52 protein-coding genes, 1 tRNA gene and 1 pseudogene (2 of these 54 cut by a window edge) are annotated in these 56,486 nt (G+C 62.3%); 21 read left to right on the top strand and 33 right to left on the bottom strand.

The window, feature by feature from the left end:
- The 11 genes from ribH to NKH16_RS03855 form a co-directional block, all read right to left on the bottom strand.
- A protein-coding gene (gene ribH / locus NKH16_RS03805; RefSeq protein WP_352449305.1) for a 6,7-dimethyl-8-ribityllumazine synthase crosses the window boundary here: on the bottom strand, positions 1 to 302 show its 5' portion. It extends 193 nt beyond the left edge of the window; the window shows 302 of its 495 coding nt (coding positions 1-302); it begins with the start codon at positions 300 to 302; the stop codon falls past the left edge of the window.
- Between the two features lie 130 nt (positions 303 to 432).
- Entirely contained in the window at positions 433 to 1,050 is a 618-nt protein-coding gene (locus tag NKH16_RS03810; protein WP_352449304.1) for a riboflavin synthase, read from the bottom strand.
- Between the two features lie 30 nt (positions 1,051 to 1,080).
- A complete protein-coding gene (ribD, locus tag NKH16_RS03815; RefSeq protein ID WP_352745925.1) occupies positions 1,081 to 2,211 on the bottom strand; it encodes a bifunctional diaminohydroxyphosphoribosylaminopyrimidine deaminase/5-amino-6-(5-phosphoribosylamino)uracil reductase RibD in 1,131 nt (376 codons plus the stop codon).
- A 2-nt stretch (positions 2,212 to 2,213) separates the two neighbouring features.
- The gene (gene nrdR / locus NKH16_RS03820; RefSeq protein WP_023674492.1) at positions 2,214 to 2,723 is read right to left on the bottom strand and encodes a transcriptional regulator NrdR; all 510 of its coding nucleotides are present in this window, start codon (positions 2,721 to 2,723) and stop codon (positions 2,214 to 2,216) included.
- 152 nt (positions 2,724 to 2,875) lie between these two features.
- Entirely contained in the window at positions 2,876 to 3,454 is a 579-nt protein-coding gene (locus tag NKH16_RS03825) for an invasion associated locus B family protein (RefSeq protein ID WP_502894791.1), read from the bottom strand.
- Between the two features lie 76 nt (positions 3,455 to 3,530).
- On the bottom strand, positions 3,531 to 4,844 hold the full coding sequence (glyA, locus tag NKH16_RS03830; RefSeq protein ID WP_352681642.1) for a serine hydroxymethyltransferase: 1,314 nt from the start codon (positions 4,842 to 4,844) through the stop codon (positions 3,531 to 3,533).
- A gap of 116 nt (positions 4,845 to 4,960) precedes the next feature.
- Positions 4,961 to 6,607 carry a Na+/H+ antiporter gene (locus NKH16_RS03835; RefSeq protein WP_352874646.1) on the bottom strand — a complete coding sequence of 549 codons (1,647 nt, stop codon included), beginning with the start codon at positions 6,605 to 6,607 and terminating at the stop codon, positions 4,961 to 4,963.
- Positions 6,608 to 6,736: 129 nt separating this feature from the next.
- Positions 6,737 to 7,990, bottom strand: a complete 1,254-nt coding sequence (locus NKH16_RS03840; protein ID WP_352898399.1) for a L,D-transpeptidase family protein — start codon at positions 7,988 to 7,990, stop codon at positions 6,737 to 6,739.
- Positions 7,991 to 8,327: 337 nt separating this feature from the next.
- Positions 8,328 to 8,843 carry a transcriptional regulator LdtR gene (gene ldtR / locus NKH16_RS03845; RefSeq protein WP_023674486.1) on the bottom strand — a complete coding sequence of 172 codons (516 nt, stop codon included), beginning with the start codon at positions 8,841 to 8,843 and terminating at the stop codon, positions 8,328 to 8,330.
- A gap of 202 nt (positions 8,844 to 9,045) precedes the next feature.
- Positions 9,046 to 9,468 carry a DUF6163 family protein gene (locus tag NKH16_RS03850; protein ID WP_023674485.1) on the bottom strand — a complete coding sequence of 141 codons (423 nt, stop codon included), beginning with the start codon at positions 9,466 to 9,468 and terminating at the stop codon, positions 9,046 to 9,048.
- The gene (locus tag NKH16_RS03855) at positions 9,465 to 10,508 is read right to left on the bottom strand and encodes an enoyl-CoA hydratase/isomerase family protein (protein WP_352820054.1); all 1,044 of its coding nucleotides are present in this window, start codon (positions 10,506 to 10,508) and stop codon (positions 9,465 to 9,467) included. The genes NKH16_RS03850 and NKH16_RS03855 overlap by 4 nt, the downstream gene beginning before the upstream one ends.
- A gap of 146 nt (positions 10,509 to 10,654) precedes the next feature.
- On the opposite strand from NKH16_RS03855, the gene NKH16_RS03860 reads away from it, so the two are divergent.
- The 3 genes from NKH16_RS03860 to NKH16_RS03870 all read left to right on the top strand — a co-directional run bounded on the left by NKH16_RS03860 (position 10,655) and on the right by NKH16_RS03870 (position 13,638).
- Positions 10,655 to 11,479, top strand: a complete 825-nt coding sequence (locus tag NKH16_RS03860; protein ID WP_352681650.1) for a DUF8605 domain-containing protein — start codon at positions 10,655 to 10,657, stop codon at positions 11,477 to 11,479.
- A gap of 87 nt (positions 11,480 to 11,566) precedes the next feature.
- Positions 11,567 to 12,598, top strand: a complete 1,032-nt coding sequence (hemB, locus tag NKH16_RS03865; RefSeq protein ID WP_352449294.1) for a porphobilinogen synthase — start codon at positions 11,567 to 11,569, stop codon at positions 12,596 to 12,598.
- Positions 12,599 to 12,990: 392 nt separating this feature from the next.
- Positions 12,991 to 13,638, top strand: coding sequence for a dihydrofolate reductase family protein (locus NKH16_RS03870; RefSeq protein ID WP_352449293.1), 648 nt, complete (start codon positions 12,991 to 12,993; stop codon positions 13,636 to 13,638).
- 49 nt (positions 13,639 to 13,687) lie between these two features.
- Here the strand turns inward: NKH16_RS03870 and ppk2 are convergent.
- A pseudogene (gene ppk2 / locus NKH16_RS03875) lies at positions 13,688 to 14,607 on the bottom strand (polyphosphate kinase 2).
- A gap of 280 nt (positions 14,608 to 14,887) precedes the next feature.
- Between ppk2 and NKH16_RS03880 the strand changes: the two are divergent.
- Positions 14,888 to 15,931 carry an aldo/keto reductase gene (locus tag NKH16_RS03880; RefSeq protein ID WP_352449292.1) on the top strand — a complete coding sequence of 348 codons (1,044 nt, stop codon included), beginning with the start codon at positions 14,888 to 14,890 and terminating at the stop codon, positions 15,929 to 15,931.
- A 113-nt stretch (positions 15,932 to 16,044) separates the two neighbouring features.
- A complete protein-coding gene (locus NKH16_RS03885) occupies positions 16,045 to 16,203 on the top strand; it encodes a hypothetical protein (RefSeq protein WP_352449291.1) in 159 nt (52 codons plus the stop codon).
- Between the two features lie 51 nt (positions 16,204 to 16,254).
- Here the strand turns inward: NKH16_RS03885 and NKH16_RS03890 are convergent, their stop codons facing one another.
- Entirely contained in the window at positions 16,255 to 16,512 is a 258-nt protein-coding gene (locus NKH16_RS03890; protein WP_023674477.1) for a DUF982 domain-containing protein, read from the bottom strand.
- A gap of 96 nt (positions 16,513 to 16,608) precedes the next feature.
- Positions 16,609 to 17,271, bottom strand: coding sequence for a GntR family transcriptional regulator (locus NKH16_RS03895; RefSeq protein ID WP_352702620.1), 663 nt, complete (start codon positions 17,269 to 17,271; stop codon positions 16,609 to 16,611).
- 170 nt (positions 17,272 to 17,441) lie between these two features.
- Here NKH16_RS03895 and NKH16_RS03900 point away from each other — a divergent pair, with 170 nt between their 5' ends.
- Both NKH16_RS03900 and NKH16_RS03905 read left to right on the top strand, forming a co-directional pair.
- Positions 17,442 to 18,701, top strand: coding sequence for an MFS transporter (locus NKH16_RS03900; protein WP_352745934.1), 1,260 nt, complete (start codon positions 17,442 to 17,444; stop codon positions 18,699 to 18,701).
- Positions 18,702 to 18,754: 53 nt separating this feature from the next.
- Positions 18,755 to 19,126 (top strand): DUF423 domain-containing protein, encoded by a 372-nt coding sequence (locus tag NKH16_RS03905; protein WP_023674474.1) that lies wholly within the window; start codon positions 18,755 to 18,757, stop codon positions 19,124 to 19,126.
- A 69-nt stretch (positions 19,127 to 19,195) separates the two neighbouring features.
- Here NKH16_RS03905 and NKH16_RS03910 read toward each other — a convergent pair whose 3' ends face one another.
- Positions 19,196 to 19,339 (bottom strand): hypothetical protein, encoded by a 144-nt coding sequence (locus tag NKH16_RS03910; protein WP_023674473.1) that lies wholly within the window; start codon positions 19,337 to 19,339, stop codon positions 19,196 to 19,198.
- 371 nt (positions 19,340 to 19,710) lie between these two features.
- On the opposite strand from NKH16_RS03910, the gene NKH16_RS03915 reads away from it, so the two are divergent.
- Positions 19,711 to 20,790: a LacI family DNA-binding transcriptional regulator gene (locus NKH16_RS03915; RefSeq protein ID WP_352745937.1), complete on the top strand. Its 1,080-nt coding sequence runs from the start codon at positions 19,711 to 19,713 to the stop codon at positions 20,788 to 20,790.
- A gap of 22 nt (positions 20,791 to 20,812) precedes the next feature.
- On the opposite strand, the gene NKH16_RS03920 is transcribed toward NKH16_RS03915, so the two are convergent.
- Positions 20,813 to 21,988 carry an OpgC family protein gene (locus tag NKH16_RS03920; protein WP_352745940.1) on the bottom strand — a complete coding sequence of 392 codons (1,176 nt, stop codon included), beginning with the start codon at positions 21,986 to 21,988 and terminating at the stop codon, positions 20,813 to 20,815.
- Between the two features lie 216 nt (positions 21,989 to 22,204).
- Here NKH16_RS03920 and NKH16_RS03925 point away from each other — a divergent pair, with 216 nt between their 5' ends.
- A complete protein-coding gene (locus NKH16_RS03925; protein ID WP_352622831.1) occupies positions 22,205 to 22,861 on the top strand; it encodes an alpha/beta hydrolase in 657 nt (218 codons plus the stop codon).
- A 46-nt stretch (positions 22,862 to 22,907) separates the two neighbouring features.
- Here the strand turns inward: NKH16_RS03925 and NKH16_RS03930 are convergent, their stop codons facing one another.
- From NKH16_RS03930 to sthA, 3 genes are all read right to left on the bottom strand, one after another.
- Positions 22,908 to 23,225, bottom strand: coding sequence for a VOC family protein (locus tag NKH16_RS03930; protein WP_352745944.1), 318 nt, complete (start codon positions 23,223 to 23,225; stop codon positions 22,908 to 22,910).
- 132 nt (positions 23,226 to 23,357) lie between these two features.
- Positions 23,358 to 24,566, bottom strand: a complete 1,209-nt coding sequence (locus tag NKH16_RS03935) for an MFS transporter (protein WP_352681659.1) — start codon at positions 24,564 to 24,566, stop codon at positions 23,358 to 23,360.
- A gap of 149 nt (positions 24,567 to 24,715) precedes the next feature.
- Positions 24,716 to 26,104, bottom strand: a complete 1,389-nt coding sequence (gene sthA / locus NKH16_RS03940) for a Si-specific NAD(P)(+) transhydrogenase (protein WP_352745948.1) — start codon at positions 26,102 to 26,104, stop codon at positions 24,716 to 24,718.
- Positions 26,105 to 26,316: 212 nt separating this feature from the next.
- Between sthA and NKH16_RS03945 the strand changes: the two genes are divergently transcribed.
- The 3 genes from NKH16_RS03945 (at position 26,317) to NKH16_RS03955 (ending at position 28,708) form a co-directional block, all read left to right on the top strand.
- Positions 26,317 to 26,787, top strand: coding sequence for an RDD family protein (locus NKH16_RS03945; RefSeq protein WP_023674465.1), 471 nt, complete (start codon positions 26,317 to 26,319; stop codon positions 26,785 to 26,787).
- A 138-nt stretch (positions 26,788 to 26,925) separates the two neighbouring features.
- A complete protein-coding gene (locus NKH16_RS03950; protein WP_352456566.1) occupies positions 26,926 to 27,690 on the top strand; it encodes an arginyltransferase in 765 nt (254 codons plus the stop codon).
- Between the two features lie 121 nt (positions 27,691 to 27,811).
- Positions 27,812 to 28,708, top strand: a complete 897-nt coding sequence (locus NKH16_RS03955) for a DMT family transporter (protein WP_352681662.1) — start codon at positions 27,812 to 27,814, stop codon at positions 28,706 to 28,708.
- Here NKH16_RS03955 and NKH16_RS03960 read toward each other — a convergent pair.
- Together NKH16_RS03960 and parC are read right to left on the bottom strand one after the other, a co-directional pair.
- Positions 28,696 to 29,916 carry an AI-2E family transporter gene (locus tag NKH16_RS03960; RefSeq protein WP_352745950.1) on the bottom strand — a complete coding sequence of 407 codons (1,221 nt, stop codon included), beginning with the start codon at positions 29,914 to 29,916 and terminating at the stop codon, positions 28,696 to 28,698. The genes NKH16_RS03955 and NKH16_RS03960 overlap by 13 nt on opposite strands.
- Positions 29,917 to 30,165: 249 nt before the next feature.
- A complete protein-coding gene (gene parC / locus NKH16_RS03965) occupies positions 30,166 to 32,418 on the bottom strand; it encodes a DNA topoisomerase IV subunit A (protein WP_352745952.1) in 2,253 nt (750 codons plus the stop codon).
- Between the two features lie 369 nt (positions 32,419 to 32,787).
- On the opposite strand from parC, the gene NKH16_RS03970 reads away from it, so the two are divergent.
- Entirely contained in the window at positions 32,788 to 33,981 is a 1,194-nt protein-coding gene (locus NKH16_RS03970) for an aq_1923 C-terminal domain (protein WP_352472040.1), read from the top strand.
- Between the two features lie 80 nt (positions 33,982 to 34,061).
- Here NKH16_RS03970 and aspS read toward each other — a convergent pair whose 3' ends face one another.
- The 4 genes from aspS to NKH16_RS03990 all read right to left on the bottom strand — a co-directional run bounded on the left by aspS (position 34,062) and on the right by NKH16_RS03990 (position 39,120).
- Entirely contained in the window at positions 34,062 to 35,852 is a 1,791-nt protein-coding gene (gene aspS / locus NKH16_RS03975) for an aspartate--tRNA ligase (protein WP_352449434.1), read from the bottom strand.
- 214 nt (positions 35,853 to 36,066) lie between these two features.
- Positions 36,067 to 36,891, bottom strand: coding sequence for a carbohydrate ABC transporter permease (locus NKH16_RS03980; protein WP_352458566.1), 825 nt, complete (start codon positions 36,889 to 36,891; stop codon positions 36,067 to 36,069).
- 19 nt (positions 36,892 to 36,910) lie between these two features.
- A complete protein-coding gene (locus tag NKH16_RS03985) occupies positions 36,911 to 37,783 on the bottom strand; it encodes a carbohydrate ABC transporter permease (protein WP_352745994.1) in 873 nt (290 codons plus the stop codon).
- Between the two features lie 68 nt (positions 37,784 to 37,851).
- Complete coding sequence (locus NKH16_RS03990) at positions 37,852 to 39,120, bottom strand: ABC transporter substrate-binding protein (RefSeq protein WP_352745955.1); 1,269 nt, start codon at positions 39,118 to 39,120, stop codon at positions 37,852 to 37,854.
- A gap of 391 nt (positions 39,121 to 39,511) precedes the next feature.
- Here NKH16_RS03990 and NKH16_RS03995 point away from each other — a divergent pair, with 391 nt between their 5' ends.
- On the top strand, positions 39,512 to 40,759 hold the full coding sequence (locus tag NKH16_RS03995) for an MFS transporter (RefSeq protein WP_023674455.1): 1,248 nt from the start codon (positions 39,512 to 39,514) through the stop codon (positions 40,757 to 40,759).
- A gap of 73 nt (positions 40,760 to 40,832) precedes the next feature.
- Positions 40,833 to 41,984, top strand: coding sequence for a ribonuclease D (gene rnd, locus NKH16_RS04000; RefSeq protein WP_023674454.1), 1,152 nt, complete (start codon positions 40,833 to 40,835; stop codon positions 41,982 to 41,984).
- A gap of 11 nt (positions 41,985 to 41,995) precedes the next feature.
- Here rnd and NKH16_RS04005 read toward each other — a convergent pair whose 3' ends face one another.
- From NKH16_RS04005 to guaB, 3 genes are read right to left on the bottom strand one after another with little or no spacing between them, the layout of a single operon-like run.
- Positions 41,996 to 42,415: an MAPEG family protein gene (locus tag NKH16_RS04005; RefSeq protein WP_352745958.1), complete on the bottom strand. Its 420-nt coding sequence runs from the start codon at positions 42,413 to 42,415 to the stop codon at positions 41,996 to 41,998.
- A 28-nt stretch (positions 42,416 to 42,443) separates the two neighbouring features.
- The gene (locus NKH16_RS04010; RefSeq protein ID WP_352745995.1) at positions 42,444 to 42,983 is read right to left on the bottom strand and encodes a hypothetical protein; all 540 of its coding nucleotides are present in this window, start codon (positions 42,981 to 42,983) and stop codon (positions 42,444 to 42,446) included.
- Between the two features lie 31 nt (positions 42,984 to 43,014).
- Positions 43,015 to 44,517 (bottom strand): IMP dehydrogenase, encoded by a 1,503-nt coding sequence (guaB, locus tag NKH16_RS04015; protein ID WP_352458563.1) that lies wholly within the window; start codon positions 44,515 to 44,517, stop codon positions 43,015 to 43,017.
- Positions 44,518 to 44,812: 295 nt separating this feature from the next.
- On the opposite strand from guaB, the gene NKH16_RS04020 reads away from it, so the two are divergent.
- Positions 44,813 to 46,234: an MFS transporter gene (locus NKH16_RS04020; protein ID WP_352745960.1), complete on the top strand. Its 1,422-nt coding sequence runs from the start codon at positions 44,813 to 44,815 to the stop codon at positions 46,232 to 46,234.
- Between the two features lie 208 nt (positions 46,235 to 46,442).
- Here the strand turns inward: NKH16_RS04020 and NKH16_RS04025 are convergent, their stop codons facing one another.
- Both NKH16_RS04025 and NKH16_RS04030 read right to left on the bottom strand, forming a co-directional pair.
- Positions 46,443 to 47,153, bottom strand: a complete 711-nt coding sequence (locus NKH16_RS04025) for an RlmE family RNA methyltransferase (protein WP_352745962.1) — start codon at positions 47,151 to 47,153, stop codon at positions 46,443 to 46,445.
- Positions 47,150 to 48,553 (bottom strand): Ppx/GppA phosphatase family protein, encoded by a 1,404-nt coding sequence (locus tag NKH16_RS04030; protein WP_352745964.1) that lies wholly within the window; start codon positions 48,551 to 48,553, stop codon positions 47,150 to 47,152. The genes NKH16_RS04025 and NKH16_RS04030 overlap by 4 nt, the downstream gene beginning before the upstream one ends.
- A 328-nt stretch (positions 48,554 to 48,881) precedes the next feature.
- Between NKH16_RS04030 and NKH16_RS04035 the strand changes: the two genes are divergently transcribed.
- Together NKH16_RS04035 and NKH16_RS04040 are read left to right on the top strand one after the other, a co-directional pair.
- Positions 48,882 to 49,814, top strand: a complete 933-nt coding sequence (locus NKH16_RS04035) for a lysylphosphatidylglycerol synthase domain-containing protein (protein WP_352745965.1) — start codon at positions 48,882 to 48,884, stop codon at positions 49,812 to 49,814.
- 119 nt (positions 49,815 to 49,933) lie between these two features.
- Positions 49,934 to 50,007 (top strand) — tRNA-Gln (locus NKH16_RS04040).
- A gap of 388 nt (positions 50,008 to 50,395) precedes the next feature.
- Here NKH16_RS04040 and NKH16_RS04045 read toward each other — a convergent pair.
- Positions 50,396 to 51,370 (bottom strand): hypothetical protein, encoded by a 975-nt coding sequence (locus tag NKH16_RS04045; protein ID WP_352449259.1) that lies wholly within the window; start codon positions 51,368 to 51,370, stop codon positions 50,396 to 50,398.
- Between the two features lie 768 nt (positions 51,371 to 52,138).
- Here NKH16_RS04045 and NKH16_RS04050 point away from each other — a divergent pair.
- Positions 52,139 to 52,561, top strand: a complete 423-nt coding sequence (locus NKH16_RS04050; RefSeq protein ID WP_023674444.1) for a CBS domain-containing protein — start codon at positions 52,139 to 52,141, stop codon at positions 52,559 to 52,561.
- 155 nt (positions 52,562 to 52,716) lie between these two features.
- On the opposite strand, the gene NKH16_RS04055 is transcribed toward NKH16_RS04050, so the two are convergent.
- Together NKH16_RS04055 and NKH16_RS04060 are read right to left on the bottom strand one after the other, a co-directional pair.
- A complete protein-coding gene (locus tag NKH16_RS04055) occupies positions 52,717 to 53,142 on the bottom strand; it encodes a hypothetical protein (protein WP_023674443.1) in 426 nt (141 codons plus the stop codon).
- Between the two features lie 728 nt (positions 53,143 to 53,870).
- A complete protein-coding gene (locus NKH16_RS04060) occupies positions 53,871 to 54,302 on the bottom strand; it encodes a YybH family protein (protein WP_352745968.1) in 432 nt (143 codons plus the stop codon).
- A 240-nt stretch (positions 54,303 to 54,542) separates the two neighbouring features.
- Between NKH16_RS04060 and NKH16_RS04065 the strand changes: the two genes are divergently transcribed.
- Entirely contained in the window at positions 54,543 to 55,190 is a 648-nt protein-coding gene (locus NKH16_RS04065) for a cysteine hydrolase family protein (protein WP_352745971.1), read from the top strand.
- A protein-coding gene (locus NKH16_RS04070) for a type I glutamate--ammonia ligase (RefSeq protein ID WP_352745973.1) crosses the window boundary here: on the top strand, positions 55,187 to 56,486 show its 5' portion. Its footprint extends 20 nt past the window's final position; only the first 1,300 of its 1,320 coding nucleotides appear in the window; it begins with the start codon at positions 55,187 to 55,189; its stop codon lies off the right edge, out of view. The genes NKH16_RS04065 and NKH16_RS04070 overlap by 4 nt, the downstream gene beginning before the upstream one ends.

Genomic DNA, 56,486 nt, shown 5'->3' on the forward strand with positions numbered 1-56,486 from the left:
TTGGCGACGATATCGAAATGATAGGTGTCGCCGCGGACCACCGTGCCGAGGGCGACGAAGCCGTCATAGTTCGTCCCGCCTTCGGAGGCACCGTCGAGCGCGAAGGAAATCACCGCCGGGATTTCGAGCGAGCCCGGAACAGTGACGACGTCGTATGTCGCGCCCGCTTCCTCGAGGGCCTTTGTCGCGCCTTCGAGCAACGCGTCGGCAAGGTCGTCGTGAAAGCGCGCCTCGATGACAAGAAGGTGGGCCTTCTTCTTCGGACGGATGAACGCTTTGCCGTGTTGGGATGTGCCTGCCATAGATGTCTCCGGGGATCGCCGGTGACTTAGGCCGAAGCCGGTTTGATCGCAAGCGGAAGATTGCCGAAGGAACTTTCAAGGCCAACTCGGCGGCGGTCGCATCAGGGAATGGGCTTTATGGACGAGCGCCTCAAAGCCCCTCCTTCGCCGCCTCCACCAGTCGCGCCGCGTAGCGGGCCATGGTGTCGATCTCAAGGTTGACGCGATCGCCGACCTGGCGTTCGCCCCAGGTGGTGACGGTCAGCGAATGGTGGATCAACAGCACGTCGAAGCGGGTGCCCTCGACCTTGTTGACGGTGAGCGAAGTGCCGTCGAGCGCGACGGAACCCTTGGGGGCGATGAATTTGGCAAGCTCGCGCGGTGCTTCCAGGGTGAAGCGAACGGCGTCGCCCTCTTCCTTACGCGCCACGATCTCGGCCATGCCGTCGACGTGGCCGGACACTATATGGCCGCCAAGCTCGTCGCCGATCTTCAGAGCCCGCTCCAGGTTGATGCGCGTGCCTGATTTCCAGCCCATCGCGGTCGTCAGCCTGAGGGCCTCTTCCCAGGCCTCGACCTCGAACCAACGTGCGTTGGCGCCATCTTCCGGCAATCCCGTTACCGTCAGGCAGACGCCGCCGCAGGAAATCGAGGCGCCGATGGCAATGGTCTGCGGATCGTAAGCGGTGTCGATACGCAAACCGACGCCTTCCCTGAGCGGCTTCACGGCAGCGACAGTGCCGACATCGGTGACGATTCCAGTGAACATTAGTTTGGCCCCGTGAACATCAGTTCGGTCCTAGATGTCTCTTATCCATTCCGCATATGTATCTTCGGCGAAACGCATGTTGCGCAATTTGCGAAATCCCGGCGGGATATTGTTGGCATCGATCGGCGATACAATGCCGCCCTCGCCGATCGCGCCCGGCCCCTGAAACAGCACGATACGATCGACCAGTTGTTCGTCGAGGAACGCCTTGGCCACCCTCGCGCCGCCCTCGACCAGGACGCTTGCCATGCCGAGCGCCGCCAGGTCCTCGAGCAGTTCCGGCAGCGCAATATCGCCTTCATAGGTCTCAGTACCGATGAAGCGAACGCCGGCGCGTTCGAGCGCGGCGCGCCGGTGCGGATCGGCCTCGGCGCAGGCAGCGACATAGAGCGGCACACGGTCGACGCCGGCGACCAGTTTCGAAGTCTCGGGTAGCCTGATCTGACGGTCGAGTACGATGCGCGCCGGCGAACGGCTCTCCAGTCCCGGAAGCCGAACCGTCAGCGCCGGATCGTCCTCCAATGCGGTGCCGATGCCGATCAATATGCCATCGGCTTCGGCGCGCATCAGATAGACTTCGCGCCGCGCAATATCGCCGGTGATGGAGACCTGTCCCTCGCCTTTCACGCCGATCTTGTTGTCGCTCGAAAGCGCAAGTTTCAGGATCACTTCCGGGCGTTTTTTCAGAGATCGAATTAAATAGCCGGCCATCTGCTCCGCGGCCTCGGCCGCCAACACTTTTTCCACCACTTCGACGCCGGCGGCACGCAAGATTGCATAGCCCTTGCCGGAAACACGCGGGTCCGGATCGCTGGCAGCGCCGACCACACGCGCCACGCCGGCACTGACCAGCGCATTGGCGCAAGGCGGCGTGCGGCCGTGATGGGCGCAGGGCTCCAGCGTTACATAGGCGGTGGCGCCGCGCGCCAGTTCGCCGGCCTCTGCCAAAGCCTCGGTCTCGGCATGCGGCCGGCCGCCGACGGCGGTGACGCCGCTGCCGACGATCCTCGGCCCGTCGCCGTCATCGCGCACGATCAGCGTGCCGACGGAAGGGTTGGTCGAGGTCCGCCCGGCATTCTTGCGCGACAGCCTGAGGGCTGCCGCCATATAGCGGCGATCGACGACCTCTTGCTCAGCCGTGCTGCGTTCGGACCCTGCCATGCTCAGCTGGCGTCCTCTTCGCTCTTCAGCTCTTCGCCCCTGGGCTCGTCGGTTTTGAGCTCGTCGCCTTTGAGTTCGCCCAACACGTCGTGGAAATCCTTGGCCTCGCGGAAATTGCGGTAGACGGAGGCAAAGCGCACATAGGCGACATCATCGAGCGACTTAAGCGCCTCCATGACCAGCCGGCCGACTTCCCCCGAGGCCACCTCGGTCTCGCCCGAGCTTTCGAGCTGGCGCACGATGCCGGTCACCGCGCGGTCGATGCGCTCCGGGTCGACGTTGCGCTTGCGTACCGCAATCTCGACCGAGCGCAGCAGCTTGTCGCGGTCGAACGGCACCTTGCGTCCCGACTTCTTCACCACGACGAGGTCGCGCAGTTGTACCCGCTCGAAAGTGGTGAAGCGGCCGCCGCAATCCGGGCAGACGCGCCGCCTGCGGATCGCTGCACCGTCTTCGGCAGGGCGCGAATCCTTCACCTGCGTATCTTCGGACTGGCAATAAGGGCAGCGCATGGAGAGCCTTCGGTTCGCGATTCTCGTGGAGCGAAAGGCTTAGAGGTTTTTGCCGCCGTGGCAAAGTATGGCCGATGACCGATCGCGCTTCAGAGATAGCGAGGCGCGAGGAAAATTGCGAGAGCGGCAATCAGTTGACAGCGGTCCGCCAATCAGGGCGCGACGTCGCCGGTCAGGAAGCCGCAAGACGTGCCGAGATAGCGATAGGCCTTGGTGAAGCCGTCCATCGATATGGTCGCGACCGGCTTGTCGGCGAAGCTGACATCGAGGGCGCTGGTGCGGCGCATGGCGCGCAGTACCGCGAGCGTGGTCTCGGACTTGTTGTCTATCATCCACTGTCCGTCGGCGATAAGACGAAAACCGGCCTTGATCTTGTCGTTGACGTCCCGGAACACCACCGGGATGTTATCGCCCTTGGGCAAGTCACTGTTTCTCACGGCGATGATGAGGCTCGGATAACCATCGGGTGGCAATACGTCGCCATTCGAGATGGCCAGCGTGAGGGTGCCACTGGTGCCGTTAGCGTCGAAAAAGACCGTCGAGGCGGCGCAGGTCTTGCGCACATCCTCGCCGGTGTTGACCTCGTCCACCGTGGTGGACCAACTGCCGAAGGTCTCTGTCTTGGGTGCTGCCGGGGTCGGCTCGGTCTGCGCAAAGGCCGCGCCGAGTAGCGGCGAGGTGGCTAAGGTGAGCAAGGCAGCGCCAACACTGGCGAAACGGAAAATTCGCATCATCATCAAGCGTCTCCGAGATGCAGCCGTGCCCAGTTGATCGGCGCCGTCACAGTTGGGGGAACAACGCCCTGCGTCAACCAAGATACGGGTAAAGCGGAAAACGATCCGTCAATGTCGCCACCTTGGCCTTCACGGTTGCCTCGACGGCCGCATTGCCCTCGTCGGAATTGGCGACCTTCAGTCCATCCAGCACTTCGGCGATCAGCTTGCCGATCTCGCGGAACTCGGCCTGACCGAAGCCGCGCGTGGTGCCGGCCGGCGTGCCGAGCCGAACGCCCGATGTCACGAAAGGCTTTTCCGGATCGAAGGGGATGCCGTTCTTGTTGCAGGTGATGTTGGCGCGGCCAAGGGCAGCCTCGGCGCGCTTGCCGGTGGCGTTCTTGGGACGCAGGTCGACCAACATCAGATGGTTGTCGGTGCCGCCGGAGACGATGTCGAGACCGGTTTCCTGCAGACTGGAGGCCAGCGCCTTGGCATTGGCGACGACGCTCTCCGCATAGATCTTGAAGCTCGGCTTCAGCGCCTCGCCCAGAGCCACCGCCTTGGCGGCGATGACATGCATCAGCGGTCCGCCCTGCAGGCCGGGGAAGACGGCCGAATTCATCTTCTTGGCAATATCCTCATCATTGCAAAGGATCATGCCGCCGCGCGGCCCGCGCAGCGATTTGTGCGTCGTGGTGGTGACCACATGGGCATGCGGCAGCGGCGACGGATGCATGCCGCCGGCGACCAGGCCGGCGATGTGGGCCATGTCGACCATCAGATAGGCACCGATCGAATCGGCGATCTCGCGAAAACGCTTCCAGTCCCAGACACGTGAATAGGCTGTGCCGCCGGCCAGGATCAATTTCGGCCTGGTCTCATGGGCGGTCTTCTCGATCGCATCCATGTCGAGCAGATGATCGTCCCGGCGCACGCCATAGGAGACGACCTTGAACCATTTGCCGCTCATATTGACCGGCGAGCCATGTGTCAGGTGTCCGCCGGAATTGAGGTCGAGGCCCATGAAGGTGTCGCCGGGCTGCAGCAACGCTAGGAACACCGCCTGGTTCATCTGGCTGCCGGAATTCGGCTGGACGTTGGCGAAGTTGCAGCCGAACAGCTTTTTCGCGCGTTCGATGGCCAGTTCCTCGGCGACATCGACGAATTGGCAGCCGCCGTAGTAGCGCTTGCCCGGATAGCCCTCGGCATATTTGTTGGTCATGATCGACCCCTGTGCCTCGAGCACGGCACGCGAGACGATATTTTCCGAGGCAATCAGCTCGATCTCGTGGCGCTGGCGGCCGAGTTCGTTGCGGATTGCGCCGAAAATCTCGGGGTCGGCATCGGCAAGCGTGGTTTCGAAAAAGGATTCGAATTTGTTCGACACTGCCGCTGCTGTTGCCATGGGCTGAAATCCTCAAGGTTCGGGGTCTGTCGCGCCATTAACACAGTTGCTTTCGGCCCGCCACGTTTGCAGCGCGAAATTTGCTAGCCGGATTGCGCCAGAGAGACTGGCAGCCTCTATTTCCTTGCCTGCCGGCCCTTCAGCAGGGCCTCGGTGAGCGTGATCTCGGTGAACAGCGCCTGCATCGTATGGTCGTTAATCTGGCCGCTGCGAAACATTGCGCGAACCGCTGCGCGTTCGGCCTCAATGCCCGCCAGCCTCAATTCGAGCTCCAGCCGTCCGGCCTCGCGGGCCTCGGCGCGCGCCTCGTCGGCCTCGTCGGAGGCAGCGATGCGGCGACGGTAGCCGGCGACGATGCTGTCGGCGGCGGCAAGCCGGGCGCCGGGTATTTCCCCATTGTCGCCGTCGGTCGCGCCGGCCATGCTCTCGATGCGGGCGATGGCGGCCTTGGCCGCGCCGACACGCGCAAGACGTTCCTCGGCAGCGCCAGGATCCTCGCCCGGCTCGACCAGCCCGCGTGCCACGCTGGGCAAGGCAAGGCTGGCGATAGCCAGCGAGCAGATGATGACGCCGGCGGCGAGGAAGATCACCACGTCGCGCGCCGGAAAGGGCGAACCGTCCGGCATGGCGAGCGGCAGCGACAGGATGCCGGCCAGCGTGATGGCGCCGCGCACGCCGGCGACAGAGCCGGCGATCCGAATGCGCAGCCCGAACGGCTCGGCCTTGCGCTTGCGCAATCGCGCCGAGACGCGCGTCGCGATGTCGCCGACCCAGATCCACAGGAATCGCAGCCCGATCAGGCATAGCGTCAGCGCGACCACGGTGGCGATCGGCTGGATGATTGGATAGCGGCTGCCGAGCTGAGGCGGCACGTTGCCGATGATTTCGGGAAGCTGCAACCCGAGCAGGATGAACAGCGCGCCGTTGAAGACGAAGGAAAGCGTCGTCCACAGCGATACGGTCTGTATGCGCGCCGAGACGCCGAGAAAGCGGAAAATCCCGGAGCCGCCGGTGAGCAACCCGGCGGTGACTGCCGCCAGAATGCCCGAGGCGCCGACATTCTCGGCGCCGAGATAGGCGATGAACGGCAGCAGGACCATGACCAGCACCTGCGCCTCGGCCGGCACGCCGCCGATACGGTTCAGCAATTGCAGCACCTTGGCGGCGACGAACAAGGCAGCCACGCCGGCCAGGATGCCGGCAGCGACGGCATAGAGGAAAGTCACGGATGCCGCGACGAAGGAGAAGCTGCCGGTCAAGGCAGCTGCCACCGCAAAGCGGAACATCACGAGGCCCGACGCATCGTTGAGCAGCGCCTCGCCCTCCAGGATGTGCATCAGCCGGGCCGGGACCAGGCTCTTGTCGACGATCGAGGAGACGGCCACCGCATCGGTGGGCGACAGCACCGCAGCAAGTGCGAAAGCGACGACGAGCGGGATGCTCGGGACAAGCCAGTGCAAAGCGTAGCCGAAGCCGACAATGGTGAAGAAGACCAGCCCGATGGCGAGGTCGAGGATCGGCCCGCGCAGCGCGATCAGTTCGCGCTTGGGCGCACCATAGGCGTCGCTGAACAGCAGCGGTGGGATGAACACCAGCAGGAACAGCTCGGGATCGATCTCGACATGCATGCCGCGCACCGGCCAGGCGAGCGCTGCACCGATGGCGATCTGCAGTACCGGCAGCGGCACCCGCACCAGCCGGACCAGCGCGCCCGAAACGGCGACGAAGATGAGCACGACCAGAATGAACATTGCGACATGCATGATGCGATTTCCGACTACAGCGCCGCGCGTTCTTTGCCGGCAATCAGTCCAGCAAAGCTTGCCGCGAAAGACCCCGGCAACGAAAAAGGCCGCCCTTCCGGCGGCCTTTTTGCAAATGAACTCAGCTGCTTAGAGCGCGGATGTGATCTGCAGCTCGTTGGCTCCGTCGAGGCCGTAAATGTCGTCACGGAACTGGACCACGCCCGGCCCTGTCGACCAGGCCGAGACGTAGAGAAAATAAACCGGCACCGGATTGGTGACCTGCACCGGCGTGTTCTCCCCGGTCTTGATCGCCGCCTCGAAATGCTGGCGATCCCAGCCCGGTGTGTCGCGCAGAATCCAGGTGACGAGGTCGCGCACGTTCTGAACCCGCACGCAGCCAGAGGAATCGAAGCGCATCAGCTTGCCGAACAGGCTCTGCTGCGGCGTGTCGTGCATGTAGACGCCGTCCGGGCTGGGAAAATTGATCTTGACCGAGGCCATCGCGTTGCCGGAACCGGGATCCTGGCGGAAGCGGTATTTGGCGGCATCATCGGTCGACCAGTCGACCGTCATTGGGTCGACCTCGCTGCCGTCCGGCGCAAACAGGCGGATATGGCTATCCTTGAGATAGTTGGGGTCCTTCCGCATCAACGGAATGATATCCTTGCGCACGATCGAGACCGGCGCGTTCCAGTACGGATTGACGATGATTTCGTTGATCTTGGAATTGACGATCGGCGTCTGGCGATCGATCTTGCCGACGATTGCGGTGTGGCGCAGCACAACGCGGTCGTTCTCGACAGCCTCGATCTGCGCCGCCGGGATGTCGACCAGCACATAGCGGTTGCCAAGCGTGCCGGCCCGCTCACGCAGCCGTTGCAGATTGGTCTGCAGCTGACCAAGCCGAACCGGCGCCGAGACGTTCATTGCCGCGAAAGTATATTTGCCCGTGGTTCCGTCGGCCGGCAAGCCGTGACGCAACTGGAAGTGCTTGAGCGCCGAGTCGACGTAAGAATCGAACGCTTCCGAGAGCCCGGCGCTCTGCGCCAGATCGCCCGATATCATCAAGCGCCTGCGCAGCGGCACCACATCGGGATCCTCGACGCCAAGCTGTAGCTTCTTGGTGTCTGGAACCTGCTCCCAGCCGCCTTGCGCGACGATATTCTGATACTGCATGATCGCCTGCTCGGTGAAGGACACCGTCTGCAGGCTGAAGATCGGCAGCGTCGAGGCAACCTTGCCGCCTTCGCTGGCACGCGCATCGAATTGGTCGTCCCAGTTGCCGCGGGCCGAGGATTTCAGGATATCCCCGATCACGTCCTGCGCACTGGCGCGGCCGGCGACCATAGCGGCTGCGAGCGCGGAGGCTCCTGAAAGGAAGAAACGGCGGCTGGTTCTCATGGACGTTCCAGACATTCTTGCTACAATTCCACTCACCGGGCGGTCTCGCCCGCACTCTAGAGTTGGCTTCTTAACAATTAGCCAACCATGGCCCGCATCACTTCGGTGTAAACCACATGGGAAGTGACTTGAGCACAGGACAAATGCACGGCTTTGGCCCCAGCATCACCCGCATCTTCGGTTCCATTGGAATATGGCGGCAACGTGGCTGTTGCTCGAATTTGGATCGGCCGGCCTGACGAAACGGCAAGACCGGTGCTTTTCGGCACCGGCCTTTGGTCCACTCCGCGGCAGCACTTCCGTAGTCCAGCTTCAGATCTAGATGCGGCGGATGCGATTACATCCGGTAGGCGATGGTATCGTTCCAGAACCGATCCAGGCGCTGCAGGGCGCGGTTCATCTGCTTGAACTCTTCCGTGTTGATACCGCCAACCTGCTCGATCGAACCGACATGGCGCTCGTAGAGGCCGGCGACGACTTCCGCCACCTCATTGCCCTTCGGCGTGAGCGAAACCCGCACCGAACGGCGGTCGATGCGCGAGCGCTGGTGGTTGATGAAGCCGAGATCGACCAGCTTCTTCAGATTGTAGGAGACATTCGAGCCGAGATAATAGCCGCGCGAGCGCAGTTCGCCGGCGGTCAGCTCCGAATTGCCGATGTTGAACAGGAGCAGCGCCTGGATGGCGTTGATGTCGGAGCGACCGTTACGGTCGAATTCGTCCTTGATCACATCAAGCAGACGGCGATGCAGCCGCTCGACCAGCTGCAGCGATTCCATGTACAGCGAACGGATCGCCTCGCGGCGGTCATCGGATACGTTGGCGGTCTTCGCCGCCGGACGCGAATTGATCATTGTCTTTGCCTCTCGTTTGTCGCCCGGTGATTTTTTGTTCTTCACCTTGATCGCGACACTATCGAATACTCATAAAATTCGACTTAAACGCCAAGGCTAACAAGAGCTTACCGGTAAGGGGTTTCGAAAGAGGCTTAACGGACGGTCACCCGAGCAAGGATAATTAACCTAAAGATTTAGCCAACGATCCTGGCCGGAATTGCTATCGCCGGGGTTGCCGCTTCTGGATCCAGATCACCACGCGGAACACTATGTAGAGCAGCGCCACCGCAAGGTGCGAGGCGACGATCAGCGGCCGGTGGCCGAACAGCTCGGGGAAGCCAGCATACATGACGCACTCGGTCACCGCGCAGATGAACCAGATCACCGGACCCCAGGACGCCAGCATCCACAGGCCGGCGGCAGCGAACGGAAAAAACACCGCCAGCACCACCGCCGCCACCTGCCAGTGCACCGGCATCAGGTCGAAGCGCCACAACGGGCCGGGGTAAAAGCCGATCAGCCGGATCCAGTACAAGATGCCGAACAGCAGACAGTAGCCGGCGATGACGCGCTGGAACCAGGCGAAGATGACCTCGATCGTCGAGGGCTGTAGCACCACGCGCCTCGAGGCGACCTCGCTCACAGCTTCAGTTCCCGTTCGCCGAGCGGTGCGAAATAGGCGTCGACATTGGCGGCGCTGACGTCGTCGATGCCTGCCGGCCGCCATTGCGGCGTCGAGCCTTTATCGATGATGGCGGCGCGGATACCTTCATAGAAGTCGTGCCCGGCAAGCATGCGGTTGAGGATACGGAACTCCATTTTCATGCACTCGTCCATCGACAACGTCTGCCCGGCGCTAATCTGGCGCCATGCAACATGCAGGCTGGTCGGTGAACGTGTGCGGATGGTGGCCAGCGTCTTTGCCGCGAACTCGTCGGCAGCGGCTGCCCGCTCCAGACTGGCGACGATATCGGCCAGCGACGGCTGCGCGAAATGCCGGGCGATGGCTTCCAGCGTCGGCCTGTCGGTCTCGCGCCTGGCCGGGACGAAGCAGCCGCGCAGCACCGATTCCGGGTCGCCGCTTTCCGCCAGACGGTCGAGGAAGCCGGCCTGGTCCTCCGCCTTGATCGTATGGGTGGCGAGGCCCGACCACAAAGCATCGCCATAGCGGATGCGGTTGCCGGTCAGCGCCAGATACATGCCGAAGCTGCCGCCGAGATCCGGCAACAGATGGCTGGCGCCGACATCCGGGAAAAAGCCGATGCCGACCTCGGGCATGGCAAACTGGGCGTTCTCGGTCAGCACTCGCTGCGAACCATGGAAGGAGATACCTACGCCGCCGCCCATGACGATGCCGTCGATCACCGCGACATAGGGTTTCTTGAAGCGGGCGATGCGGGCGTTCAGCCGGTATTCATCGGCGAAGAAATCGACCGGAGGCCTTCCTGCGCGGCCGGCTTCGTAGATGTGGAGGATGTCGCCGCCCGCCGAAAATGCCCTGCCCTCGGCCTTGACGACGACAACGTCGACGCCGTCGTCGCGCTCCCAACTGCGCAGCGCCTTGTCCAGCGCCTTGACCATGCGGTGGGTTACGGCATTGAGCGCCTGCGGCCGCGTCAGCGTGACGACGCCGGCCCTGCCCAATCTTTCGAAGCGAATCTCGTCGCCTCCGCCAAAATCCATCGCCAGAGAATCCCTCCCCGCGCCCGCCGGGAGTGAAGTGCTAAAGCGTGGCGCATGGCCGCGTCAATGGCGGCGGCCAATCCGCTGCATGGTCGTCGGCGTCACCCAGTGCTAATGCTGGCGCTTTGAACCGGAAGGGTTGAACCATGCCTTGGTTGCCGCGCCTTGCTGTTGTGGTGGTCGGCCTGATCGCTGCGAACACTCCTCCCGTATCGGCCGAAACCGTCGACGAGCTCTATCAATCGCAGACCATCGTCACCGGCCAGGGCGAGGTCAACAGGCAGATCGGCTTCAAGGCCTGCCTCGATGCGGTGCTGGTTCGTGTGTCCGGGGATCAGCGGCTGCCGAAGAGAACTGAGATGGCGGCGCTGCGCGACAAGGCCGGCAGCTTCGTTGCCGAATTCCGCTATCGCGACCGTCTCGAAGGCATTCCAATCCATGACGAACAAGGCACCCATGACCGGCCGCATGATCTCACTTGTCTGTACAGGCCTGACGTTATCGATCCGGTGCTTGCCGCGCTTGGCAGCAAACCATGGCTTGGCGAGCGGCCACACCTGGCAATTTTCCTGGCGGCGGAGCAAGGCACAAGGCAGTTCGCGCTGACCGCCGACGATGAGCGCGGGGCGGCGATGCGCGAATCCTTCGTCAATGCCACCGGTCCGCTGGTCATGCGGATTGTGTTTCCCGAAGCGTCGCTGCTGTCGGCCTCGAAGCTTGACGACCAGGCCCTGCGCCATGCCGATATCACGACGCTGGACCAGCTTGCCAGGAAGGCCGGAGCCGACCAGGCGCTCGCCGGCAGTATCGTCTGGAGCGACAAGGAACTGGGCTGGATAGCCGACTGGCGGCTTGCCTTGAATGGCAAGAGCTACAATTGGCAAGTGCGCGGCGTCAGCTTCGACGAGGCATTCCGCGTCGCCATGCGGGGTGCTGCGCAGATCCTGTCGGGCAATGGCCAACCAGAATAGCGCCCGACAGGACCGCTGGCACAATCGTGTCGCATTGGTCAGCAGCGGAGGCTCGTGATAAAAGTCGCCTGATCCGGAGTTTTTGCGATGAACAAATTCACCCCTGCAAAGCCTGCCGGCGCGCGCAGCGTCGACGAGATCACCGGCAGCCGGCGGCTGCGGCGCATGCGCAAGGCCGACTGGTCGCGCCGCCTTGTCCAGGAGAACCGGCTCTCGGTCGACGATCTGATTTGGCCGATCTTTGTCGTCGACGGCAGACGAGTGCGCGAACCGATCGCCGCCATGCCCGGCGTGTTCCGCCTGTCGCTCGACCTCGCCGTCAAGGAGGCTGAGCGCGCGGCCAAGCTTGGCATTCCGGCGATCGCCACTTTCCCCAATGTCGAGCTCGGCCTGCGCGATCAGACCGGTTCGCACATCCTCGATCCTGAAAACGTCATCAACCGTGCCACCCGCGCCATCAAGCACGCAGTGCCGGAGATCGGCATCATCACCGACGCCGCGCTTGACCCGTTCACCTCGCATGGCCATGACGGCATCTTGCGCGAAGGCATTATCGTCAATGATGAAACGGTGGAGCAAGTGACGGCGGCGGCCGTCATCCAGGCGGCGGCGGGGGCCGACATCATTGCCCCCTCGGACATGATGGACGGCCGTATCGGTGCCATCCGCGATGCGCTCGACGCCAATGGGTTTCAGGATGTTGCGATCATGTCCTATGCGACCAAGTTCGCATCCGCTTTTTACGGCCCCTATCGTGAGGCGGTCGGCACCGCCGGCCTGCTCAAGGGCGACAAGAAGACCTATTATATCGATCACGCCAATTCCGACGAAGCGGTGCGCGAGGCCGAGCAGGATCTCGCCGAGGGCGCCGACATGCTGATGGTCAAGCCCGGCCTGCCCTATCTCGACATCATCCGGCGGCTGAAGGACGAGTTGCAGATGCCGACCTTCGCCTATCAGGTCTCGGGCGAATATTCGATGATCAAGGCCGCCGCCGCCAATGGCTGGATCGATGGCGAAAAGGCGATGCTGGAATCGCTGCTCGCCTTCAAGCGCGCCGGCTGCGACGGGATTCTCACCTACTTTGCGCCCGAAGTGGCGGCGATGCTCAAGGGGTGATGCGCCTTTGTAGCGTCTACATCGAGCAGTGTTCGTTCGTCCAAAGCGCGACGTGGAACGCCGCAGGACATCGCTTCAAGTTTACGCTGCCCTGCCGGGCATTTTCTCCCCGTAAAGTGGCAGGGAGAAAAGACGCGTTCGTAAAAGATTTCACCAATCTCCAGCGTTGCAAAAACATCGACGTTGCGGCCAGCCCCTTCTCCCCGTCACTATACAGGAAGAAGCTGCCGGCAGGCGGATGACGGGCGGCGCCGACATTGAGATTGGTTATTCCAACATTATTTGGAAGCGATTACCCCGCCGGCGATTCAAGATACCGCTTGCAAAATGCAATCAGTTAAGCTACCCCGATAACTGCTTGCATCTCACAATCGGTTATCGAGGAGGCTCTCATGTCCAAACTTCGCGTCAGCGCTTTCACCTTGTCGATCGACGGCTTCGGCGCCGGTCCCGACCAAGACCTGAAGAACCCGCTGGGTGTTGGAGGGGAAGCCCTGCACGAATGGATGTTCGGCACCCGCACCTTCCGCAAGATGGTCCTCGGCAAGGATGGCGGGACCACGGACACTGACGAGGCGTTCGCGGCACGCAGCTTCGAAAATGTCGGCGCATGGATCCTCGGCCGCAACATGTTTGGGCCGATCCGCGGCGAATGGCCGGATGACAGCTGGAAAGGCTGGTGGGGTGACAACCCGCCCTACCATGTGCCGGTCTTCGTGCTCACGCACCATGCGCGTGATCCCATTGTCATGGAGGGCGGCACGACCTTCTATTTCGTGACCGGCGGCATCCACTCAGCGCTGGAGAAGGCGAAGGCAGTGGCTGACGGTAAGGATGTACGGCTGGGCGGCGGCGTTTCCACGATCCGGCAATATCTCAAGGAAAAGCTCATCGACGAAATGCATCTGGCGATCTCACCGGTCCTGCTAGGCGCCGGCGAGAGCCTTTTTGCCGGCATCGACATGCCCAAGCTCGGCTATCGCTGCAGCGAGCAGGTCGCGACGCCGAAGGCCACGCATGTCATCATCGAGCGCACCTAGCTTGTTGCAGGGCGCCGCCATGGAGGCGCCGCCCTCCTCGCCGCTTTAGTCAGTACTTCTCCGGCACATACAGTTCGCGCGGCAGTACCTGGCGCTCGTATTCGGGATTGAAGACGCGCTCCGGCAGTGTGATCTCTTCGTGCGGCACCTCCTCATAGGGCATCTGCTTGAGGAGATGGTCGATGCAGTTCAGCCGTGCCCGCTTCTTGTCGTTGCCCTCGACGATGAACCACGGGCTTCCGGGATATTCGTGCGGGCGAACGTTTCTTCCTTGGCCTTGGTGTACTGCTCCCAGCGCACGCGCGACTGGAGGTCCATCGGCGACAGTTTCCATTGCTTCATCGGGTCATGGATGCGCATCAAAAAGCGCATCTGCTGCTCCTCGTCGGTGATCGAAAACCAGTATTTGACAAGCGTAATGCCTGAGCGGACCAGCATGCGTTCGAAATCCGGAACGTCGCGGAAGAACTCCTCGACCTGATCCGGCTGGGCAAAGCCCATTACCCGCTCGACGCCGGAGCGGTTGTACCAAGAGCGGTCGAACAGCACGATCTCGCCGCCGGCCGGCAGATGCGGAACGTAGCGCCGGAAATACCATTGCGACTTCTCGCGCTCGGTCGGCGCCGGAAGTGCTGCAACGCGGCAGATGCGCGGATTAAGCCTCTGGGTGATGCGCTTGATAACACCACCCTTGCCCGCCGAGTCGCGGCCCTCGAAGACCACGACGAGCTTCTTCTTGTGATAGGCGACCCAGGATTGTAGCTTGATCAATTCGGATTGCAGCGTGATGAGATTGCGAAAATACTGCAGGCGGTCGATCGATGGCGGATGCGCATTCTTGTAGATCTTGGCGATCTCCATCGACAGCGCCGGCTCCGAGATTTCCAGCTCATAATCTTCGTCGAGCGTGTCGGCGAGTTCCGCTTCCAGCCAGTCCCTGGCCGGGGAATTCTGTTTTATCTCGGTCATTTGCGCTGCTCCGCTTACAGGCCTTGCCGGCCGCTGTCAGGCGCTCTGCCGCCCGGCCCGGCGGCCGGAAATCGAAGCGCTGGACCGATTTTAGTATAGGCCGGCAATGACGGTTTTATTGCACCCACTACTGCGCTGGCTGTGCGTTCAATCCGCAAGATGTGATCGAGCTTGCCCTGCGGGGCGGGCGACAAGCGGAACGAATTATCCTACAAATGCCCGGTTCACTGAGGGGCTGTCGTTTGCAACGCCCTTTCCCGATAAATCGTGAGGATACGACATGGAATACCGCACTCTCGGCCGTTCCGGGCTGAAGGTTTCGACCCTGACCATGGGCACCATGACATTCGGCGGCGGCGGCGCGTTTTCGGCGGTTGGCAAGACCGACCTCGACGAGGCGCGTCGGATGATCGACCTTTGCATCGATGCCGGCGTCAATGTCATCGACACCGCCAACGTCTATTCGAACGGGGTGTCGGAAGAGATCATCGGCGAGGCGCTCGGCGGCAAGCGCAAGGGCGACGTGCTGATCGCCTCCAAGGCGCGCATGCGGATCGGCAAGGGCCCCAACGATGAAGGCTTGTCGCGCTACCATCTGATCCGCGAATGCGAGAGGAGCCTGAAGCGCCTCAGGACCGATGTCATCGACATCTATTTCCTGCACGAGTGGGATGGCCTGACACCGCTTGAGGAAACCATCGCCGCGCTCGACACGCTGGTCGCGCAGGGTAAGGTCCGTTATGTCGGCTGCTCCAATTATTCCGGCTGGCAAGTTATGAAGGGGCTGGGGATCAGCGACCGTCATCACCAGCCACGCTTCGTCACCCAGCAGATCCATTACACGCTGGAAGCGCGCGAGGCCGAGTACGAATTGTTGCCGATCTCGGTCGACCAGGGGCTCGGCGTGCTGGTCTGGAGCCCGCTTGCCGGCGGGTTGTTGTCCGGCAAATACCACCGTGACCAGCCGACCGCCCGCCAGCTCAGCGGCTGGTCGGAACCGCCGATCCGCGACGAGGACCGGCTGTGGCGGATCGTCGACGTGCTGATCGATATCGGCAAGAACCACGGTGTGTCGGCAGCGCAGGTGGCGCTTGCCTGGCTACTCGGCCGGCCCGCTGTCAGTTCACTGGTGATCGGCGGACGAACCGAAGCGCATTTCAAAGACAATATCGCCGCTGCAAGCCTTGTGCTTGCCGATGAGGAGCGCACACGGCTCGACGTGGTCAGCAGGCCGCCCGTGCTCTATCCCTACTGGCACCAGCAATTCACGGCAAAGGATCGGTTCGGGCCGGCCGATCTCGTCCTCGACCGCGACGGCGCCTGAAAAGCCGGGCTCTCCGGACTGCGCCGAGATATGGAGCCCGATCGTGCCTTGCGGTGTTGTGTTTGCGGTCCAATGCTCCTAGGCAAAGGCCAAGCACAATGAAAGGAAACGATATGGCACGAGCACCGAACTACGGTCAGGAACGCAAGGAACGCGACCGGCAGAAGGCTGCCAAGAAGGCGGAAAAGCAGGCTGCCAAGGTCGCAGCCAAGGAGCGATCGAAGCCCGAGGGCGAGAGCGAGTCCCAAACCAAAACCGAAACGACCGAGTGATGACGCCCGGCCTGTCAGGCGGTCCGGGCCTCGGTCAAATCCCGCTATGCCTCAGGCGGGCGCCTTGTCGCTAACGAAGACGTTCACTTCACGAGCGGCGGCAATGAAGGCCCGTCTTGCGTTCATGGCCGGCTTGTCGCCGGCCAGCGCATCATGACAGGCTTGCAACGCTTCGCGGTGCTTGGGGCTGCGCTTGCCGGGCCAATTGTTGAGGAGGTAGTCGGAAGCCTCGCGGGCCGTACGCAAGAGCTGATTGCTTCCCGCCGCGCCCTTGACGGTCACGGGTGTGTCAAATCGGTTGTTTTCCATCGCCGCTCTTACGCCATCGGCATTTCCGAAGCGAGACCGAAAGTAGCATTCTTCGCTCATCTGCTCTTTTCGTGATCAATGGCAGCCGATCCTCACTCAAGCGACGACGGCAAATCCCCGGGCGCGCAGGCCGCGCCGGTCGTTGCGCAGCGAGGTCACCAGCCGGTCGCGGCTGCCGATGATATGGGCCGAAAGCAGGCGGGCGGCGCTATCGGCATCGCCGGCCCGCACCGCCGACAGAATGGCATGGTGTTCGGCCCAGGCACGGCCAAGCGCTGCCTCGTCGCGAACCTCGAGCCAGCGGGCGCGCGACAGGCGCGTCATCGCATCGCGAACCGCTCTGAACAGGAACTCGTTGCCTGACAGGCGTGCCAGCTCGATATGAAAATCCATGCCGACACGATGCCATTCCTCGCGCGGGGTTTGGTCGTCGCAGGAATCGAGCATAGCCTCGATAATTTCGACGGCACCCCTGTCCTGCAAGGCACAAGTCAGCCTGACTGCCGCGACCTCGACCGCCTCGCGATAGACGGCGATCTGCTCCAGCTCGGCAAGATTGATGGGCGAGACCGTCCAGCCGCGGCCGTCGCGGCAGATCAGGCCTTCAGTCTCGAGCCGCAGCAATGCCGCCCTGACCGGCGTGCGCGATGCGCCGAAGCGGCTTTCGACCCAGCGCTCCGTCAGCCGCTCGCCGGGACCGATCTCGAGCCCGAGGATCATCTCGCGAAGCTGCTTTTCGACGTTCTGCATCTGCGACATTGGCGTTCCGTTTGTTGGAGCCGGTTCATTGGCCCTCTGTTCACCGGCCATTATTGGCGATCACTTTGCAGGGACCGCATTGACAGCGACCAGCCTTTGCGTCCATGACGGATACCAGCTTGGTATCCCAAAATGGTATCCACAGCAACTCAACGATAGCAGTCTCTGACATGCCGCAAGACGCCACCCTCGCCGTGCAAGGCACACATAACGTTCACTGGCGTCGCAATCTCGCCGTGTGTTTTGCCGGCTCGTTCAGCACGCTTGTGGCGATGATGCTGCTGTTGCCCTTCCTGCCGCTTTACGTCGAGCAGCTGGGCGCCAAGGGCCATGCGGCGATCGTGCAGTGGTCGGGCATCGCCTACGGCGCCACCTTCCTTGCTGCCGCGCTGGTCGCGCCCCTGTGGGGGCGGCTAGGCGACCGCTACGGCCGCAAACTGATGCTGGTGCGAGCCAGTTTCGGCATGGCGCTGTGTATGTCGCTGGCCGGCATGGTGCAGACCGTCTGGCAATTGGTGCTCTTGCGCCTGCTGATCGGCTTCGCCGGCGGCTATTCTTCGGGCTCGACCATCCTGGTTGCCATGCAGACGCCGAAGGATCGCTCCGGCTGGGCGCTGGGCGTGCTGTCGGCCGGCATCACGGCCGGTGCCCTGGTCGGTCCGCTGCTTGGCGGCGCGCTGCCGCCGCTGATTGGCATCCGCGCCACATTCCTGCTCGCCGGCGGCGTCATTTTCCTGGCTTTTCTGGCAACCACCTTGCTGATCAAGGAGGCCCCTCGCCCGGTTGCCGCCAAGGCCGCGTCAGAAGAAAAAGTGAAAGACGGCTGGTCGCAGATTCCCGACAAGCGCCCCGTCGTCGCCATGCTGGCAACCGGCATGCTGTTGAGTTTCGCCACCATGTCGATCGAGCCGATCATCACCGTCTATGTCCAGCAGCTCATCGAAGATCGGAGCCAGGTCACGCTGGTCTCCGGCATCGTCATGTCCGCGGCAGCGCTCGGCGCCATCCTGTCGGCGTCGCGGCTCGGCAAGCTCGCCGACCGTATCGGCCACTGGAACGTCATCGTTGCCGCACTCGCCGTCTCGGCGCTGCTGCTGATCCCGCAGGCCTTCGTTACCCAGGGCTGGCAACTCGTCGGCCTGCGTTTCCTGATGGGCCTTGCGCTTGGCGGTCTTTTGCCCTGCATCACCAGCGTCATCCGCCACAATGTGCCCGACGGGGTCGGCGGCAACGTGCTGGGCTTGTCGATCTCGGCGCAATATGTCGGGCAGGTCGCCGGACCGTTGCTCGGCGGCTTCGCCGGCGGCCATTTCGGTATGCGCTCGGTGTTTCTCGGCACATCCATTCTGATGGCGGGCGGAGCGGCCTATAACTGGCTGGTCCAGTCGCGCCGCGAACGCGACATGCTGGCGGAAGCCGGCAAATCCTGACACGGTTCGCGGCACTATCTCAGGCGGTCGCCAGGAAACACGGAGGTGTGGACATGAGCACGGATGAACACGCGGCAGGCGGCCGCATTCTGGTTCTTGCCGGCGGCCTATGCGGCGCAACCGGCGTGGCGCTTTCGGCGGCGGCGGCACATCTCGGCGGCGCTTTCGTCGGTACGGCCGCATCCTTCCTGCTCTTGCATGCGCCGGTCTTCCTTACCGTCGGGCTGCTCGGTGGCAATAGCATCCTGCGAACCGGAAGCCTCATCCTTCTCGTCGGGCTTCTGCTATTCTCGGGAGATCTTTTGGCCCGCGACTTCCTTGGCTCGCGGCTGTTCCCGATGTCGGCGCCGATCGGCGGCACGTTGCTCATCGGCGGCTGGCTGATGATGGCCGCCTCGGCGCTGGTGCGCCCGCGCCGCCATTGATGCGGCAACCAATGGCGGCCGCTGCTCCTTCGCCAGCCGCCCTCGATCCACGAGCTGTGTCTTGCCAGCTCAGTCTCGCGGACGTTCGGGCCGGACTTGGCCATCGCTGTTGGTCGTCTTGACTACACGCCGCCGCTCCGGCCGTTCGGTGGCCGGCGAGATGCCCCAATAATTGCGATAGATGTCTTCGAACAGATGCTTGATCGGGTGCATGGTTTAATCTCCTCTAGTTTTTTGAATCGATCCAATCAGCGGGCACAAAAATAGGCCACCGATCAGCTCCGCTTGCGTCCTACGAGGAAACCCAGGTCGCGAATCCACGGACCGGTCCTGTCTCGCCGCTTCCGGGCCTCCGCGCTCGAACGGATGCTCCAGTCGTTCCGGTAAATGTCCTCGAACAGATAATTGACGGGGTGCATGGCGCTCTCCTCTTGTATCGATCCAATCTGGGGACGAAAAACGCACTTGGATCGATTCAAAGAATACGCATCGCACCACAAATGTCAAGCAAAAATTTGAATCGATCCAACGAAGGTGTTAGGTAGTCGGCGATACTGTTGGACCGGAGTCCCGGAGACAAACAAATGGCATCACTCACCGAAGGCAGGAGGCCCATCCGGCTGGCGGACATCGCCAAAGCCGCGGGCGTATCACACGGCACTGCCTCCAATGTCTTCAGCCGTCCCGAAATCGTACGCGAGGAAGTCCGCGAGCGGGTCAAGGCGGCGGCCGACGCGCTGGGCTACGCCGGCCCCGATCCAAAGGGCCGCCTGCTGCGCGCCGGCAAGGTCAATGCGATCGGCGTCGCCACAACCGAGCCGCTGTCCTATTTCTTCGACGACCCCTTTGCGCGCGTGATGATGGCCGGCATCTCGGAGGCATGCGACGCCACCGGCGCGGGAATAGCCCTCGTGTCGGCCGGCAACGAGGAAAAACTTGCCTGGAATATCCAGAGCGCCCTGGTCGACGGCTTCATCCTGTTCTGCATCGAGGGCGGTCCGCGCCTCGTCGAGCTGACGCGCGAACGCAAGCTCCCCTTCGTCGCGCTCGAGCTCGGCTCGCAGGACGCCACGGTCTCGGCGATCGGCGTCGACAATGTTGCCGGCGGCCGGCTCGCGGCGCGCCATCTGGCGGAACTTGGACATCGCCGCTTCGCCGTGCTGTCGCTGGCCTTCGCCGACGACAGCACCGGACTTGTCTCGCCCGAGCAGGTCCGGACCGCAGTCTATACAGGAACCCGTGACCGCCTCCTCGGCTATCTCGAAGGGCTTTCCCGGTTCGGCGTCGATACCGCCAAGGTGCCGGTCTACGAGACTGAAAACGATGAGGCCAGCACAAAGGCCGGCCTCGAAACCCTCTTCGCCTCGGCAGAACCGCCGACCGCCATCCTGGCGATGTCGGACCGGGTCGCGATGGAAGCATTGGAATGGCTCAGCGCGCGGGGCATCGCGGTTCCTCGCGATGTTTCCGTCGTCGGCTTCGACGGCGTGCCTGAAGCCGCAATTTGCGAGCCTCCGCTCACCACCATCGCCCAGCCGATCGCCGAGATCGGCCGCCGGGCAGCGCGAAGAATCCTCGACTTCGACGGCACGGTGCGGCGAGAAACGCTCGATGTCGAACTTGTCGTCAGGGCGTCGTCCGGGCCGCCGCCAGGCACAGGTTGACTGGGCAGATCGGCTCCAAATCTTATCGATTGGCCGCCATCGGACCGATGCCAAAGGATGGACGGACCGGTGACGCCTCGTTGCGGACCGGCTTGCCCTTGCCGGACCAGCCGATAGCGGACAGCCATTCCAGATAGAAGGCGAGCGCGAACTGCATGGCGATGCCGGCGGCGAGCAGCAGACTGTCATAGGCAAAGCCGCCCGGGTTGACCAGCTTCACCACCTGCGCCGCCATGGCAATCACCGTGCCGGCAATGAAAACCGGCAGCGAGCGTTTGCCCAATATGGCGAGCGGATTGTCGCGGCCGGTGCGGAACAGGTTCGAGACGAAAGGCAAGGCGACGACCAGATAGCTCATCGCCAGGATGTGCAGCAGCCGCGGCAACGACAGGAACGTCTTGTCGAAACCGGTCAGCACCACCGGCAGGTCGAGCCACGACACATGCCCCCACAGCGGGCTGTGCACCCAGACGAGTGCCGTCAGCACATAGGCGGCGGCCGCGCCGACCAGCCAGCGATTGACAGGGATGGTGCCGCCGCGCCGCACATGCAACACGCTGGCCATGCCGATATTGAACAGCAATTGCCATGACAGCGGATTGAGGAACCAGAAGCCGGGCTCCGGGTAGTTCGGCGGCGCGATCTGGTAGATTCCGGCAATCAGCCAAAGGGCTGCGGATACTGCGAGCGCCGCCAGTGGCCGGTAGCTGATGAACAGCAGGAAGACCGGCGCCATCAACAGCAGCGCCGCATAGACCGGCAGTATGTTGTTGTAACCGAGCTGATGGCCGAGCGTGACGATGCCGACCAGGACTTGTGGCGGGTTCCTGACGAGCGGCTCGATGTTGATCAGCGTCAGAAGATCCGGCCGTTTCGCAAACACCGCCGCCGCGCAGAAGATAGCCATCACCACCATCGTCGTGACGATGTGGGTGACATAGAGCACACCGGCGCGGCGCCACATTTTCAGTGTTGCAATCAGCCGGTTTCCCGGCTGGAACTTAGTGCCGTAGGCGAGAGCGACGGACATGCCGGAGATCAGCACGAAGGCCTCGGCCGCATCCGAAAACCCGAAATTCTTGTAGGTCAGGGTTTCGAAAACGGTGCCAGGCACGTGGTCGACGAATATGGTCAGGAGGGCGAGAGCCCGGAACACATCAATACGCGTATCGCGTTCCGGCGAAACTGGCATGGTCATCGATAAAAGGCCTTAAAGCTGGTTGTTCATGCCCGGCATGCGATCCCTCGGGCGACCACCCGGCGCACACTGCTTCGATCCCCCCCGCGGGGATTATATCGGCAAAGAAACGGACTGAAATGCGCCCGGTTCAATCAACTTTCGCGGAGCTTGAAAATATTCCGTTTTGAAGCCGGCAAATTAACGAAAGTAACGCGGAATCAAAAGGATGTGACTATGGCCGAGCAAAGCCTCGAAGACGGTATTTTGCAGGAGAATTCAGGCTTTTTCTACCGGCTCCATCGATCCGCCAATTTACCCGGTGACTGGCTGTTCCTGTTGCATGGATCGGGTGTCGACGAGACGACCTTGCTGCCGCTTGGTCGGCAAATCGCGCCGCATGCGGCGCTGGTTACGGTCCGTGGCCGCATCCCTCAGGAGGACGGTTTCCGCTGGTTCACGCGAATCACCCCGACGCGATTCGAGCAGGCAAGTGTCCGCGCGGAGGCAGATGCGTTTGCAGGCTTCGTCGCCGGCGTCGCGAAGCGCCACAGCCTCGATCTCCGCCGCGCGACCTTTCTCGGCTATTCGAACGGCGCCAATTTGGTTTCAAGCGTCATGCTGCTGCATCCGGGCGTGATCGAGCGCGCTGCATTGCTGCGTCCGATGCCGGTGCTCGACGAGGTGCCGCCGGCCGACCTGTCGAAGGCGCGGGCTCTGATCGTCGCCGGCGCCGCCGACCTGACCTACGCGCCTTTCGCCCCCGTGTTGGCCGCTCTACTGAGCTCGCATGGCGCCAAGGTCGAGACCCACACCATTGCCTCCGGCCATGAAATCGGCGACGCGGATGCTGAAATCGTCAGGCAGTGGCTGGCGGGGTCAGGCAACCGCTGAACGAGCGGATTGAGCGCACGCACAACGCGGGCCCGACCATCGAATGTCAGTGTGCGGCGGGCTGGAATAGCTCGATCACATTGCCGGACGGGTCTTCGAGCAGGGTCTGCGAGCCGCCGACGCCGTTGATGATATCGTTGCGGAAGGCGAGCCCGGCGCCCTTCAGGCGCGCAACCTCTTGCTTCAGATCCGGCACCACCAGCAGGATGCGGTTCCACCCTCCCGGCACCGGCCGGCGGCCATCCGGCATCGCCCGTGCGCCCGAGCTCTCCGGCCCGCTCAGCAGAAGCCGCAGATCGCCGCGCGTGACCGAGCAGAAAGCCGGCCGCGCATCCCGTTCAATGGCAAAGCCCAGATGCTTCACCTAGAAATCGATGGAAGCGGCGACATCGTCGACAATATAGCGAACACTGACGGGCGTCATGACCGGGGGCCTTTCAGTTTGAGTAGAACGTTTTATTAAAGGCTGCTCATCATCGGCAACGCCCCGGCAGCACTACGACGCCGCCGACACACTATGACCGTCGGTTCGCCAGGGGATCAGGGCAAGCAGACCAGCACTGCCGACCACGGCGAAGACAGCGCCGTAGATGAACACCGCCTCATGGCTTACACGATCCCAGAGCTGTCCCGCGACAACGCTTGCCGCGAGTTCCAGCAGGCCGACCGTGGTGCTGTACCAGCCGATGCCGCTGGCACGCAGCTCTTGCGGCACGAAGTCCGAGGCGAATGCCTTGCCGACTGAGCGGAAGATGCCTTGATAGAACCCGTAGAAGGCAAAAAGCAGCCCGATCAGATAGATGTTCCGGGTCAAGACGAAGCCGAGATAGGCGATCAGGAAGATGACGAAGGACGACAGTAACACGCCCTTGCGGCCGAAGCGGTCCGATAGAAAGCCGGCCGGGTAGGAAATCAGCGCCGCAACGAGATTGAAGCCTGCGTAGATAAGAATGGTTGCCTCCAAAGAGGCACCGATATCCTGTGTTTGCAGAATCAGAAATGCATTGCTCGAATTGCCGATGCCGAAGAGAGCTGTCACCAAGAGATAGATCCAATAGGCTTTGGGAAACTGCCGCAGATTGACGTCGATCTTGGCCTTTGCGGCTACGGCCAGTGGCTGCTCGTGCACCAACACCACCATGAGGAAGGCGAGGAGACCGGGAATGAGCGCGAGATAGAAGATCCAGCGGATATCGACTTTGAGCGCGATGAGAAGCAGCACCGCGAGCAGTGGCCCCAGAAACGCTCCCAGATTGTCGCCAATGCCTTCTAGGCCGAATGCTTTGCCTCGGTGCTCGTCGGCCACGGACGAAGCAAGGAGCGCGTCGCGCGGAGCGGACCGGAAACCTGCAGCGAGCCGATCCACAAACCGCGCGCCCAGGACCATCGGCCACACTGTGGCCACGCCGATCAGCGGTTTGGCGATAGAGGCCAGAAAATAGCCAATGAGGGCTATCGGTTTCCGCTTCTGAAGCCTGTCCGAGAGCCAGCCCGAAAAACCTTGCACGATGTTCTGCGTCGCCTGGGCGATTCCGTCGACCAGACCGACGACGCTCCCGCTTGCGTGCAGAGTCTGGGTTAGGAAGATCGGCAGGATCGGATAAAGCATCTCGGTCGAAATGTCGGCAAACAGGCTCGCCAGCGCCAGAAGCACCGTGTTTCGGGAAATCCAGGCGAAGGTTTTCCTTGGCGCTGCCCCAGTCATTGCTTTGCCCTGTTCGGCAATCCGTTTGGCTGAAACGCAACGGCTATCATGTCGGTTGCAATGCGCCACTGCTGAGTGTCCTGCCCCCATCCCGAAGGTCCGCGCAGCAAAACCGGTACCCACGCGGTCCTTCGATTCGGGATCATGGTCTACGCCCGCCCCATGCGGTTCCAGGCGTCCAGCCCGGCGATCTTGTAGGCTTCGGCCAGCGTCGGATAGTTGAAGGTGTTGTTGACGAAGAAGTCGACAGTGCCGCCGAGATTGATGACCGCCTGGCCAATGTGGATGAGTTCGGTCGCGCCCTCGCCGACAATATGGGCGCCGAGCAGACGGCGTGTTTCGATCGAGAACAGAAGCTTCAGGAAGCCGGTGTTGACGCCCATGATGTGGCCGCGCGATGTCTCGCGGAACCGCGCCACGCCGACCTCGTAGGCGGCACCACTCTCACGCACCTGCTCCTCGGATTGCCCGACCGTGGAGATTTCCGGCACGGCGTAGATGCCGTAGGGAAAGGTTTCGGGCGGCGGCGGCAAGGGCACGCCGAAGGCATGGCAGGCGGCCACCCTGCCCTGCTCCATCGAGGTCGATGCCAAGCTCGGAAAGCCGATGACATCGCCGGCGGCATAGATGTTGGGCGCGCTGGTCTGGAACGTCTGCGGATCGACCCTGATGCGGCCTCTGGAATCGGCCTCGATGCCGACCGCTTCCAACCCTAGGCTGCCGACATTGCCGGTACGCCCTGCGGCATAGAGCACGATCTCGGAACGTATGGTGCGGCCGTCGGCCAGCGTCACCTCGGCGTAATCGGGTTTCGAGGCGATCTCCTTGACGGCACTGCCCAAGCGGATGGTCATGCCGCGGTCGCGCATCTGATGGATGAAGTCGTCGACGATCTCGCGGTCGACAAAATCCAACATCGTATTGCGTGGCTCGACCAGCGTCACCGGCACGTCGAGCGCCGAAAAGATCGTCGCATACTCGACACCGATAACACCGGCGCCGATCACCGTCAGCGTGCGCGGCAGGCGATCGAGCTCCAGCATCTCATCACTGTCGAAAATCCGTGTTTTGTCGAACGGCACGTCGTGCGGCCGGTGCGGCCGGGTGCCGACCGCGATCAGCGCATGGGAGAAGCCAGCCTCGCTGTAGTCGCCGGTGTCGGTGGTCAGGCTGACCTTGTTGGCGCCGAGGAATTTTGCCGCGGCGCGCGCGCTCTTGACCGTGTTGCGCATGAACTGATGCTGCAGCACCTCGACCTCATGGTCGAGCGTCTTGTGCAGGCGCTCGACCAGATCGCCGACCGAAATGTCCTGCTTCACGCGGTAGCCGCGTCCATAAAAGCCGCGCTCACGCCAGCCGGAGAGGTTGAGCACCGTCTCGCGCAACGTCTTCGACGGTATGGTGCCGGTATGCACCGACACGCCGCCGAGACGCCGGCCTCTGTCGACCACCAGCACCGACTTGCCGAGCTTGGCCGACTGCACCGCGGCGCGGCGCCCGGATGGGCCGCTGCCGATGACCAGCATGTCGTAGTCCATGTCGCCCCGTCCCCTCGGCTCGGCGCGCTTTGTTGCGCCGCAGCAAACTAACGCTATCCGCGCCGTGAATTCAACAAGTCAGACGGCCCCAGGCACTCCGTCACCATCTACACGGCGGCGAAAGGCTCGATCTTGATTCCGCCGCGAACCTTCACCATTTCACCAAGAAGCGGCCCCGTGCATTAACCCGGGTTCGATTACGAGGAAATGACATGAACGCTCGCGTTCTCGACGGCGAAATCATCACCAGCAGGCTCGAAGATGTCCGCGCCTATGAGGGCGTGCGCACGCGGCGCATTCTCGCCTTTGTCATCGATTATTTCATCGTCGCGCTGCTCACCATACCATTCGCGATCCTGGTGTTCCTGTTCGGGCTGTTGACGCTCGGCCTCGGCTGGATGCTGTTTTCCATTCTCGTGCCGGCCGTCGCCATCCTCTACATCTGGAACACGCTCGGCAGTAAAGACCAGGCCACCACCGGCATGAAGATGATGGGCATCCGGCTCGACCGGCTCGACGGCAGCCGCATCGACGGGCTGACCGCCGTCGTGCATTCGGTGCTGTTTTGGGCCGGCAATGTCATCCTTTCGCCGCTGGTCCTGCTGGTGAGCCTGTTTTCCGACCGCAAGCGCACGCTGCACGACCTGCTGCTCGGCACCGTCGTCAGCCGCAGCGGCCGCTGAGCAGACTTTTGAAGCGCGGCCGCAGCCTTTGCGCACAAATGTGAAGACGTCCAATCAACCAGGCTTTCACAATCCTGTTGAATTTTTCGGCGTCCGCGCCAAAGGTAGAGCGATTCGCAGGAGTGTTTCCAAGGTTCGATGACGCAGCACCCGACCCAGTCGCCGCAGTTCTTTCTGACCGCGCCCTCGCCATGTCCCTATCTCGAGGGCCAGTTCGAGCGCAAGGTGTTCACACACCTGGTCGGCGACAAGGCCCCCGAGATGAACGATCTGTTGACGCAGGGCGGTTTCAGGCGGTCGCAGAACATCGCCTACAGGCCGGCCTGCGAGACCTGCCGCGCCTGTGTGTCGGTGCGCATCCTGGCGCAGGAATTCACCGCCAGCCGCAACTTGAAACGGGTCATACAGCATAATTCGGATCTGGTCGGCGCCATGCACGACGCCGAACCCTCCACCGAACAGTATTCGCTGTTCCGCAGCTATCTCGACGCCCGCCACCGCCGTGGCGGCATGTCAGACATGACCGTGCTCGACTACGCCATGATGGTCGAGGATACCCATGTCGACACCAAGGTCATCGAATACCGTCGCCGCGGACCTGACAGCTTCATCACCGGCAAGGGCCAGGGCGAGCTGATCGCCGTGGCGCTCACAGACAAGATGGCCGATGGCCTGTCGATGGTCTATTCCTACTTCAACCCGGACTTCGAGGACCGTTCGCTCGGCACCTTCATGATCCTCGACCACATCGCCCGCGCCAGGGCGATGGGCCTGCCCCATGTCTACCTGGGTTACTGGGTCAACGGCTCGCGCAAGATGAATTATAAGATGCGCTTCCAGCCGCAGGAGCATCTCGGCCCGAAAGGCTGGGAACGCTACAATCACGAAGCGGTTTCGCGCTGATCTTCGCTTTCGGTATTCACTCTTAAATTGTTTCGAGGAGGATGCCGCTGGGCTTCCGGCCGATCGGCTGGAAAACCGGGCGGTCAATTTTGCGCCTCCAAGCCTACGCGAGAATTGCCGCATGTCTTCCCACAACGACCACCAGAGAGGCCTTCTGATCACCGCCATCGGCGGGCTGACGCTGACCGTCGACATTCCGCTGATCCGGCTCGCCGACGGCGAGGCGTGGACGATCCTGCTGTTGCGCACCGGCACGACCTTCGTCGCCACACTTATCATCTGGGCCGCCTGGCGCTCGCTGAGCGCAAAGGCACCGCAGCTTGTGCCGGGCTGGTCAGGGCTCATCGTTGCCGGCCTCTACGGGCTCGGCTCGATCGCCTTCATCACCGGTGTCTACAATACCTCGACAGCCAACCTCGTTTTCATCCTGGCGTTCACAACCATGTTCGCGGCCCTTTTGTCATGGCTGTTCCTGAAGGAGAGGCCACAGCCCCTGACGCTCGCAGCGCTGGCATTGATGATCGCCGGCGTCGTGATCATCGTCGGCGATTCCGTCGGAACCGGGGATCTCTTCGGCGACTTGATGGCGCTATGCTCGGCTTTCATGATCGCCGCGGCCATCACCATCTCGCGCGCCAGCGGCAAGGATATGGGCTTCACCGCGCTGATCGGAGTCGTCCTGCCGCTGGCCGTCGGCGCCGTGATGGTTTCCAAGGTGGGTTTTCACGTCAACGCACCCTGGTGGATCATCTTCAACGGCGCCGTCATCATGCCGATCTCGTTCTTCTGCCTCGCCAACGGTCCGAAATACATTTCCGGGCCGGAAGTGGCGATGTTCTACCTGTTAGAAACCGTGCTGGCGCCGGTCTGGGTGTGGATGATCTTCGCCGAAACACCGTCGCGCAACAGCCTGATCGGCGGCGCGATCCTCATCATAACCTTGATCGGCCATTCGCTCTGGCAGTTGCACGAGGGGCGCAAGCGCCGCGCCACGTTCGCCGTCAGTCACCCGGCCTGATTCTTTTTCGCGGCGGCGCGTCCGGCGACAATTTCGATCTGCGGCGGTGCGTCATCGTGCTCCGCCGGTTCGGCGGCAGCGAGCTCATCGGTCAGTTCCACTTCGCGCAGCCATTCGCGCCAGATTGCGACCAGCAGGGCCATCAGCACCGGGCCGATGAACAGGCCGAGAAAGCCCATTGTCTTGACGCCGCCAATCAGGCCGAAAAAGGTTGGCAGGAAGGGCAGCTTTATCGGCCCGCCGACCAGCTTCGGGCGCAATGTCTTGTCGACGATGAAGAGTTCGACCGCGCCCCAGATGAACAGCGCCAGCCCCGCCATCGGCGAGCCCCTGGCGGCGAGATAGATCGACACCAGCGTGAAGGACAGCGGTGCGCCGCCGGGGATCAGCGCCATGATGCCGGTCAGCGCGCCGAGCGTCACCGGCGACGGCACGCCGGCCAACCAGTAAGCGATACCCAGCACCAGCCCTTCGCCGATGGCGATAACGGTCATGCCGGTCACCGTCGAGGAGATTGTCGCAGGCACCACGCGTGAGATCCGTTCCCATCTGGCCGGCAGGATGCGTTCGCCGAGGCGATCGACCTGTCCGGCGAAATGCTCGCCGTCGCGATAGGCGAAGAACAGCGCGATCATCATGAATAGCAGCGTCAGCAAAAGGCCGAAGGCGCTGCCGCCGGCGGCAAGCACGCCGCGATAGATGCTGCCGATATTGGCGCCACTGATCAGCTGGATCAGTTCGCCGATACCGCCGGGGTGGCCAACGTTGACCGTCCATTGTTCATTGAGCCATTCGCCCACCACGGGCATGGTGGCGATCCAGTGCGGCGTCGGCGCACCGTAGCGGTTGGTCTCGATCGCCCAGTTGACCCACTCGCGCACCTCATTGATGGCGTAGGTGCCGGCAAGCGCGATCGGCACCACCAGGAAAGTCAGGATGAACAAGATCGCAAGCGTCGCAGCGATGGTGCGGTTGCCGCCGACGCCGGCGAGCAGCCGCCGATAGAGCGGCCAGCTGGCGAAGGCGATAACCAGGGCGGCAAGAACCGGGAACAGGAAGCCGTGGAAGAAATAAACGCCGGCGGCAACGATCAGCACCAGGAGCCAGCGCGCCGCCGACAGCGGCGGAATGACAGCGGCCCTGAGCGGCATCGACAGGCCAAACAGACGCTGCTGCCGCTCCGGCTTCTGGATCCTGACTTCCTTCAAGCGGCTACCTCTCCCTGGCCCATCGTATCGCTTATGCCCTGATATAGTGCAGCAATCGTGACGACATTCCAAATGTTTGGGTGGAGCTGCTAATCTCCCCCCTTGAGGGGGAGATGTCGCCGAAGGCGACAGAGGGGGTCGGGACGTCCTGACGCGACCTTACCACGAACAAAGGAGGCTGGCGCTTCATGCGCGGGGACCCCCTCTGGCCTGCCGGCCATCTCCCCCTCAAGGGGGGAGATTACCGCTTCACCCGAACTTGCCAGTCCTCGGGAAACCCTTCGGCACCATGCGGCCGGCCGAGGCGCGGGCGCCGATCCATTCGGCAAGCTCGTCACGCGATTTGGTGAAGGTGCGGTCTGCCGAATCCTGCCAGGACAGGCCGCTTGCGAGCGTGAAGGTCTTGAGGTCGAGGACGCCGCCATCTTTGTATTTCTGCAGGCGCACGCCCTTGCCGCGCCCCATCTCCGGGATCTCGGCCAGCGGGAATACCAGCATCTTGCGATTCTCGCCGACAATGGCGAGATGGTCGCCGGCGACGCTCATGCAGCGCTGGGCTTCGTCGGGCGCCTTGACGTTCATCACCTGCTTGCCCTTGCGGGTGTTGGCGACGACTTCTTCTTCCGGCACGATGAAACCGTTGCCGTCATGCGACACCAGCAGCAGCTTGCGCTTGGGATCATGGACGAAAGCGGTGACGATATCCTGGTCGTTGTCCATGTCGACGATGATGCGGATCGGCTCGCCATGGCCACGCCCACCCGGCAGCCGGTCGGCGCCGATCGTGTAGAACTTGCCGCCGGTGGTGAAGACCAGCACCTTGTCGGTCGTCTGGGCGTGGAAGGCGAGCTTGAGGCTGTCGCCTTCCTTGAAGGTCAGGGCCGAATGGTCGGTCAGATGACCTTTCATGGCCCTCAGCCAGCCCTTTTCCGAAACGACCACGGTGACCGGCTCGCGCTCGATCATGGCGTGGGCGATATCAGTCAGGTCATGCTCGGGTGCGTCGGCGAACTCGGTGCGGCGCTTGCCGATCTCGGTGTCGGGCCCGTATTTCTGGCGAACGTTGGCGACTTCCCACTTGATCGTCGCCCACTGCTTGGCGTCGGACGCAAGCAGTGCCTCGATCTGCTTCTTCTCGCCGCTCAGGCCATTGAATTCCTCGCGGATTTCGAATTCCTCGAGCTTGCGCAGCGCCCTCAGCCGCATGTTGAGGATGGCTTCAGCCTGGGTGTCGGTCAGCGACCAGCGCGCCATCATCACCTGCTTGGGCTCGTCCTCCTCGCGGATGATCCTGATCACCTCGTCGATGTTGAGATAGGCGATCAGATAGCCGGCGAGGATCTCCAGCCGCCTTTCGATCTCGCCGAGGCGGTGCTTGGAGCGGCGGATCAGGACGTCGCGGCGGTGCTCCAGCCATTCCTTGAGCACACCTTTCAGCGACAGCACGTTCGGCACCTTGCCGCGCGACAACACGTTCATGTTGAGCGGAAAGCGGCTTTCGAGCTCGGTCAGCTTGAACAGCGATTCCATCATGATGCCGGGATCGACCGAGCGGCTCTTCGGCACCAGCACGACGCGGATGTCCTCGGCGCTCTCGTCGCGGATATCCTCGAGCAGCGGCAGCTTGCGCGCCATCAAGAGCTCGGCGATCTTTTCGATCAGCCTGGCCTTCTGGACGCCATAGGGGATTTCGGTGACGACTATGTTCCAGGTGCCCCTGCCCTGGTCCTCCTGGCTCCATTTCGCCCTGACGCGAAAGCCGCCGCGACCGGTTTCGTAGGCTTCGAGGATCGAGGCTCGGCTGTCGACGATGATGCCGCCGGTCGGGAAATCCGGACCTTGCACGAAATCCATCAGCTTGGTGACGGGCGCATCCGGATGATCGATCAGGTGAAGCGCGGCGTCGCAAAGCTCGGCCGCATTGTGCGGCGGGATCGAGGTCGCCATGCCGACGGCGATACCGGACGAGCCGTTGGCGAGCAGGTTCGGGAAGGCGCCGGGCAGCACGGCCGGCTCCTCGTCTTCCTCGTTGTAGGTCGGGCGGAAATCGACGGCGTCCTCGGTGATGCCTTCCAGCAGCAGCGTCGACACTTCGGTCATGCGCGCTTCGGTGTAGCGCATGGCGGCGGCGTTATCGCCGTCGATATTGCCGAAATTGCCCTGCCCGTCGACCAGCGGGTAGCGCATCGAAAAATCCTGCGCCAACCGCACCAACGCGTCGTAGATCGACTGGTCGCCATGCGGATGGAATTTGCCCATCACCTCGCCGACGATGCGGGCGCATTTGGCAAAGCCCTGATCGGGGTTAAGCCGCAACAGGCGCATGGCATGCATGATGCGACGATGCACCGGCTTCAGCCCGTCGCGCACGTCTGGCAGTGCCCGGTGCATGATGGTCGACAGCGCGTAGGCGAGATAGCGCTCTTCCAGCGCCTTCTTCAGATCGACCGGCTCAATATTGTCGCCGCCGCCACTCTCGGGCGGCAAAAGCCTTTTTCCCATGGGCTGGCACTAGCCGAGCGGGTGATTCGCGGCAAGAGGCACCGGTATGCATCCTCCTAAAGCGAGTCGCATTCGACCGGCCCCATGCGACGCTTTAGGTCCTTGTTTTGATGCATGTCGTTATCGCAAAACCGTTGCACATTTTTGCGCGACATCCATTATGCAACAGGAATTGGAAGCGTCGCGACGCCGGCCAACATCAATCCGTTACATCCTGCTTCTATCGCAAGGCTGATGGATCGGGTTTGCCTTTGGCCGCGATTTTCGACCATTGTGCCGAGGCCCGCCTTTTTCCGGTCCAGTTCGTCGCCGAATGGTGACGACGCGACGATTTGAAAGAATTTCAGGACACTCTCAGGGGAGCTCTCGATGACGATCAGACACTCGACACTTATTAAGAGACTGGCTTTTTCGACCTTTTTGCTGACGCTGCCGCTGAATGCGGCGTTCGCGCAGGATACCGCGGTTGCCGACCGGCTGAAGGCTGCCCTCGCCGCCCAGGGCGTCGACCTCTCCTGGACCGGAGTAACCGGCGACACCTCCAGCATGGTTCTGCAAGGCGTAGCGGTCAAACCGGCGGCCGAAAAGGAGGCGCTCAAGATCGGTGATGTCAAGCTCGAAGGTGTGACCGAAGCCAATGGCGGCTATCAAATCGCGACCGTATCGACGTCGCCGTTCGAACACAGCGAAGATGGCGTCACGCTCAATCTCAGCCCCTTCGTCATCCACGACATGACGGTTCCGGCCGAAGGCGCAACCGGTCCGCTGGGCTCGCTGATGATGTACAAATCGGCCGAACTCGACAACATGACAGTCAAAGTGGCTGACAAAACTGCTTTCTCGATGGACGGGCTTGCCATCGCAATCACGCCGCCGGCCGACGGCAAGGCCATGGCGTTTTCCGGCACTACGGAAAAATTCGCTGCCGACCTGACCCTGGTCGAAGATCCGAAGTCCAAGGAAGTCATCAACGCGCTCGGCTACCAGAACATAACAGGCAATCTTGAGATGGAAGGCACGTGGCAGCCTACCGACGGCAGGATGGACTTGTCGAAATACGAAATATCGGTCGACAATGCCGGCACGCTCGGCATGACCTTCGATCTCGGCGGCTACACGCTGGACGTCATCAAATCACTGCAGGAGATGCAGAAGAAGATGGCAGCGCAGCCCGAAGGCGCGGACAATTCGGCGCAAGGCATGGCCATGCTCGGGCTGCTGCAGCAGCTTTCGTTCAACAGCGCCTCGATCCGCTTCGACGACGATTCGTTGACCAAAAAGGTGCTCGATTATGCCGGCAAGCAGCAAGGCATGTCCGGCAAGGACATCGCCAACCAGGCCAAGGCGATCGTGCCCTTCGGCATGGCGCAGCTCAACAATCCGGAACTGACCGCGCAGGTTTCGGCCGCGGTCAACAAGTTCCTCGACGATCCGCAAAGCATCGAGGTCTCGGCCGAGCCGCCGGCAGCGGTGCCGTTCGCGCTGATCATGGCGGGCGCCATGTCCAACCCGCTCGACCTGCCGAAAACGCTCGGCGTGACGGTTACGGCAAACGAAGACTGACCGAGACAGGCTTCAAGCAAAAAGCCCGGCAGCGATGCCGGGCTTTTTTATGAATCAACAGCACCGGTTCGGAGCGTTTTCTAATCCTCTTTCTTCGTCGCCACCACGCGCAGCGACAATTCGCGAAGCTGCTGCGGGCTGGCTTCCGACGGCGCGTTCATCAACAGGTCGTAGGCCTGCTGGTTCATCGGAAACATGGTCACTTCGCGCAGGTTCCTCGCGCCGACCAGAAGCATGACGACGCGGTCGATGCCGGCTGCCATGCCGCCATGCGGCGGCGCGCCATACTGGAAGGCGCGATAAAGGCCGCCGAAGCGCTCTTCGATGGTCGCGCGGTCCAGCCCGACGGTTTCGAAGGCCTTGACCATGGTTTCGGGCAGATGGTTGCGGATGCCGCCGGAGGCGATCTCGAAACCGTTACAGACCATGTCGTACTGGAACGCCTTGATGCCGAGCAGATCCTCGCCGTTAAGCGCATCGATGCCGCCTTGCGGCATCGAGAAAGGATTGTGCGCGAAATCGATCTTCTTCTCCTCCTCGTTCCATTCGAAGAACGGGAAGTCGACGATCCAGCACAATTCGAAGCGGTCGCGGTCGACAAGATTGAGCTCCTCGCCGGCGCGGGTGCGCGCCGCTCCCGCGAAGGAGACGAATTTCTTCGGATCGCCGGCGACGAAGAAGGCGGCATCGCCATCGGCAAGGCCGAGTTGTTGTCGGATCGCGTCGGTGCGCTCCTCGCCGATGTTCTTGGCCAGCGGCCCGGCGCCTTCAAGCTTCTCGCCCTCCTTGCGCCAGAAGATGTAGCCGAGGCCGGGCTGGCCCTCGCCTTGCGCCCATGAGTTCATGCGGTCGCAGAAGGCGCGAGACCCGCCGGTCTTGGCCGGAATGGCCCAGACCTCGGCCTTCGGATCGTTGGCAAGGATGTTGGCAAATACCTTGAAGCCAGAGTCGCGAAAATGATCCGAGACGGCCTGCATCTCGATCGGGTTGCGCAGGTCCGGCTTGTCGGTGCCGTATTTGCGCATGGCGACATCATAGGCGATGCGCGGAAACTTCTCCGTCACCGGCTTGCCGGCGGCAAAGGTCTCGAACACCCCCCGCATCACCGGCTCCATGGTGCTGAACACATCCTCCTGCTCGACGAAGCTCATCTCCACGTCGAGCTGGTAGAATTCACCCGGCAGACGGTCGGCGCGCGGGTCCTCGTCGCGGAAGCAGGGCGCAATCTGGAAGTAGCGGTCGAAGCCGGACACCATGATCAGCTGCTTATATATCTGCGGTGCCTGCGGCAGCGCATAGAAAGTGCCGGGGTGGATGCGCGACGGCACCAGAAAGTCGCGCGCCCCTTCCGGCGACGAGGCGGTCAGGATCGGCGTCGAGAATTCCGTGAAGCCGACCTCGCCCATCAGCTTGCGCATCTCGGCGATGATTTTCGTCCGCGCGACGATATTCTTGTGCAGCGTGTCGCGGCGCAGGTCGAGGAAGCGGTATTTGAGGCGGATGTCCTCTGGATAATCCGGCTCGCCGAAGACCGGCAGCGGCAATTCCTTGGCCGCCGACAGCACCTCGATCTCGCGGGCGAAAATCTCGATCTCGCCGGTCGGCAAATTAGGGTTCACGGTGTCGGCGAGGCGCGCCTTGACCTCGCCGTCGACGCGGACGACCCATTCGCCGCGCAAGGTCTCGGCAATCTTGAAGGCCGGCGAATCCGGATCGGCGACGATCTGCGTCAGGCCGTAATGGTCGCGCAAATCGATGAACAGCAGGCCGCCATGGTCGCGCACGCGATGCACCCAGCCCGACAGGCGTACGGTCGAGCCGACGTCGGCCTTCCTCAATTGGGCACAGGTATGGCTGCGGTAACGATGCATTGTCATTCTTAAAGTCCGGATGTTGGGTTGCGGCCAAGGCATGACGGCCCAGCCTGAAAATTTTCGCGAAAAGCACATGAGAGGGTGCATTTGTCAAGGCAAGCGGCAGCCGGGTCGAGTTCGCGTTTTTCCCGCCCCTATCCCACCGGCATCAATTTATGCTCGAGGCGTCAATCTGAGTTCGCTGCTCTGTGCCGGCAGTTCAACTATGCACTCACCCCTTCACCCCGCCCGCGGTGAGGCCGGAGATGATCTTGCGCTGGAAGATCAGGACAAGGATGACGAGCGGCACGGTGACGATCACCGATGCGGCCATGATGTTGCCCCACGGGATCTCGAACTGCGAGCTGCCGGAGAGCAGCGCGATCGCCACCGGCACGGTTCGCTGCTCGTTGCTGGAAGTAAACGTAAGGGCGAACAGGAACTCGTTCCAAGCACCGATGAAGGCGAGAAGCCCGGTGGTCGCCAGCGCCGGCCACATGAGCGGCAGGAAGACGCGGCTGATGATGATCCAGGGCGTGGCGCCATCGAGGATCGCCGCTTCCTCCAGCTCGATCGGCAGGTCGCGAACGAAGGCGGTGAGCACCCAGACGGTGAACGGCAAGGTGAAGATCATGTAGGACAAGATCAGCGCGAACGGCGAATTGTAGAGGCCGAAGGTGCGGATCAGCTCGAAAAGACCGGCAAGCACCGCCAATTGCGGGAACATCGAAACGGACAGGATAGTGAGGAGCAGAGCCGAGCGGCCGCGGAAGCGGATGCGCGCCAGCGCATAGGCAGCGGTGACGCCCAGGAACAGCGAAATGACGACAACGGCGCTCGAAATGAACAGCGAGTTCACGAGATTGCGCAGGAAGGTCCCCTCGGTGAAAACGGTCTTGTAATTGCTGAAGGTAATCGTCTTCGGCCAATAATCGATCTGGAAGAGCGCCGTCCCGGATTTCAGGCTGGTGATGATGGCGTAGTAGAACGGGAACACCGCGACGACGACGATAACGGCGACGAGGAGGTAGAAAGCCGTGCGCTTGACGATCCACATGGTCAGCAGTCCCACATGATCAATAGTCCTTGTCCAGTCTTATCCGGCCGAGCCAAAGAACGAGCATGGTCAGCAGAGCGAGGATGAGGAAGAGAAGCGTCGAGGCGGCGGAACCGGAAGCGAACTTGTCGAACTCAAACAGGCTCTCGCGGGCAAACACCGACATCGACTTGGTATGTATGTTGTTTGGCGTAAGCACGTAGATCAGATCGAAGATGCGCAGGGCGTCGAGACCGCGAAAGATCATGGCCACCATCAACGCCGGTCGGATGAGCGGCAAGGTGATCTTCCAGAAAATTCTCCACGCGCCGACGCCGTCGAGCTTGGCGACCTCGTAGATTTCTTGCGGAAGCATCTGGAGGCCGGCGAGAATGAGAAGCGCCATGAAGGGGGTCGCCTTCCAGATGTCGACAACAAGGACGGCGACCATCGCCGTGTCGGCGCTGGCCGTCCAGGCGATCTTGGTGCTGATCAGGCCGAGCTTGAGCAGGACGTCGTTGATGATGCCGAACTGGTCGTTGAGCATCCACTGCCACATTTTCGCCGAGACGATCGTCGGGATCGCCCAAGGGATGAGGATCGCGGCGCGCACGATGCCGCGGCCGCGAAACTTGGCGTTGAGCACCAGCGCGACGATCATGCCGAGCACCGTCTCGCAGGTCACCGAAATCACCGCGAAGCGCACCGTGTTCCAGACGGCGCGCCACCAGACCGGATCGGCGAGCAGCCCGTCATAAATGACGCGGCCGCTCGGCATTTGCAGGACGGAGAAATAGTTGGCGAAGCCAACCCAGCGGCGGGCTTCGAGGTCGGCGAGCGAGGCATCGGTGAAGCCGAAATAGATCGTGCGCATCAACGGCCAGCCGGCGACGGCGGCGAGCACGATGAGCATCGGAGCAAGCAGCAGCCATGCCGAGCGCACACGCTGACGCGCCAGCAGCGAGCCTGAGCGCGGCGAGGTCACCAGGCGGTGCCCTTGAGCCTGGTCAAGGAGAACTCCAGATCGGCAAGGTTGTCAGCGGCTGTGCCCTCGCCGGAAATGGTGTTGTGGACGGCGGTCCAGAACTCGCTCGATGCCTCATTGTACCTTGTCTTGGCCTGGGCCGAGGGACGCGGCACCGCGTTGAGGACGACTTCCTTCCAGCGCGGAATCACCGGCTGGGCGCTGGCGATGTCGGCATCGTCATAGAGTGCCTGGATGGTCGGCAGATATGCCCCCTTCAAGGCGCGGTACTTCTGCATCTGAGGCGAGGCGATCCATTTGACCAGCTCGATCGCTGCATCCGGGTTCTTCGAATATTTGGAAACCGCGAGATTCCAGCCGCCAAGCGTTGCTGCCGGGCGCGCGCCCTCACCCGACCCCGGCGGCAGCGTGGTCACCTTGAACTTGCCTTTGATGGGGGAGCTTTCGCTGTTGCCAAGCGCGTAGGCGTAGGGCCAGTTGCGCATGAAGACGGCGTTGCCGGTCTGCCAGACGCCGCGCGACTCTTCTTCCTGGTAGGCCAGAACGCCGGGCGGCGAGATGGTTCCCACCCAGCTCCTCGCCATTTCCAGCGCCGCAGCTGCTTGCGGATTGTTGATGGAGATCGTGCCGTCCGGCTCGATAATCTGGCCGCCGCCGTTCGACTTCACCCATTCGAGTGCATCGCAGGTCAGCCCCTCATAGGCGTTGCCCTGGAAAACGAAACCCCACATGTCCTTGTTGCCGGCCGCGCGCTCCTTGTCCATGACAAGCTTGGCGGTATCGGCAAGTTCAGCCCAGCTGGCCGGGACCCTGGCGCCGTATTTGTCGAGGAGATCCTTGCGGTAGTAGAGCGCCGGAGCGTCGGTGAATATCGGCAAGGCGACGAGCTTGCCGTCGACGGTCTGCGATTTGATGATCGATGGGAAATGGGCGCCAACGACATCCTTGGTCGCTTCGGTCAGGTCGATGAACTGCCTTGCAAGCTGGGGGGCCCAGATGATGTCCGTTTGATAGATGTCGACGTCGCTGCTTCCGGCGGCAAGCCAGAGCCGGTATTGGCCAAACTGGTCCGTCGCCGAGGGAGGCAGCGGAACGACGCTAACCTTGTTGCCGGTCTTCTTCTCGTATTGATCGAGGATCTCGCGAAGGATTCTCTGGCCGTTGCCGGTATCTCCGGACACCATGGCGAGGTCGACAGCCCGCGCCGGCCCGGCCGCCAGAACTGCGGCCACGGCAAATGCCGCAAATGCGGAATGAAATTTCATGATGGCGGACCTCCCTTTGGAGCTTCAGGCCGGGCAGCAGAAACGACGTCGATGCCTGACACCGTCTCCGCACACCGGCAGCTCACAAGACGCGTATTCGCCCACCAGCACTGAACTACAAAGATACGCCTTGGTTCCCAACACGGAGGGTCCGGCGCCACGCGGTAGCGCAAGTTCCCCCTCGGTAATGCACCTAAAGCGTGTCGCATTCGATCGGCCTCATGCGACGCGCTTTAGGTTCTTGTTTTTATGCATGTCGTTATCGCAAAACCGCTGCACACTTTTGCGCGACATGCATTAAGGCCCCCGGCTGGCCCCAACGCCACCGGGAATTGCCGCTGGCATTGGCGAAGGCGATGGTTCAAGAAGGATCAACGACAGGCTTTCCTTCATGTCTTCCATCCGCCCGCTGATCCCCCTCCTGATCGCCGCCGGCATCCTGCTCGGCGGCAACGGCCTGCAGAGCACGTTGATTGCGCTGCGTGGTGCGCAGGAAGGTTTTCCCGCTTCCTCGATCGGCCTGATGGGCACGTTCTATTTCGCCGGCTTCCTGCTCGGCTGCCTTGCCGTGACCCGCATCATGAAGTCCGTCGGCCATGTGCGCGCCTTTTCGGCACTCGCGGCGATCGCCTCGGCGGGAACGCTGCTTCTGGTGCTGGTCATCGATCCGGTGATGTGGTGCGCCGTGCGCTTTGCCGGCGGGTTCTGCTTTGCCGGCCTGTTCACCATCATGGAAGCCTGGCTGAATTCCGGCGTCACCAACACTGACCGGGCGCGGGTGCTTGCCATCTACCGGATGGTCGACATCGGCTCGGTGACGGGCGCCCAGTTCCTGATCCCGATCTTTGGCGCCGGCGGCTTTGCCATCTTCGCCATCATGTCGATGATGATCACCGTTTCGCTGGTGCCGGTTTCGCTCGGCGACCGCTCCAATCCGACGCCACCGGAAGACGTCAAGCTCGATTTGGCGCGCGTCTGGCGGATCTCGCCGCTCGGCTGCTTCGGCTGTATCGCCGTCGGCGTCACAAACAGCGCCTTCCGCACCCTGTCGCCGGTCTATGCCGAGCAGATCGGCATGTCGGTCGCCGACGTCGTCACCTTCGTCAGCGTCGGCATTTTCGGCGGCGCCATCATCCAATACCCGCTTGGCTATCTCTCCGACCGCTGGGACCGGCGCTCGGTGCTGCTGATGACGACGTGCTGTGCGATGGTGGCGGCACTGGCGCTGGCATTCGTGGCAGGCGGCAGCCCGTTTCTCAACTTCCTGCTCGTCTTCATCTTCGGCTGCTTCGCCATGCCGCTCTATTCGTTGTCAGCGGCGCATTCCAACGACCGCGCCGACAAGGGCGAGTTCGTGCTGATCAACGCTGCCTTGATGCTGTTTTATTCCTTCGGCGCCATCGGCGGGCCGTTCGCAGCCTCGACGGTGATGCAATTTTTCGGGCCGAGCGCGCTGTTCGTGTTCAGCGCCACCGTCTATGCGATCTTCGTGGCCGTCATCCTTTACCGGATGCAGGCGCGCTCCGCCGTGCCGGCGACCCATCGCAGCCGTTTTACGGCGCTGTTGCGCACCTCGACGGTTTTTGCCCGGTTGGCGAAGCGGAATGCCGATCCCGATGAACCCGCAAAGCCTGGATAGAGGTGCTTGCGCTTGACGAAAGCGCGCGCGGCTGAAATTGAAAGAGACCCTATCCCTTGCCAAAAGCGATTTGATGCACGTCATCACCACCCAGAAAGAACTCGAGACCGCTATTGCCGCTTTCGAAAAGGCGGAATTCGTCACCGTCGATACCGAATTCATTCGCGAAACGACCTTCTGGCCGATCCTGTGCCTGATCCAGATGGCAGCGCCCGGGGTGACCGCGCTGATCGATCCGCTGTCGCCCGACATCGACCTGAAACCGTTCTTCAGGCTGATGGCCAACGAGGCGATCGTCAAAGTCTTCCATGCGGCGCGCCAGGACATCGAAATCATCGTGCATCTCGGCGATCTGGTGCCGCATCCGGTGTTCGACACCCAGGTCGCGGCAATGGTCTGCGGCTTCGGCGACAGCGTCTCCTACGACCAGCTGGTGCAGCGCATCACCGGAGCGCGGCTCGACAAGTCCTCGCGCTTCACCGACTGGCGCCACCGTCCGCTGTCCGAAAAGCAGCTCGACTACGCGCTCGCCGACGTCACCCACCTGATCGAGGTCTACAAGCATCTCAGCGCCGAGCTGGTGCGGGAAAACCGCGCCCACTGGCTGAACGAGGAGATGGACGTGCTGACCTCGCGCGAGACCTACGATCCGCATCCCGAGGATGCCTGGAAGCGGCTCAAGATGCGGCTGCGCAAGCCGCAGGAACTGGCGATCGTGCAGGCGGTGGCCGCCTGGCGCGAACGCGAAGCGCGCGAGCGCGACGTGCCGCGCGGCCGGGTGCTCAAGGACGATGCGATCTACGAAGTGGCGCAGCAGGCGCCGCGCGACGCTGCGGCGCTGAGCAAGCTGCGTACCACGCCGAAGGGCTGGGAGCGCTCGTCGACGGCGACGGCACTGCTTGGCGCGGTAAACGCTGCCCTTGCCCTGCCCAGGGAAGAGATGCCGAAGCTGCCGAAGAGCTTCCAGCCGCCGGAGGGGTCGAGCGCTGCGGCGGAGTTGCTGAAGGTGCTGCTGCGGATCGTTGCCGAAAAGGAGGGCGTCGCATCCAAGGTACTCGCCTCCAGTGACGACATCGACCGCATCGCTGCCGAGGGCGAGGAAGCCGACGTGCCGGCATTGCAAGGCTGGCGGCGCGCCGTCTTCGGCGAGGCCGCGCTCAAGCTGGTGCGCGGTGAACTCGCCATCAGGTTCGACAAGCGCAAGATCGCTGTGTTCGATTTGTAGCCTTGATCTGCTCAGACCAAGCCGAGCAGATGCAGCGCCACCCATATCCAGCCAAGTGCGAGAACTACCGCGCCCAGGTAGAATGCCCTGCTGCGCAGGATTAGCCGATTGCTGGTCAAGTGGACCGATGCGTGAAAATAGCGGGAGACGACAAAGATCCACATCAGTGCCAAGGTCAGGTAATTGACGCCATTGGTCACGTGCAGCGTCAAGCATAAGACGTAGAAAAGCACCGGCAGTTCGAACTGGTTGCTCAGATTGTCGGCGACGGTGACGCTGGAACCAGGCTCCGTCGAGCGCGTCTTGAACTGACCGGTCTTGGCTTCGCCCGATCTGACCGCACCATAGCGGCGCCGGCCCATTACGATATAGACGATATAGACCAGCAGCACCTGCGCCAGCATCGGCCAGAAGATCGCGGTCTGGTTCAAGACGCCCCCTGTCGTTGTCACCCAGCCTTCAAGGCCGTTTCTGAGCCATCAGAGTGAAAGCCGCAATGACAGTCACTGGTATCGCCAGTAGGGCGAATTTGGTGACGATCAGCGCCGAGGCGAAGGATAGTGAATCCGGATTGGCCGACAGAAAATCGGACAAAAGACGAGCCACGGCGATATTCTGGGCATAGTCAGTAAGCAGGTAGGGCAGCACCAGCACAACCGCGAATATCGACTGGGTTTGCGCAGGCAGTGCACGGAAATTCTTCAGCCGCCGGCCCGTGGCCAGAATCAGGCTGACCATCGTCAGCGATAGCAGCGCCGGAAAAAGCAGGTCGAAGGTCAGGTAATGCCAGACGAGAATAATTTCGCTGCCGCGCCGGCCGAGGGCTGTTAGCCAGGCCATGCCCTCATCCGGGGTGAAACCGGCATAGCGCATGTCGAGCGACGGCAGACCGCCGCTCAATTGGCGAAAATAGAGGAACTCCATCGCAGTCATGATGATGAAAACCGCCACGGTGGCGACACAGAGTGCGGCCGCGTGGCGCGACAGCCGCAGGATCATTGCCGCCAGATTGCGCCAAAGCGCATGACGGTCAGGCTCCGCCAGGATAATTCGGGCTTTCGCGGGTAATCGTGACGTCATGGGCGTGGCTTTCACGAAGTCCGGCATTGGATATCCGCACAAAAGTGGCGCGCTCGCGGAAATCGGCAAGGTCGCGGCCACCGACATAACCCATAGCGGCTTTCAGGCCGCCTGCAAGCTGGTGCAGCACGCCAGACACAGGTCCTTTGTACGGCACCTGCCCTTCGATGCCTTCCGGGACCAGTTTCAGCGTGTCGCGCACCTCGGCCTGGAAATAACGATCGGCGGAGCCGCGCGCCATCGCGCCGACCGAGCCCATGCCGCGATAGGCTTTGAAGGAGCGGCCCTGGTGCAGATAGACCTCGCCCGGGCTCTCGTCCGTGCCGGCCAGCAGCGAGCCGATCATCGCCGCGCTGGCGCCGGCGGCCAGTGCCTTGGCGAGATCGCCCGAATATTTGATGCCGCCATCGGCAATGACCGAAACGCCGGATTTCTGCGCCGTCTCGACCGCCGACATGATCGCCGAGAGCTGCGGCACGCCGACGCCGGCGACGATACGGGTGGTGCAGATGGAGCCTGGTCCGATGCCGACCTTGACCGCGTCGGCGCCGGCATCGATCAGCGCCAAGGTGCCTTCCGCGGTGGCGACGTTGCCGGCCAGGATGCGAACCGAGTTGGACAGTTTCTTGGCCCGCGTCACCGCATCCAGAACGCGCTGCGAATGACCGTGCGCGGTGTCGATCACGAGAAGGTCGACGCCGGCGTCGATGAGGCGCTCGGCCCGTTCGAAACCGTCATCGCCGACGCTGGTGGCGGCGGCGGCGCGCAACCGCCCCTGCGCATCCTTGGTGGCGTGCGGGTTGAGCTGCGACTTCTCGATGTCCTTGACCGTGATCAGCCCGACGCAATTGCCGTCCCGATCGACCACAACAAGCTTCTCGATGCGGTGCTGGTGGAGCAGCCGCTTGGCCTCGTCCTGATCGACGTTCTCCTTGACCGTGATCAGGTTCTCGCGGGTCATCAGCTCATAGACCTTTTGCGCCGGATCGGACGCGAAGCGGACGTCGCGGTTAGTCAGGATGCCGACGAGCCGGCCGACCGTGTGGCCGCCGGTGCCGCCGTTCTCGACCACCGGAATGCCCGAAATGCTGTAGGTGCGCATCAGACCCAGCGCATCGGCAAGCGTCGCCTCGGGACCGATGGTGACCGGGTTGACCACCATGCCGGACTCGAACTTCTTCACCTGCCGCACCTGCTCGGCCTGTTCGGCCGGCGAGAAATTGCGGTGGATGACGCCTATGCCGCCGGCCTGGGCCATGGCGATGGCGAGTCGCGCCTCGGTGACCGTGTCCATGGCGGCCGACAGGATCGGCACGTTGAGGTCGATGTCACCTGCGATGCGGGTGCGGATGTCGGTCTCGCCGGGCATGACCTCGGAATGACCCGGCTGCAGCAGCACGTCGTCAAAGGTCAGCGCCAATGCGCCGGTGGACGTCTCGATGATTTTTGCCATGGCCAGCCCTCGGAATGCAGGAAAGGCGCTCGCCCTGGATGGACAGCGCCGACTCGTCTTCTTCCCTTTCAGGATTGGCGCTGGCTCGTAACACGTCCGATCGCCGTTGAAAAGCCGATGGTTGTGTAGTGGCGAAGCTGTATTTTGCCCCAGGGGCCGCGGCACTTGCGGTCGCACAAACGTGACAGCAAATTAATGCGACATCCGGGTCAAGCCATGATAACCGCCCTACCTGTCGGTTTGGCCCCCAGGGCCGGCAAGCAATCGCGACGCACATTTCAAGGCCGGATCCATCGTGAACCGCACCATTCCGCTTATCCTGGCGGTCGCTCTATTCATGGAAAACATGGATTCGACCGTCATTGCGACATCGTTGCCGGCGATCGCCATCGACATCCACACCAGCCCGATCGCGCTCAAGCTGGCGCTGACCGCCTATCTGGTATCGCTGGCGATCTTCATTCCGATAAGCGGCTGGATGGCCGACCGCTTCGGCGCCAAGAATGTCTTCCGCGCCGCGATCGCCGTGTTCATCGTCGGTTCGGTCGCGTGCGCCATTTCCAATTCGCTGCCGGCTTTCGTGGTGTCACGTTTCCTGCAAGGCATTGGCGGCGCCATGATGACGCCGGTCGGACGCCTGGTGCTGGTACGCGCGACGCCGAAAAGCGAGCTCGTTGCCGCCATGTCGTGGCTGACTGTCCCGGCTCTGGTCGGCCCCTTGGTCGGCCCGCCGGTTGGCGGCTTCATCACGACCTATTTTTCCTGGCACTGGATTTTTCTGATCAATGTGCCGATCGGGCTGATCGGCATCTGGCTGGCCACGCGTTTCCTGCCGAAGACCGACGCCACGCAGACGCCGCCGCTCGATCTCATCGGTTTCGTGCTGAGCGGGCTGGCGGCATCGGGCATTGTGTTCGGCCTATCGGTGGTCAGCCTGCCGGCTCTGCCGCCAGTTGCCGGCTTTATCACCGTTGCCGTCGGGCTGGCATCGGCGGTGCTTTACCTGCTGCACGCGCGCCGCGCCAAGAATCCGCTGCTGGCGCTCGAGCTGTTTCGCAATCGGGTGTTCCGCTCGTCGGTGCTCGGCGGCGGACTGTTCCGCATCGGCATTGGTGCCGTACCTTTCCTTTTGCCGCTGATGTTCCAGATCGGTTTCGGGCTGACGCCATTCCAGTCCGGCATGATCACCTTCGTCTCGGCAATCGGCGCCATAGGCATGAAATTCGTCACCGCGCTGATCTTCAGGGTCGCTGGCTTCCGCCGGGTGCTGATTTCAGGCTCGCTCATCGCTGCCGCGTCAATCGCCATCAACGGCCTGTTCACACCCGACACGCCCTATGGGCTGATCCTCGCCATGCTGCTCGCCGGGGGCTTCATCCGGTCGATGTTCTTCACCGGCATCAATGCGCTTGCCTACGCCGAGATTTCGGCCGCCGACACCAGCAAGGCCACGCCGATCACGGCGGTGTTCCAGCAGTTGGCGATCGCACTCGGCGTGGCGCTGGCCGGCGGCATCCTGGAAGTGTCGACCAAGATCCATGGCGGCCCGCTAACGCTGAGCGACTTCCACACCGCCTTCTTCATCGTGGCGGCGGTGTCGGCGGCAGCCTCGCTGTCGTTCATGCGGCTAGCGCCGGACGCCGGCAATGCCGTGTCTGGACATGGCCGGCTGACACCGCCGAAGACGCTGGAGCCGGTGAGCCCGCCGGGGAGTTGAGGAGTGGCGCCCTCCAGCGCCGACGGGACGGCACCCCCCTCTGGCCTGCCGGCCATCTCCCCCTCAAGGAGGGAGATTGGCAGTTTCGGCACTGCACTCACTCTTCACGGTCGAAGGTTTGCGAAGGCCGCGATGACATCCGATTTCCCCCCTGAGGGGGAGATGTCCGGCAGGACAGAGGGGGCGAAGGATCGCTACAGAGCGACTTTTACGCTGTGCCGTTTCCGCCCTTAAAATCCTTTGCCAGCAAATACAGCTCCACCGATTCGTCGCGCGAGGCCGGCGGCTTGACGTGATGGACCGAGCGGAAATTCCGTTTCAGCCTGGCCAGCAATTCGTTTTCGGCGCCGCCCTGAAACGTCTTGGCGAGGAAATGTCCGCCAGGCTTCAATACCGACAGCGCGAAATCGGCCGCCACCTCGCAAAGATGCATGGTGCGGATGTGGTCGGTCCGTTTGTGGCCGGTGGTCGGTGCGGCCATGTCGGAGAGCACGATGTCGGGCTGGCCGCCCAGCGTCTCGGCCAGCTTTTCGGGTGCCTGCGGATCGAGGAAATCCATCAGCAGCACCGGCGCGCCCGGCACGGCGTCCATCTCGAGATAGTCGATGCCGACGACGTTAGGGTGTTCCGCGGTCGACTTGGTACGCGCGGCGGCGACCTGGCACCAGCCGCCGGGCGCCGCACCAAGGTCGATCACCTTCATGCCTGGCTTGAGCAGATGGTGCTTGTCGTCGATCTCGATCAGCTTGTAGGCGGCGCGCGAACGATAGCCGTCGGCCTTCGAGCGCTGGACATAGGGATCGTTGATGTGGCGCTGCAACCAGCGGCGCGACGATTCCTTCAAGCCGCTTTTCTTCTTGATCTTCGTCTTCAGCACGCGAAGGCCGGCGGAGCTCGGTCTTTCCGGTTTCTTGGTCATTGCCGGCCTCGCCGCCAGACGCCGTCATCGGCCATCAATTCGCTCAATATGCCCTCGCGCAGGCCGCGGTCGGCGACACGCAGCCGCTCCGACGGCCAGACGGCGCGGATCGCCTCCAATATGGCGCAGCCGGCCAGAACCAGGTCGGCGCGGTCGGCGCCGATGCAAGGGTTGGCGACGCGTTGCTGGAAATCCCAGCCGACCAGTTTTTCGACCATGCGGTCGACGCTGTCGCGATCCATCCACAGCCCGTCGACGCGGCGGCGGTCATAGCGTTCGAGATCGAGATGGACGCCGGCCAGCGTCGTCACCGTGCCCGAGGTGCCGAGCAAATGGAATTTCGGGCTGGACAGGAGGTGGCTCAGCCGGTCGCGCCCGTCGAAGGCGCGCAGCCGCACTGCGACATCGTCGACCATGGCGCCAAAGATCTCGCGCGTCACCGTGCGGCCGCCAAAACGCTCGGCCAGCGAAACGACGCCGACCGGCAGCGAGGTCCACGAGACGATGTGGTTGGCGAGCCTTGGCGAGCGGTGGCCGGTGAGGTCGATCAGCGCGATTTCGGACGAGCCGCCGCCGATGTCGAACAGCACGACGCCTTGCGTGTCGCGCTCGACCAGCGAGCCGCAGCCCGACACCGCCAGCCGCGCCTCGGTCTGGCGGTCGATGATCTCGAGCCGCAGGCCGGCCTCGCGCTCGACGCGCTCGAGGAACTCGACGCCGTTGGCGGCGGTCCGGCAGGCCTCGGTGGCGATCAGCCTTGCCTTCCTGACCTTGCGGTTGCGCAATTTGTCACCGCAGATCTTCAGCGCCTCGATCGCGCGGTCCATTGCGGCGTCGCCGAGCCGGCCATTGGCGGTAAGGCCCTCGCCCAGCCTGACGATGCGCGAGAAGGCATCGATAACGCGGAACTGGCCATGGCGCGTCGGCACCGCGACCAGCAGGCGGCAATTGTTGGTGCCGAGATCGAGCGCGGCAAACACCGGCAATTCCTGCAGCGGCGGCGATGTGCGGGCACCTTGCTCCGGCCTTGGCGAGGCTGGAGGCAATTGCGCGAGCGAAGACGGGGAAGCGATCGAAGCCGCTGGCTGGGGTAGGCGCGCGGCCGGGGCCTCGTTGGCGACGGGCACCGAAGTGCCTGATATCACCGGACGAGCCTCGTCGCGTGCGAAAACCTTGCGCCCGCGCCGGCGCTTGCGCCGTTTCTTGGGTTTGCCGTTCTGATGCGGGCCGTTCTGACCCTTGTAATCGTGGGACGTGTCGCCAGCCTGTCCATTGCCGGACCAGGGTTGCACCTGACGGCCGTAGCGTCCGGTGGATGGGCTTGCCTGGCCGGACGGCGTCGGCGAACCCCTGGACACGCCCACTTCCGGCGCGCCAGCGCCGGCTTCGTGGTCTTCCACTGTCGTTCCTTCCGGCGCCGCGCGAACCGGAGACCGGACGCAGCAGGCGCTTTTACATGTTCAAGTTGCCGCCAGACTATCAGCGCACGGCCGGATCACCAAGAGCGCTCGCGGCGAATTTTGCCGGCGGCGTGAAGGCGGCGACGTCGGTGAGCCCTTGTCCCCTTGGGAGAAGGGAAGGCGCGAGCGCCACAACGCGCCTTCCCGGTTGAATAGCCGGCTTCAATGAGGCATTTCTGAAATGGAGGGTAAATCATTCGGCAACGCGGGCGGTTTGCCTGCTGCGAACCGGAAAACGGTACGGGCTGCAACGCATGATCGTCATGCCATGAACTGGAGGCGCTATTTCTGGCCCGTGATCGGCTTCGCCGCGGTGGTGTTCTCGCTGTGGCTGCTGCTGCACGAATTGCGCGGCATCTCGCTTGACGACGTCTGGGCCGGCATAATCGCCATTCCGGCGCGCGGCTGGGTGCTGGCGGCGCTGAGTTCGGTCATCGCCTATGCCTCGCTCGCCGGATACGACCACATCGCGTTGCTGCACATCGGCAAGAAAGTATCGTGGCTGTTCGTCACCTTCTGCTCGTTCACCACCTACGCGCTGTCGCACAATATCGGCGGCTCGGTGTTTTCCGGTGCGGTGATCCGCTACCGCGCCTACGGCACCAGGGGCCTGACCGGGCAGGATGTCGGCATTCTGGTGGCGATCTGTTGGATCACCTTCGTGCTGTCGACGCTGTTCGTCTCAAGCATCGTCCTGCTGCTCGAGCCCGAGGTGATCGACCGGTTTTCCGGCATACCGCATCACCGACTGGCGCAAGCAGGTGGGTTCGCCATGCTGCTCGTGGTGGCGGCCTACATATTCGGCAGTTGGCTGCATCTGAGACCACTCAGGATCGGCAGCTTTCAGCTGCATTATCCGGCGCTGCCGATCGTGGCGCGGCAACTGCTGGTCGGCCCGATCGAGCTGCTGGCGGCGGCGGCGATCATCTTCTTCGCCCTGCCCGTATCAGGCAATCCCGGCTATTTCGTCGTGCTCGGCGTGTTCCTGGTGTCGTTCTCGATCGCGCAGATCTCGCATGCGCCGGGCGGGCTGGGCGTCTTCGAGGTGGTGTTCCTTGCGGGCTTGTCGCATATGGACCAGGTCGGCGTGCTGGCGGCGCTGCTGGTGTTCCGGCTGTTCTACCTGATCATCCCGCTGCTGATCGCGCTCGGCGTGGTGCTGTTCTTCGAGCACTCGCAATATAGCCGCAGCGAGAGTTGAAGCGCCGGAAGCCGACGATTGAACCCAGACACAGGGTTGACTATTTTCCGGCGGCGGCTACAAGGCACGCGCGGCGACATCGCCGCCCTGCCCGCGCGGTTTTCAACAACCGCGCCTGCTGGGGAATAGGTTAACGGTAGACCCACGGACTCTGACTCCGTTAGTCCTGGTTCGAATCCAGGTTCCCCAGCCAACAAGGCAAATCAGAGACTTATGGCGATCGGGATTTTTCGTTTCCTGCAATTTCGTGCCGCGACACGCCACACTGTTAGCCGCTATCCAATTTGAACGACGGCAGGCGGCTGGTCCGCATCCGCTGCGGCTACTGCAAGAGCTCTACAATTATTTCCCCGATGATCTGATCCAGATTTTTGGCGATGTGGACATCGACTCGCTGGCTTACCGAATGAAAATGCGAAGACGGCAAGGATCACGGCAGGCTGGAAGTGGAGCCATTTTCCGCGACCAAGCGCGAGGCTGTCGGCCTTCGTATCCGCCGGCTGGGAATCAATCGTATTCCGGTATGGAGTGACGGATCGTAGGCAGGCTCTTGTGGCAAGACGGGGCCGCCCCGATCGTATTCAAGCTCCTTCTGGCATCTTGTAAGGCTTGATGTATCCTCGACGTTCTAAATCGGCCCGGTCCTCGATTTTGGCCCCGTAAAGCTGTTGTCGAAGGTCCGATGCCTGATCCGGCCATAGTTGTTCTGCAATTTGCATCTTGTGGAGCACCGAATAATCTCGGTATGGAGAAGGAAACCTGGTTAGCAATAGAAACATTGCGCCAAAAATACCGCAAATAAAGACATAGACAACGATTATCTTACTGTAAACTCCAAGAGATGACGCAATCCATATTTCCTTCATCAGAAGCATACTTATTGCGTACACGCATGCTATTATTACAATCAACAACATCAAATAAAAATATACGAAATATTTGGAAGCAGCCGAATGAAACCCTGTAAAAACCAGATGTGGTATATTCGATGGAAAGTATTTCCCGATGGCAGTCTCTGGAATCAAAGCTGACTGCATAACATTGAGTATACCCCGAGGAAAAATCCGCTTGAGAAGGTGGGCTATAGCCCCGTCGACGATTGCTATGTTGGCCTGGAGGGTGGCCGCGTATATTCCGAGCGTGCTTGATATAGCGAGAAGAGATTCCGCAACACCTGGAGAGCTTTTAATAGAAATTCCATAGACGCTAACATCGGTTCCTAGGTGAAAGTAGTTCGCAACCAAAAAGGTAAAAAGTGATATATTTAAAATGGTGAATTTCCCACTTGACGACTTAAGATGATCCCTTCTGGCAACAAGCAAATCCAGCAACGATCGATCCAGCTTGCCGACATCATCATCGTCTACAAGTTCGAGGTCGTGGTCAATGATCTGGGCAGGACTCAGCCAGCGTCGCGGGAACATCGCATTGTAGCGCTTGCGTTCCCGAAGCCAAAAACCGAGGCGAGCAAAAGGAAAGCTGCACCAGAACCGAATTCGGTTCCAGGTTCGCGTCAGGACGGCTCGCCCTTTCGCTGCGCTGCTCGATAGGTTCACGGTGTCCCCCCGGGCCTTCTGGTCAGGATGCAGCGCCGGCGTCACCCCCGCAAGGGCGGCCTCGCGATTCCCACGGTTTATATCAATTCCTGCTTCGGCAGTGAATTACGGTGACAGTGCACTTTTTGCCATGCCGCCGCCTCAGCAGCATGGTGCACCTTGCCCGCGTTCCCGGTCTGCCGCACCCCCAGCGCCGTACGGGCGAGCCAAAGTGTTTTCACGTCCGAAGAATATATGTTCCGCAAGAACTGCTCATCGAGTATTGCCGCGTCGCCGATGTTGCGGTTTTTCGATGCACCCGTGGGCCGAGAGCATCGCCGGACAAATCGGCAAAGCCGCGAAACCCGGAAACGAGCCAGGCGGCGAAAAGAAAATAGTGCACCGGAATTACGGTGACGGTGCACTTTTTACCATGTTCGCCCCGCCGCATGGTGCACCTTGCCCGCGTTCCCGGTCTGCCGCAGCACCGTACAGGCGAGCCAAAGTGTTTTCACGTCCGAAGACTATGCGTTCCACAAGGACCGCTCATCGAATATTGCCGCATCGCCGATGTTGCGGTTATCGATGCTGGGGGATACGGCAGACCGGGAACGCGGGCAAGGTGCACCATGCGGCGGGAGCGACATGGGTAAAAAGTGCACTGTCACCGTAATTCCGCATGACAACCACCGCAAAATGCGGGTCTGGATGATGACCTCTGGCAGCCAAACCCCGTCCGCGTTAGAATGGGACAGGGGACATTCACCAACCCAGCAAGGGAGGTCCGCCATGAAAGTCAAAGACGCAATGCATAAGGGTGTCGACTGGGTCAGCCCCGAAACCGCTGTCACCGAACTGGCGAAAATGATGCGAGCCCAGGATATCGGGTCGATTCCCATTGGAGAGAACGACCGACTGATCGGAATGGTGACCGACCGTGATATTGTCTGCAACGGACTGGCAGAAGATGGTTTCGACGGCCGCATCGCAACGGCGCGCGATGTTATGACGGCCGGCATTCACTGCTGCCGCGAAGACGACGATCTGGCCAAGGCCGTACGGCACATGGAAGAACTGAAAATCCGCAGGTTGCCGGTGATCAACAAGAATATGCGGATGGTCGGCATCCTTAGCGTCGGCGACGTCAGTCAGTCGGCACCGAGGGAACTGGTGTCCGAATACGTCAAGAGCGTTTCCGCCCACCACCACTGAAGGGCGGCTCGCCCGTGCGCTAAGGCCTCAGTCTGCCGCCGCGCTGGCCACAGCGCGCCGGCAGAAATGTCCGGTCATCGAGGCCGTGGCGCACCGGAAAAGCCCGCCGGCCGAAGCCGGCTGGAGCGTCTGCAGTCGCCAGAGTGTGGGTAACTTTATGCAGCCTTCAGGTTAATCACCCGCATCACTGCGACCGCTGTTCCGTTGTTCGTAGCAGCCTCCTTCGTGCTACCCTTGCCGCAGCTCCATACGTCACCCTCCTTGGCCGTGAACTGCATGTCTCCGGCCGTGACCTGCAGCTCGCCTTCAGTGACCGTGCAGACCATATCGTCGGCCATGACATCCCCGAGCGGGCTAGTTGCCTTTGGCTGGTAGACGACGTCTTCCATGGCAATTTTCTTGTACCCCTTGATATGGGAGTCTCGTGTTCCCAGTTCGACGAGCCGAACGCCGGGAAAAATCTCTTTGCCATCAGTCGGACCGTAGGTCTTGGCCGCTACCGGAATGGGCTTTGCGACCAATAGCGGGGCCGCCAACGAGGTGGCACCAAGGGCGAGAGCATTACGTCGATTCATCTTCATACCATCCTCCCTGAGTTAGTTTGCCCGACCGGGCGAACCTGATATTTTACGCGCCCGTTCAGCCAAATAGTCAAAACACAATTGGTCAAGCCAACGCCTGGCCTGCGCGCGTTCTGGCGTGCCGCTGTCCTACACCGCCGAAGTGCTTCGCGCGTCTTGGCGGCTCGCTGCGGCTGGCTGCGCATGGCCTGCCTGCCACACCTCTTGACTGTCCGAGCGGGTTAGATACTTTTTGCTGCGTGCCTTGAGAAAAGCGGTGCCGGGCACCTTGGTCAGCCGCGTGATAACCGACGAATGGGTGAGCCCTCACGTCGAGGAGAAAGAAGAAACAGCACCAGCTCTTGCTGGCCGCGCTGCCTAAAGCGAAACCGAAAATGACCTAGATTGTTGATGCGACGCGGGAAATTGGCCGCTAAGGATGAATTACGGTGACAGTGCACTTTTACCATGTCGCCTCCGCCGCATGGTGCACCTAGCCCGCGTTCCCGGTCTGCCGCATCCCCAGCACCGTACGGGCGAGCCAAAGTGTTTTCACGTCCGAAGACTATATGTTCCTGCTGATCGAGTATTGCCGCGTCGCCGATGTCGCGGTTTTTCAATGCGCCCGTGGGCCGAGAGTATCGGCGAGCAAATCGGCAAAGCCGTGAGAACCCGGAAAACGAGGCAGGCGGCGAAAAGAAAAATGGTGCACTGTCACCGTAATTCCTAAAACCTCTCCGGCAACCCTTCTACTCCCCGACAATGGACGTCGACGGGCGTGCCGAGGTTATCGGATCGGCATGACGAAGGACGATCCTCCACGCGCCTTCCTCGCGCCGGAATATGGTGGTGACTCGAAGCGCAATCGGCACCAGTTTGTTGCCACCACCGACCTTGGACTGGAACCGCTCGACCTCGATGATGTATCCCAAGTCGGCTGTCGCATACTCCGAGATGCGCTCAAAGCCGATGGCCTTGCCGTGCCGGTAATTGGTGGCGGCCCGTTCCATCGTCTCAGCGGCCTTTCTCCATCCCTTCGCCGGCGGGCCAAAGGGATTGGCAATAATGACGTCGTCCTGTCGCGAGTAGAGGTTTTTCAGGGGCTCAGGATCGCCCTTTACGAAGGCATCCAGAGCCAGATGATCCTGCTCGATAAATTTCGTCAGGTCGGAGGCTAACATCTTAACATCGCCCCATGACTAAAAAGAGAACTCTATCAAGCACTTCATCCGCCCTTCACTTCGCCGTAGGCGTTCGGCTCAATCGATCATGACAGAGACCCCCGTCTCCACGCCCGAAAACAAAGCTTACCTTAAATTAGCGACTTCGAATACTCCCAGTAAGTGTGTTCGCGACGCAGACGCGTGGACCAAAATCAGCTAAATCAGCCAGACGTGATCAGCGAAGCAGGACCCCCAAGCATGACGCCATCACTGCCAAAACGAAACGAGCCGTTCCGGGCTGGCGAAACCGCGCTGCTGCTGGTCGACATGCAGCGCGTCTGGCTGGAGCCCGGGGCCGATCCGGCGCATCCGGAGCGCGGTCCCGATCACTATTTCTACCGGCAGACGGCGTCGCAAACGATCCCCAACCAGGAGCGCCTTCTGGCGGCGGCGCGGGCCAACGGCGTCGAGGTGATCCATACCATCATCCAGAGCCTGACCGAAGACGGCCGCGACCGCTCGCTCGACCACAAGCTGACGCCGATCCATATCGCGCCGAGCCAGCCGGAGGGACTGCCGGTGCCGTCGCTGGCGCCGGTCGGCGACGAGATCATGCTGCCGAAGACGTCGTCGGGCGTCTTCAACTCCACCAACATCGATTATGTCCTGAAAAACCTCGGCGTGCGTTACCTGGTCGTCGCCGGCATCATGACCGACCAGTGCGTCGACATGGCGGTACGCGATGCCGCCGATCGCGGCTACCTCGTCACCTGTGTATCCGACGCCTGCGCCGCCGCCTCGCAAGAGCGTCATGACGGCGCGCTAAAAGCCTTCGGTGGCTATTGCTGGGTCGCTGATACCGCCACCGTTACGGGCCGTTTCGAAGCCTTGGGAAAAGCTGCATGACATCGACCGTCGAACCGCTGGTTGCCGTCGTCACCACCGACCTTTCGGCGATCACGCGCGGCCGCTCCGTCGTCGAAAGCAAGCTGCAGAAGATCGCGGCGACCGGGGTCGGCTGGCTGCAGGCCAATCTGTCGCTGACGCCGTTCAACTCGATCGTCGACCCCAATCCGTGGGGCTCGTCGGGCGATGTGCGGCTCATTCCCGATCTCAACGGGCGGTTTCGCACGGCGCTGACCGGATCGGCGACGCCTTTCGACATGGTCGCCGGCAACATCGTCGAACTCGACGGCAGCCCGTGGGTCGGCTGTACGCGGACCATGCTCAAGGATGCGCTGGCGGAGTTGAAGGCAGCGGCCGGGCTTTCCGTCATCGCCGCCTTCGAGCATGAATTCCATATCGAGGGCGACTTTGGGCCGGCTCATTCGATGTCGTTGGCAGCACTGCGCCGCGCCGACCCGTTTGCCGCCAATCTGATGGCGGCGCTGGCGGAAGCCGGCGTCGCGCCGGAAGTGGTGATCGCCGAATTCGGCACCGACCAGTTCGAGGTGACGTGCGAGCCGGCCGATGCGCTTGCCGCGGCCGATCGCGCCGTCGCCATCCGCGAGATCACGCGCGAAGTCGCGCGATGTGCCGGCTGGCGGGCGAGCTTCGCGCCCAAGATCGCGCCGGATGCCGTCGGCAACGGCGTCCACATCCATTTCAGTTTCGTCGACGAGGCCGGCAAGCCGGCGACCTATGACCCGGCCCAGCCTGGCGGCCTTTCCAGCCGTGCCGCTTCGTTCTGCGCCGGCGTGCTGCGCCACCTGCCCGCGATCACCGCCATGACGGCGGCGAGTGTGTCGTCCTACTACCGGCTGAGGCCGCATAGCTGGAGCTCGTCCTACACCTGGCTTGCCGATCGCGACCGCGAGGCGAGCCTGCGCATCTGCCCGACGGTGACCATCGGCGGGCGCGATCCGGCGCGGCAGTACAACATCGAATACCGGGCAGCCGACGCCACCGGCAATCCCTATTTGTCGCTGGCGGCGATCGTGCGCGCCGGGCTGGAGGGGCTGAAGGCCAAGCTGCCGGCGCCGCCGCTTGTCTCGGGCGACCCGACGCTGATGAGCGTTGCCGAGCGCAAGAAGCTTGGCCTCGTGCGGCTGCCGGAAACGCTGCCTGCGGCACTCGACGCACTCGTTGCCGACAAGACCGTCACCGCATGGTTCGCGCCGGTGTTCGTCGAGACCTTTGTCGGCCTCAAGCGGCATGAGACCGAGCGCCTCGCCGGTCTCGACCCAGTGGCTGTCTGCGATC

The organism is Mesorhizobium sp. M1307 (assembly GCF_040318155.1).
GTDB lineage: Bacteria > Pseudomonadota > Alphaproteobacteria > Rhizobiales > Rhizobiaceae > Mesorhizobium.

What these genes read in the sequence shown, in the direction of transcription:
- NKH16_RS03810 (WP_352449304.1), bottom strand. Translation starts at nt 1,050, where the DNA reads ATGTTCACTGGAATCGTCACCGATGTCGGCACTGTCGCTGCCGTGAAG.
- ribD (WP_352745925.1), bottom strand. Translation starts at nt 2,211, where the DNA reads ATGGCAGGGTCCGAACGCAGCACGGCTGAGCAAGAGGTCGTCGATCGC.
- nrdR (WP_023674492.1), bottom strand. Translation starts at nt 2,723, where the DNA reads ATGCGCTGCCCTTATTGCCAGTCCGAAGATACGCAGGTGAAGGATTCG.
- NKH16_RS03825 (WP_502894791.1), bottom strand. Translation starts at nt 3,454, where the DNA reads ATGCGAATTTTCCGTTTCGCCAGTGTTGGCGCTGCCTTGCTCACCTTA.
- glyA (WP_352681642.1), bottom strand. Translation starts at nt 4,844, where the DNA reads ATGGCAACAGCAGCGGCAGTGTCGAACAAATTCGAATCCTTTTTCGAA.
- NKH16_RS03835 (WP_352874646.1), bottom strand. Translation starts at nt 6,607, where the DNA reads ATGCATGTCGCAATGTTCATTCTGGTCGTGCTCATCTTCGTCGCCGTT.
- NKH16_RS03840 (WP_352898399.1), bottom strand. Translation starts at nt 7,990, where the DNA reads ATGAGAACCAGCCGCCGTTTCTTCCTTTCAGGAGCCTCCGCGCTCGCA.
- ldtR (WP_023674486.1), bottom strand. Translation starts at nt 8,843, where the DNA reads ATGATCAATTCGCGTCCGGCGGCGAAGACCGCCAACGTATCCGATGAC.
- NKH16_RS03855 (WP_352820054.1), bottom strand. Translation starts at nt 10,508, where the DNA reads ATGGATTTTGGCGGAGGCGACGAGATTCGCTTCGAAAGATTGGGCAGG.
- NKH16_RS03860 (WP_352681650.1), top strand. Translation starts at nt 10,655, where the DNA reads ATGCCTTGGTTGCCGCGCCTTGCTGTTGTGGTGGTCGGCCTGATCGCT.
- hemB (WP_352449294.1), top strand. Translation starts at nt 11,567, where the DNA reads ATGAACAAATTCACCCCTGCAAAGCCTGCCGGCGCGCGCAGCGTCGAC.
- NKH16_RS03870 (WP_352449293.1), top strand. Translation starts at nt 12,991, where the DNA reads ATGTCCAAACTTCGCGTCAGCGCTTTCACCTTGTCGATCGACGGCTTC.
- NKH16_RS03880 (WP_352449292.1), top strand. Translation starts at nt 14,888, where the DNA reads ATGGAATACCGCACTCTCGGCCGTTCCGGGCTGAAGGTTTCGACCCTG.
- NKH16_RS03885 (WP_352449291.1), top strand. Translation starts at nt 16,045, where the DNA reads ATGGCACGAGCACCGAACTACGGTCAGGAACGCAAGGAACGCGACCGG.
- NKH16_RS03890 (WP_023674477.1), bottom strand. Translation starts at nt 16,512, where the DNA reads ATGGAAAACAACCGATTTGACACACCCGTGACCGTCAAGGGCGCGGCG.
- NKH16_RS03895 (WP_352702620.1), bottom strand. Translation starts at nt 17,271, where the DNA reads ATGTCGCAGATGCAGAACGTCGAAAAGCAGCTTCGCGAGATGATCCTC.
- NKH16_RS03900 (WP_352745934.1), top strand. Translation starts at nt 17,442, where the DNA reads ATGCCGCAAGACGCCACCCTCGCCGTGCAAGGCACACATAACGTTCAC.
- NKH16_RS03905 (WP_023674474.1), top strand. Translation starts at nt 18,755, where the DNA reads ATGAGCACGGATGAACACGCGGCAGGCGGCCGCATTCTGGTTCTTGCC.
- NKH16_RS03910 (WP_023674473.1), bottom strand. Translation starts at nt 19,339, where the DNA reads ATGCACCCGATCAAGCATCTGTTCGAAGACATCTATCGCAATTATTGG.
- NKH16_RS03915 (WP_352745937.1), top strand. Translation starts at nt 19,711, where the DNA reads ATGGCATCACTCACCGAAGGCAGGAGGCCCATCCGGCTGGCGGACATC.
- NKH16_RS03920 (WP_352745940.1), bottom strand. Translation starts at nt 21,988, where the DNA reads ATGACCATGCCAGTTTCGCCGGAACGCGATACGCGTATTGATGTGTTC.
- NKH16_RS03925 (WP_352622831.1), top strand. Translation starts at nt 22,205, where the DNA reads ATGGCCGAGCAAAGCCTCGAAGACGGTATTTTGCAGGAGAATTCAGGC.
- NKH16_RS03935 (WP_352681659.1), bottom strand. Translation starts at nt 24,566, where the DNA reads ATGACTGGGGCAGCGCCAAGGAAAACCTTCGCCTGGATTTCCCGAAAC.
- sthA (WP_352745948.1), bottom strand. Translation starts at nt 26,104, where the DNA reads ATGGACTACGACATGCTGGTCATCGGCAGCGGCCCATCCGGGCGCCGC.
- NKH16_RS03945 (WP_023674465.1), top strand. Translation starts at nt 26,317, where the DNA reads ATGAACGCTCGCGTTCTCGACGGCGAAATCATCACCAGCAGGCTCGAA.
- NKH16_RS03950 (WP_352456566.1), top strand. Translation starts at nt 26,926, where the DNA reads ATGACGCAGCACCCGACCCAGTCGCCGCAGTTCTTTCTGACCGCGCCC.
- NKH16_RS03955 (WP_352681662.1), top strand. Translation starts at nt 27,812, where the DNA reads ATGTCTTCCCACAACGACCACCAGAGAGGCCTTCTGATCACCGCCATC.
- parC (WP_352745952.1), bottom strand. Translation starts at nt 32,418, where the DNA reads ATGGGAAAAAGGCTTTTGCCGCCCGAGAGTGGCGGCGGCGACAATATT.
- NKH16_RS03970 (WP_352472040.1), top strand. Translation starts at nt 32,788, where the DNA reads ATGACGATCAGACACTCGACACTTATTAAGAGACTGGCTTTTTCGACC.
- aspS (WP_352449434.1), bottom strand. Translation starts at nt 35,852, where the DNA reads ATGCATCGTTACCGCAGCCATACCTGTGCCCAATTGAGGAAGGCCGAC.
- NKH16_RS03980 (WP_352458566.1), bottom strand. Translation starts at nt 36,891, where the DNA reads ATGTGGATCGTCAAGCGCACGGCTTTCTACCTCCTCGTCGCCGTTATC.
- NKH16_RS03985 (WP_352745994.1), bottom strand. Translation starts at nt 37,783, where the DNA reads ATGCTCATCGTGCTCGCCGCCGTCGCCGGCTGGCCGTTGATGCGCACG.
- NKH16_RS03990 (WP_352745955.1), bottom strand. Translation starts at nt 39,120, where the DNA reads ATGAAATTTCATTCCGCATTTGCGGCATTTGCCGTGGCCGCAGTTCTG.
- NKH16_RS03995 (WP_023674455.1), top strand. Translation starts at nt 39,512, where the DNA reads ATGTCTTCCATCCGCCCGCTGATCCCCCTCCTGATCGCCGCCGGCATC.
- rnd (WP_023674454.1), top strand. Translation starts at nt 40,833, where the DNA reads ATGCACGTCATCACCACCCAGAAAGAACTCGAGACCGCTATTGCCGCT.
- NKH16_RS04010 (WP_352745995.1), bottom strand. Translation starts at nt 42,983, where the DNA reads ATGATCCTGCGGCTGTCGCGCCACGCGGCCGCACTCTGTGTCGCCACC.
- guaB (WP_352458563.1), bottom strand. Translation starts at nt 44,517, where the DNA reads ATGGCAAAAATCATCGAGACGTCCACCGGCGCATTGGCGCTGACCTTT.
- NKH16_RS04025 (WP_352745962.1), bottom strand. Translation starts at nt 47,153, where the DNA reads ATGACCAAGAAACCGGAAAGACCGAGCTCCGCCGGCCTTCGCGTGCTG.
- NKH16_RS04035 (WP_352745965.1), top strand. Translation starts at nt 48,882, where the DNA reads ATGAACTGGAGGCGCTATTTCTGGCCCGTGATCGGCTTCGCCGCGGTG.
- NKH16_RS04050 (WP_023674444.1), top strand. Translation starts at nt 52,139, where the DNA reads ATGAAAGTCAAAGACGCAATGCATAAGGGTGTCGACTGGGTCAGCCCC.
- NKH16_RS04055 (WP_023674443.1), bottom strand. Translation starts at nt 53,142, where the DNA reads ATGAAGATGAATCGACGTAATGCTCTCGCCCTTGGTGCCACCTCGTTG.
- NKH16_RS04060 (WP_352745968.1), bottom strand. Translation starts at nt 54,302, where the DNA reads ATGTTAGCCTCCGACCTGACGAAATTTATCGAGCAGGATCATCTGGCT.
- NKH16_RS04065 (WP_352745971.1), top strand. Translation starts at nt 54,543, where the DNA reads ATGACGCCATCACTGCCAAAACGAAACGAGCCGTTCCGGGCTGGCGAA.